Source organism: Cupriavidus agavae (assembly GCF_004217045.1).
GTDB lineage: Bacteria > Pseudomonadota > Gammaproteobacteria > Burkholderiales > Burkholderiaceae > Cupriavidus > Cupriavidus agavae.
The window spans coordinates 57,672-115,342 of sequence record NZ_SGXM01000006.1 but is presented as its reverse complement, the minus strand read 5'-3'; the positions used below and the strand labels follow the sequence as shown (position 1 = coordinate 115,342).

The 57,671-nt window shown below is 59.7% G+C and carries 46 protein-coding genes, 7 pseudogenes and 1 other annotated feature (1 of these 54 only partly in view); of the genes and pseudogenes, 22 read left to right on the top strand and 31 right to left on the bottom strand.

The genetic code is table 11. From position 1 onward, the window contains the following. Positions 1-34: 34 nt before the first annotated feature. Together EV147_RS19500 and tnpA are read right to left on the bottom strand one after the other, a co-directional pair. Positions 35-442, bottom strand: a pseudogene (locus EV147_RS19500) (zinc-binding dehydrogenase); the annotation flags it as partial. Positions 443-518: 76 nt separating this feature from the next. Further along, positions 519-788, bottom strand: a pseudogene (gene tnpA / locus EV147_RS19495) (IS200/IS605 family transposase); the annotation flags it as partial. A 240-nt stretch (positions 789-1,028) separates the two neighbouring features. Between tnpA and EV147_RS19490 the strand changes: the two are divergent. Beyond that, positions 1,029-1,976, top strand: coding sequence for a transcriptional regulator GcvA (locus EV147_RS19490; protein ID WP_130392883.1), 948 nt, complete (start codon positions 1,029-1,031; stop codon positions 1,974-1,976). Here EV147_RS19490 and EV147_RS19485 read toward each other — a convergent pair. Genes EV147_RS19485 through EV147_RS19465 form a run of 5 tightly spaced genes read right to left on the bottom strand, consistent with a single transcriptional unit; the run spans position 1,951 to position 6,461 of the window. Then, entirely contained in the window at positions 1,951-2,406 is a 456-nt protein-coding gene (locus tag EV147_RS19485; protein ID WP_130392882.1) for a thioesterase family protein, read from the bottom strand. The genes EV147_RS19490 and EV147_RS19485 overlap by 26 nt on opposite strands. 13 nt (positions 2,407-2,419) lie before the next feature. Beyond that, entirely contained in the window at positions 2,420-3,358 is a 939-nt protein-coding gene (locus tag EV147_RS19480; RefSeq protein ID WP_130392881.1) for an amidohydrolase family protein, read from the bottom strand. Next, positions 3,355-4,341 carry a Bug family tripartite tricarboxylate transporter substrate binding protein gene (locus tag EV147_RS19475; protein WP_130392880.1) on the bottom strand — a complete coding sequence of 329 codons (987 nt, stop codon included), beginning with the start codon at positions 4,339-4,341 and terminating at the stop codon, positions 3,355-3,357. The genes EV147_RS19480 and EV147_RS19475 overlap by 4 nt, the downstream gene beginning before the upstream one ends. Before the next feature lie 54 nt (positions 4,342-4,395). Next, positions 4,396-5,628, bottom strand: a complete 1,233-nt coding sequence (locus EV147_RS19470; RefSeq protein WP_130392879.1) for a CaiB/BaiF CoA transferase family protein — start codon at positions 5,626-5,628, stop codon at positions 4,396-4,398. A 53-nt stretch (positions 5,629-5,681) separates the two neighbouring features. Continuing rightward, positions 5,682-6,461: an enoyl-CoA hydratase-related protein gene (locus EV147_RS19465; protein WP_130392878.1), complete on the bottom strand. Its 780-nt coding sequence runs from the start codon at positions 6,459-6,461 to the stop codon at positions 5,682-5,684. A gap of 366 nt (positions 6,462-6,827) precedes the next feature. Between EV147_RS19465 and EV147_RS19460 the strand changes: the two genes are divergently transcribed. The 8 genes from EV147_RS19460 to EV147_RS19425 all read left to right on the top strand — a co-directional run bounded on the left by EV147_RS19460 (position 6,828) and on the right by EV147_RS19425 (position 14,729). After that, entirely contained in the window at positions 6,828-7,967 is a 1,140-nt protein-coding gene (locus EV147_RS19460; protein WP_130392877.1) for an iron-containing alcohol dehydrogenase, read from the top strand. 75 nt (positions 7,968-8,042) lie between these two features. Next, positions 8,043-9,005: a Bug family tripartite tricarboxylate transporter substrate binding protein gene (locus EV147_RS19455; RefSeq protein WP_130392876.1), complete on the top strand. Its 963-nt coding sequence runs from the start codon at positions 8,043-8,045 to the stop codon at positions 9,003-9,005. Next, positions 9,002-10,198, top strand: a complete 1,197-nt coding sequence (locus tag EV147_RS19450) for a fumarylacetoacetate hydrolase family protein (RefSeq protein WP_130392875.1) — start codon at positions 9,002-9,004, stop codon at positions 10,196-10,198. The genes EV147_RS19455 and EV147_RS19450 overlap by 4 nt, the downstream gene beginning before the upstream one ends. A gap of 102 nt (positions 10,199-10,300) precedes the next feature. Continuing rightward, entirely contained in the window at positions 10,301-11,287 is a 987-nt protein-coding gene (locus tag EV147_RS19445; RefSeq protein ID WP_130392874.1) for a TRAP transporter substrate-binding protein, read from the top strand. Between the two features lie 31 nt (positions 11,288-11,318). Further along, complete coding sequence (locus tag EV147_RS19440; protein ID WP_130392873.1) at positions 11,319-12,299, top strand: amidohydrolase family protein; 981 nt, start codon at positions 11,319-11,321, stop codon at positions 12,297-12,299. Then, positions 12,296-12,796 (top strand): TRAP transporter small permease, encoded by a 501-nt coding sequence (locus EV147_RS19435; RefSeq protein WP_130392872.1) that lies wholly within the window; start codon positions 12,296-12,298, stop codon positions 12,794-12,796. The genes EV147_RS19440 and EV147_RS19435 overlap by 4 nt, the downstream gene beginning before the upstream one ends. A gap of 18 nt (positions 12,797-12,814) precedes the next feature. Further along, positions 12,815-14,092 (top strand): TRAP transporter large permease, encoded by a 1,278-nt coding sequence (locus EV147_RS19430; RefSeq protein ID WP_130392871.1) that lies wholly within the window; start codon positions 12,815-12,817, stop codon positions 14,090-14,092. A gap of 97 nt (positions 14,093-14,189) precedes the next feature. Further along, positions 14,190-14,729, top strand: coding sequence for a PPC domain-containing DNA-binding protein (locus EV147_RS19425; protein WP_235844831.1), 540 nt, complete (start codon positions 14,190-14,192; stop codon positions 14,727-14,729). A 552-nt stretch (positions 14,730-15,281) separates the two neighbouring features. Here EV147_RS19425 and EV147_RS19415 read toward each other — a convergent pair. The 6 genes from EV147_RS19415 to EV147_RS19385 form a co-directional block, all read right to left on the bottom strand. Continuing rightward, positions 15,282-15,497 (bottom strand): hypothetical protein, encoded by a 216-nt coding sequence (locus EV147_RS19415; protein ID WP_130392870.1) that lies wholly within the window; start codon positions 15,495-15,497, stop codon positions 15,282-15,284. A gap of 1,000 nt (positions 15,498-16,497) precedes the next feature. Next, complete coding sequence (locus EV147_RS19405; RefSeq protein WP_130392868.1) at positions 16,498-17,316, bottom strand: enoyl-CoA hydratase; 819 nt, start codon at positions 17,314-17,316, stop codon at positions 16,498-16,500. A gap of 27 nt (positions 17,317-17,343) precedes the next feature. Then, entirely contained in the window at positions 17,344-18,762 is a 1,419-nt protein-coding gene (locus EV147_RS19400) for an aldehyde dehydrogenase family protein (protein ID WP_130392867.1), read from the bottom strand. Then, on the bottom strand, positions 18,759-19,529 hold the full coding sequence (locus tag EV147_RS19395; protein WP_130392866.1) for an enoyl-CoA hydratase/isomerase family protein: 771 nt from the start codon (positions 19,527-19,529) through the stop codon (positions 18,759-18,761). Before EV147_RS19395 ends, EV147_RS19400 begins: the two co-directional genes overlap by 4 nt. A 1-nt stretch (position 19,530) precedes the next feature. After that, the gene (locus tag EV147_RS19390) at positions 19,531-21,615 is read right to left on the bottom strand and encodes an acetate--CoA ligase family protein (protein ID WP_130392865.1); all 2,085 of its coding nucleotides are present in this window, start codon (positions 21,613-21,615) and stop codon (positions 19,531-19,533) included. Beyond that, positions 21,608-22,561 carry a Bug family tripartite tricarboxylate transporter substrate binding protein gene (locus tag EV147_RS19385; protein ID WP_130392992.1) on the bottom strand — a complete coding sequence of 318 codons (954 nt, stop codon included), beginning with the start codon at positions 22,559-22,561 and terminating at the stop codon, positions 21,608-21,610. The genes EV147_RS19390 and EV147_RS19385 overlap by 8 nt, the downstream gene beginning before the upstream one ends. 213 nt (positions 22,562-22,774) lie before the next feature. On the opposite strand from EV147_RS19385, the gene EV147_RS19380 reads away from it, so the two are divergent. Next, positions 22,775-23,701: a LysR family transcriptional regulator gene (locus EV147_RS19380; protein ID WP_235844830.1), complete on the top strand. Its 927-nt coding sequence runs from the start codon at positions 22,775-22,777 to the stop codon at positions 23,699-23,701. A gap of 208 nt (positions 23,702-23,909) precedes the next feature. Beyond that, positions 23,910-24,518, top strand: a complete 609-nt coding sequence (locus tag EV147_RS19375; protein WP_130392863.1) for a glutathione S-transferase family protein — start codon at positions 23,910-23,912, stop codon at positions 24,516-24,518. Positions 24,519-24,972: 454 nt separating this feature from the next. Here EV147_RS19375 and EV147_RS26325 read toward each other — a convergent pair. From EV147_RS26325 to EV147_RS19340, 6 genes and pseudogenes are all read right to left on the bottom strand, one after another. Beyond that, positions 24,973-25,113, bottom strand: a pseudogene (locus tag EV147_RS26325) (DDE-type integrase/transposase/recombinase); the annotation flags it as partial. A gap of 298 nt (positions 25,114-25,411) precedes the next feature. After that, positions 25,412-25,561, bottom strand: a pseudogene (locus EV147_RS26490) (IS3 family transposase); the annotation flags it as partial. Next, positions 25,434-25,550: a sequence feature (AL1L pseudoknot), on the bottom strand. It overlaps the preceding pseudogene by 117 nt. Positions 25,562-25,691: 130 nt before the next feature. Next, positions 25,692-26,045, bottom strand: a complete 354-nt coding sequence (locus EV147_RS19365; protein WP_130392862.1) for a hypothetical protein — start codon at positions 26,043-26,045, stop codon at positions 25,692-25,694. A 635-nt stretch (positions 26,046-26,680) separates the two neighbouring features. Next, the gene (locus EV147_RS19355) at positions 26,681-27,973 is read right to left on the bottom strand and encodes a hypothetical protein (RefSeq protein WP_130392861.1); all 1,293 of its coding nucleotides are present in this window, start codon (positions 27,971-27,973) and stop codon (positions 26,681-26,683) included. Positions 27,974-29,817: 1,844 nt separating this feature from the next. After that, a complete protein-coding gene (locus EV147_RS19345) occupies positions 29,818-31,020 on the bottom strand; it encodes an MFS transporter (protein ID WP_198680297.1) in 1,203 nt (400 codons plus the stop codon). Positions 31,021-31,128: 108 nt separating this feature from the next. Beyond that, positions 31,129-32,058, bottom strand: a pseudogene (locus EV147_RS19340) (LysR family transcriptional regulator). 748 nt (positions 32,059-32,806) lie between these two features. Here EV147_RS19340 and EV147_RS19335 point away from each other — a divergent pair. The 6 genes from EV147_RS19335 to EV147_RS26485 all read left to right on the top strand — a co-directional run bounded on the left by EV147_RS19335 (position 32,807) and on the right by EV147_RS26485 (position 36,489). Next, the gene (locus EV147_RS19335; protein ID WP_130392859.1) at positions 32,807-33,262 is read left to right on the top strand and encodes an Hsp20/alpha crystallin family protein; all 456 of its coding nucleotides are present in this window, start codon (positions 32,807-32,809) and stop codon (positions 33,260-33,262) included. 31 nt (positions 33,263-33,293) lie between these two features. Further along, positions 33,294-33,701: an Hsp20/alpha crystallin family protein gene (locus EV147_RS19330; RefSeq protein WP_407923265.1), complete on the top strand. Its 408-nt coding sequence runs from the start codon at positions 33,294-33,296 to the stop codon at positions 33,699-33,701. Positions 33,702-33,759: 58 nt separating this feature from the next. Next, positions 33,760-34,143 carry a hypothetical protein gene (locus EV147_RS19325; RefSeq protein WP_130392857.1) on the top strand — a complete coding sequence of 128 codons (384 nt, stop codon included), beginning with the start codon at positions 33,760-33,762 and terminating at the stop codon, positions 34,141-34,143. A 950-nt stretch (positions 34,144-35,093) separates the two neighbouring features. After that, a complete protein-coding gene (locus tag EV147_RS19315; protein WP_130392855.1) occupies positions 35,094-35,414 on the top strand; it encodes an H-NS family nucleoid-associated regulatory protein in 321 nt (106 codons plus the stop codon). Positions 35,415-35,511: 97 nt separating this feature from the next. Further along, positions 35,512-35,829: an H-NS histone family protein gene (locus EV147_RS19310; protein ID WP_130392854.1), complete on the top strand. Its 318-nt coding sequence runs from the start codon at positions 35,512-35,514 to the stop codon at positions 35,827-35,829. A 450-nt stretch (positions 35,830-36,279) separates the two neighbouring features. Continuing rightward, entirely contained in the window at positions 36,280-36,489 is a 210-nt protein-coding gene (locus EV147_RS26485; RefSeq protein ID WP_130392853.1) for a YciI family protein, read from the top strand. Positions 36,490-36,547: 58 nt separating this feature from the next. On the opposite strand, the pseudogene EV147_RS19300 reads toward EV147_RS26485, so the two are convergent. Then, positions 36,548-37,740: pseudogene (locus EV147_RS19300) on the bottom strand (RNA-guided endonuclease InsQ/TnpB family protein). Between the two features lie 126 nt (positions 37,741-37,866). After that, positions 37,867-38,040, bottom strand: coding sequence for a hypothetical protein (locus tag EV147_RS26005; RefSeq protein ID WP_157994707.1), 174 nt, complete (start codon positions 38,038-38,040; stop codon positions 37,867-37,869). 1,234 nt (positions 38,041-39,274) lie between these two features. Between EV147_RS26005 and EV147_RS19295 the strand changes: the two genes are divergently transcribed. Next, on the top strand, positions 39,275-40,249 hold the full coding sequence (locus EV147_RS19295) for a 5'-nucleotidase (RefSeq protein WP_130392852.1): 975 nt from the start codon (positions 39,275-39,277) through the stop codon (positions 40,247-40,249). 629 nt (positions 40,250-40,878) lie between these two features. On the opposite strand, the gene EV147_RS19290 is transcribed toward EV147_RS19295, so the two are convergent. Then, complete coding sequence (locus EV147_RS19290; protein WP_130392851.1) at positions 40,879-42,048, bottom strand: zinc-dependent alcohol dehydrogenase; 1,170 nt, start codon at positions 42,046-42,048, stop codon at positions 40,879-40,881. A gap of 391 nt (positions 42,049-42,439) precedes the next feature. On the opposite strand from EV147_RS19290, the gene EV147_RS19285 reads away from it, so the two are divergent. From EV147_RS19285 to EV147_RS19270, 4 genes and pseudogenes are all read left to right on the top strand, one after another. Then, positions 42,440-43,294: an SDR family NAD(P)-dependent oxidoreductase gene (locus tag EV147_RS19285; protein WP_130392850.1), complete on the top strand. Its 855-nt coding sequence runs from the start codon at positions 42,440-42,442 to the stop codon at positions 43,292-43,294. A 490-nt stretch (positions 43,295-43,784) separates the two neighbouring features. Next, positions 43,785-44,565: pseudogene (locus tag EV147_RS19280) on the top strand (manganese catalase family protein); the annotation flags it as partial. Positions 44,566-44,666: 101 nt separating this feature from the next. After that, positions 44,667-45,638: an alpha/beta fold hydrolase gene (locus EV147_RS19275; protein ID WP_130392849.1), complete on the top strand. Its 972-nt coding sequence runs from the start codon at positions 44,667-44,669 to the stop codon at positions 45,636-45,638. 104 nt (positions 45,639-45,742) lie between these two features. Next, positions 45,743-46,507 (top strand): OBAP family protein, encoded by a 765-nt coding sequence (locus EV147_RS19270; RefSeq protein WP_235844829.1) that lies wholly within the window; start codon positions 45,743-45,745, stop codon positions 46,505-46,507. A 642-nt stretch (positions 46,508-47,149) separates the two neighbouring features. Here EV147_RS19270 and EV147_RS19265 read toward each other — a convergent pair. From EV147_RS19265 to EV147_RS19225, 9 genes are all read right to left on the bottom strand, one after another. Beyond that, positions 47,150-47,377: a hypothetical protein gene (locus EV147_RS19265; protein WP_130392848.1), complete on the bottom strand. Its 228-nt coding sequence runs from the start codon at positions 47,375-47,377 to the stop codon at positions 47,150-47,152. Positions 47,378-47,508: 131 nt separating this feature from the next. Continuing rightward, positions 47,509-48,717, bottom strand: coding sequence for an ATP-binding protein (locus EV147_RS19260; RefSeq protein ID WP_130392847.1), 1,209 nt, complete (start codon positions 48,715-48,717; stop codon positions 47,509-47,511). A gap of 268 nt (positions 48,718-48,985) precedes the next feature. Beyond that, positions 48,986-49,219 carry a hypothetical protein gene (locus EV147_RS19255; RefSeq protein ID WP_130392846.1) on the bottom strand — a complete coding sequence of 78 codons (234 nt, stop codon included), beginning with the start codon at positions 49,217-49,219 and terminating at the stop codon, positions 48,986-48,988. A gap of 747 nt (positions 49,220-49,966) precedes the next feature. Beyond that, entirely contained in the window at positions 49,967-50,182 is a 216-nt protein-coding gene (locus EV147_RS19250; protein ID WP_130392845.1) for a hypothetical protein, read from the bottom strand. 79 nt (positions 50,183-50,261) lie between these two features. Further along, a complete protein-coding gene (locus EV147_RS19245) occupies positions 50,262-50,525 on the bottom strand; it encodes a hypothetical protein (RefSeq protein ID WP_130392844.1) in 264 nt (87 codons plus the stop codon). Between the two features lie 1,960 nt (positions 50,526-52,485). Further along, positions 52,486-52,923: a hypothetical protein gene (locus EV147_RS26160; RefSeq protein ID WP_198680296.1), complete on the bottom strand. Its 438-nt coding sequence runs from the start codon at positions 52,921-52,923 to the stop codon at positions 52,486-52,488. A 7-nt stretch (positions 52,924-52,930) separates the two neighbouring features. After that, positions 52,931-54,124, bottom strand: coding sequence for a DUF6161 domain-containing protein (locus EV147_RS26155; protein ID WP_198680295.1), 1,194 nt, complete (start codon positions 54,122-54,124; stop codon positions 52,931-52,933). A gap of 644 nt (positions 54,125-54,768) precedes the next feature. Beyond that, positions 54,769-54,834, bottom strand: coding sequence for a hypothetical protein (locus EV147_RS26430; RefSeq protein ID WP_407923264.1), 66 nt, complete (start codon positions 54,832-54,834; stop codon positions 54,769-54,771). Between the two features lie 86 nt (positions 54,835-54,920). Beyond that, positions 54,921-57,671 carry the 3' portion of an AAA domain-containing protein gene (locus tag EV147_RS19225; protein WP_130392842.1) on the bottom strand. The gene runs 1,593 nt beyond the window's last position, so only the last 2,751 of its 4,344 coding nucleotides appear in the window; the start codon falls outside the window, past its right edge; it ends in the stop codon at positions 54,921-54,923.

Sequence of the window (57,671 nt, the reverse complement as noted above, 5' to 3'; positions counted from 1 at the left end):
CGCCGCCGCTCTTTCGCTCGTGTGACTCGTCTGTTCAGACGTTACCAACGCCGAGTAGCGCCAAAGGGCCAACCGCTATCGCGATTTTTCCCTGCAGACCGTTGTTCGAACTCTCAAGCCGCGCGTGGGCCAACGGGATGTCGGCGAGGGAATAGACAGCACCGACGTGCGGGCGCAGTTGGCCGCGCTCAACCAACGCACTGAGCTCATCGAGCTTGCCTCGGTTCTGTCCTGTGAACACGAAGTGATAGCTCGCGTTCTTACCCCATGCGTGCAACAGATTCTGAGGCTGCGCAGTATCAACGATCGATACGACGCGCCCAAGTTGGCCGAGAGCTTCGGGACTGCGGGTCAACGTGTTACCACCAATAGTATCGAACACAACATCAACGCCTTGGCCGGCTGTCTCGCGAAGAATTGCGGCCACGTAATCCTCTTTTTGATCGGAATGCGCGTCAAACCTCGCCCTTCAGGGCGGGGAAGGGTAGCGCGGACGCCGTAGGCGTCCTTTGCTGCGGTTAATGTGGCGTTTTCTGTTGTTCGATGTACTGGCGTACGATCTCGATGGGGTGCCCCGCCACAGCTTCCGGCAAAGTAGGACGGCGACCATAGCGCAGCGCCCCACAGCTTCTTGCGGATACTGGGGTAACGTTTTTGCCTTATCATGCGCTGGACACGCCCTTGAGGCTGTTCACCAGCGACGACACCGAGACCTTGGGTGGAATGTTCACCAGCAGGTGGACGTGGTCTTCCTCGCCATCGAACTCCACCAGTTCGGCCTCGAAGTCGCGGCTCTGGGCTGGGAGACTTTCCCGCCTCAGTTGGGCGCTTGCTTCACACTTGGGGGAGTCGACGACGATCGCTCTCGTTACCATCGACCAGCTGATCTGCGCGGGGAAGGACCCTATGGCCTCCCCTTGCTTGCGGTGCTATGGTGTATCCCCAGCTCCGTCGGGATGAGGACAGGCGTCCTGTGACCGGCGGGCGGGAGACGCAGCGGTGTTGCGACCCGACAAGAACGCGAGACCATGTCCAGATCGATCCCTCCCCTGAATCCCCTCCGAGCGTTCGAGGTGGCCGCGCGGCACCTCAGCTTCACCCGTGCTGCCGAGGAATTGTTTGTCACTCCCTCCGCGGTCAGCCACCAAGTCAAGACGCTTGAGGAAAACTTGGGCGTGCAGCTTTTCATCCGCGACGCAAAGGCGCTGGTGCTGACGCCGGCCGGCACCGCCTATCTGCCCGCAATACAGATCGCATTCAAGCAGTTGGCGGATGCCACGCATCGGCTGCACAGCAAGGACCGTCCTGAGCTCAAGGTCAACATGCCGCCAACGTTTGCGGTCAAGTGGCTGATCCCGCGGATGAACCGCTTCATGCAGGCGCATCCCGATATCGACCTCAAGGTTTCCACATCGAACCACCGTATCGACTTCGAACGCGACGACTTCGACTTGGCTATTCGTTATGGCAGGGGTGATTATCCTGGCCTGTATTCGCGCCTGTGCCTGCCCGTGGAGGTCATCCCGGTTTGCAGTCCCCTTCTGCTGCAGGGCACTGCGCCACTGAATCAGCCCTCCGACCTGCAACACCACACCCTGCTGCACGACGACAGCACTTACACTGACGTGAGTAACCCGGATTGGGCGATGTGGCTCGAACACGCCGGCATCACCAATGTGGATGCCAGCCGAGGCCCGTCTTTCTGGCCTAGCCATTTAGTCATCAATGCTGCGATCAGTGGGCTCGGCGTGGCGCTGGTCAAGAAGAACTGGATCGAGCAGGACCTCGAAGAGGGCCGGCTCGTCAGGCTTTTCGAATCAATTCGCCTGCCCGTGGAGTTCTCCTACTTCATCGTCTTCCCGCGCGAGCGTCTCGATGATCTGCGTGTACGCAGCTTCGCCGACTGGATCTGCGGCGAGACAGCCGCGCTGCGGGAGCCGGCGGTGCCGTTCAGCGAAGAGCCGGTGCAGTTGTAGCCACCGATGTCGCCGTAGCCACCGAAGCGGTAGCGCCAGCATCGGCTTTCTTGCGCACGCGCGACTTGAGCCGCTCGATGTCCACCACGAAACGGCGATGCGTGCCAGTGCATACTGTTTCCACGTCGTCGTGCGCGGCGACGCGAAACGTTACGCTGCGACCCTCCACAGCAATGACCTCAACCTCGATGCGCAACTCGCCGCCTAAGGGCGTGGCGCCGGCGTGCTCGACGGATACCTCAGTGCCGACCGAACTCTGCCCTGGCGCGACGTGACCCTGCAGGAAATCCAGGCAGGTCTGCTCAATATCGCGTACAAGTTCGGGCGTCGCGTAGATGCGGAGATCGTCTCCGAGGAAATCGATCGTGCGTGCACGGTCGATCGCCAGCGTGCGGGTGCATCGTGCACCCAATTCGATGTTTTTTACCATGGTGTCTCTCGTTTCAGTCGGCCAGCCGATAGATACGTGCGGCGTTGTCATGCAGCAAGGCATGCTGCTGTGATGGGGTATAAATGGAGATGGCCTCAACGAACCCTGCCAGGATGGTGGCGTATGACGCCACGAGGCTGTCTACGGGATAGTTGCTGGCGAACATGCAGCGATCCGCGCCGAAGATCGAAATCGTGTCGCGAATGACGGGCACATTGTCGGCCCCGGTCCAGGGCCGGCCGGGTAATCCCAGACCTGACACCTTCACCGCGACATTGGGCTCGCGCGCCAGCTTCTCCATGGCGCGACGCCAACCCGCCAACCCGGATGGGCTCCGATCCGCCGGTAGCCCGGTATGGTTGAGGATGAGCTGGGTTGCAGGAAAATCCCGCACGAGGTCGGCCGCCTGATCCAGGTTCCACCATGGTGCCTGCAGGTCGAACGACATGCCGTGGCGAGCCAGCTGGGAATAGCCGCGCCGCCACCGTTCGTCATCCATCGAGCCCGCTTGGCCCCGGCGGGCGTCCTCGCGGCGTGCCGACGTGGCCGGCTTGTTTCGGATGCCACGCATCCTGCCGTAAGCTGCATGGCCTGCCAGTACTGCGTCGACGTCGCCCCGGTCAAGTTGCGCGTGTCCGACGATTGCCGTTGGCCGCCCATGTTCCTGCGCCAGGGCGTCGACCCAGGCGGTCTCATCGACGGGGTCGCCGCGTGCCCATTCGGCTTCGATGTGGACAGTTTTCACAGGTGCGAGGCCTGCGGTGTCACGCGCGTAGTCTGCCGGCAGGTAGTTTCGACGCAGCGCGCTGTAGTCTCCGTACCGGAAGTTGGGCACCGTTTCGCCTTGCAACCACGGATACGGGTTGCGCGTCAGGTCCCAGAAGTGCGGGTGAGCGTCGATATACGGCGCATCGAATGCGAACGCCGTGGGTTCGGGAGCGGTATTAGTCATCGTGCGGCCGTCTGGGCGGCGATGCGCTGGGCGAGCGGTCGAAACTGCACTGCCTCACGAGCCATTTCCGACTGAAGGGTTGCGTCGTCGGCATAGGTGTCCGTACTGAAATGCAGCTTCTCCAGCGTCTGGCGCATGATCGGCTCCTGGACCGACTTCGCGATCGCCGTCTTCAGCACGGCCAACACTTCGGGCGGCGTGCCCTTGGGTGCCGAGATTCCGCGCCAGATACCCATCGACAAATCGATGTGGCGCTCCTTGAGCGTCGGCACATTCTCAAAACCTGCGACGCGTCGGTCGGCCATCACCGCCAGCACCTTGAGCTTGCCAGCCTCGACATGCGTCGCTACCTCTGCCGTACTCACGGTCACCGCATCGATATGCCCGCCGAGCAGCGCCAGCGTGGCGGGCGCACCGCCGGCATACGGGATGTCGTTAAAGCGTGCCCCGGTTTTTTCGGCCAGCGCCGCGGAGGCCATGTGCCATGCCGAACCCTGCCCCGCCGTACCCACCCGGATATTGGCGCCAGGCTTGCGGGCCTCGGCCAGGAATTGCTCCAGTGTGGTCCACGGCGCGTCGGCCCGGACGACAACTGCCGCCGGATCAGCGTTAAGACGAGCTATTGGCACGAGATCCTGATAGGTGAATTTGGCCAACCCGAGGGCATTCAAGAACGTCAATTCGCTCGATGACAGGACGAGCTTATAGCCGTCCGGCTTCGCATTGACGACTTCTCCCAAGCCCACCGCGCCCGTGGCGCCTGGCTTGTTCAGGACCACAAGCGGTTGCGGCAGATGCTTGGCGGCAGCGGCGGCCAGCGCCCGGGCTACCACGTCCGCGCCACCCCCAGCCTGCCAGGGCACGATCAGCTCGACACGCCGGTTAGGATAGCTCTGCGCGAACGCGGGCAGGTTGCAGCCTAGCGCGGCGAGTGCCATGGTGCCGAACACGAGTCGCCGGCGTGAAGCATGTACGGGGGTCATCCCGGTCTCCTTGATGGTCTTTTTCGAATCGGCAGGTCTGAGCCCGCTCGTTGTTCAAGCTCTCTTGCGAACCGGAGGCTGTTCCGCATCCTGCGCACCAAAGGCACCCTCCGCGCGCAGGCGCGCCACGCAAGCAGCGTCAAGGCCGAATTCGGCCAGCACTTCGTCGGTGTGCTGCCCCAGCAGCGGCGCCGGATAGCGCACCTGCTGAGGCGTGCCCCAAAGCTTCACCGGAAAGCCTAGCGCCTTGGTCGTGCCCTCCACCGGATGTTCGATCTCGAGCACCATGTTACGCGCGACGGCCTGCTCGCTCACCAGTGCTTCGTCGTAGGTGGCAATCGGTCCGGCTGGCACCCCCGCAGCGAGAAGCGCGTCTACCCATTCGTCGGCCGGCCGCCGAGCGAACTCGACCTCGATTTCCCGAATCAGGCTGTCTCGATGCCGTATCCGCGCCGCGTTGTCGACAAATCGCGGATCATCCACCAGCTCGGGGCGCCCGATGACTTCGCAAAGCGCTTTCCATAGCTTGGGGTTGGCGGCGCCGATCACGAAGTGGCGGTCAGCGGCACGCACGGCCTGATATGGCGCACTCATCCGGTTGGCGCTGCCAATCGGCACCGGCACCCCACCCGTTCCCCAATACTCGGCGGACTCCCAGACCGACAACCCCAGCGCGGTCTCGAAGAGCGAGGCATCGACGTACTGCCCCTGCCCCGTTTGTGCGCGCCCCATCAAGGCGCTGAGAATGCCGTAGGCCGTGAACAAGCCTGCCCCCAGGTCTGCGATGGGCACGCTGGACTTCACCGGCGGCGCCTCGGGATGGCCCATGACGCTCATCACGCCGGACATTGCCTGCGCGATCAGATCCAGGCCCGGGCGGCTCGACCACGGCCCGGTCTGCCCGAACCCCGAAATGCTCGCGTAGACCAGGCGGGGGTTAATCGGGCTCAGCGTGGCATGGTCGATCTTAAGGCGCGCCGCTACGCCGGGCCGATTGTTCTCGACGAGGACATCCGCACCGCGGACCAGTTCGTAAAAGGCTTCCAGCCCGGCCGGATTCTTGAGATCGATCTCGACGCTACGCTTGTTGCGGTTCAGTGCGAGAAAGCCACCACTGTCATCGCCCTTGAGCCGAAACCCCATGGCTTTGCGGGTCTGATCACCCACCCCCGGCGTTTCGACCTTGATGACGTCGGCACCCATGTCGCCCAGCAGCATGCAACAAAACGGACCAGCCATGATCTGGCTGACATCCAGGACCTTGATGTTCGATAACGGCAAATTCATGGAAGCACCTTACAAATTGGAGGGGGAACACACCGGGGCGTGCGGCGCGTGGTCTATCGCGCGACGAACTGCGGGCGCGACTTCGATACGAACGCATCGAAACCGATGCGAAAGTCCTCGGTGTCAAAGCACGCGTACGCCTCGTTTTCCTCATGAGCCTCCAGCGGCGTAGGCTCCTGCAGCCTGCGCACGAAGCGCTTATGCCAGCGGGCCACCAGCGGGGCCCCCTGCGCGATACGACGTGCGGTCGCGTAGGCTTCCTCGGGCACATCGGCATCGGGAACAACCCGGTTCACCAGCCGCATTTCTTTCGCTTCAGCCGCGCCAAATACACGACCTTCGAGCACGATCTCCAACGCCGCTGCCGGGCCGGCGAGCGCCATCAGTCCGCCCAACTCGCCGTACGACATCACCAGACCCAGCCGATTGACAGGTACGCCGAAGCGGCTCGACTGTCCGCAGATTCGCATGTCGCACATGGATGCGATCTCCAGGCCGCCGCCTACGCATGCCCCCTGGATCAGCGCCAGAGTGGGATGCTTGCAATCGGCAATCGCGCGCATCGTGGCATGCGTGATCTGCCCATACTCGCTCGCTTGCTCGGCGGTGAACCGACGTGTGCGGAACTCTTCGATGTCCGCACCAGCGGCAAACGCCTTGTCGCCCGCACCGCGCAGGACGACGCAACGCACGTCGTCGTCGGCTGAAAGCGTGGCCATGGCATCCGTCAGGTTCTGCCACATCGACAGGTCCAGCGCGTTGAGCTTCTCGGGATTGTTCAGCGTGACGGTGGCAATTGCGCCATCGCGTTCGATCAGGATCGGCTGTCTCATGGTGTCTCGTTGGTGTAAGGGTGTCCGGCAAGCCATGATGGCGTGCTGGCTAGCAGTCTAGGGGCGAGCAGGCACGCGGCAAAACGAGAAAAACTCGACCGGCCTTCAAGAAAATCTAAGGCGTTGGCGTTGTGAATTTTTCTTGCAGGGGCTTCAAGTAATTCCACGTTGTCCGCGCACCGCCTTGTTCCTAGACTTCGACTCCATTCCCGCCCCGAATCCGGCTTTTCGAAGGCTGGCCTCGACGCTCAGCTTCGACGCTCCTTCTTGGTTCGCAGCATTGATTCCCGGCGGTGATTCCAAATCCCATTCAAAACCGGGATTGCCGCACCGCACCATGGTCGCGGGCAACCATCAGGAGACACCATGCCGCTGATCCAATACATCACACAAATCCAGATTGACTTTGGTGCCATCAAACTGTTGGCACAGGAATGCGAGCGCATCGGCATCACGCGTCCGCTGGTAGTCACCGACGCAGGCGTAAGAGCCGCCGGAATCGCTCAGCGCGCGCTCGAACAGTTCCCTCCCGGCATGGAGGCGGTGATCTATGACGGTACGCCGTCGAACCCGACCGAAAGCGCCATGCGCGAGGCTGTTGCGCTGTACCGTGATTACCGCTGCGACGGGATCATCGCTATTGGGGGCGGCTCGCCGATCGACCTGGCCAAGGGCGTCGCGGTGTGCGCGACCCATGACGGCCCGTTGCGACAGTTTGCTGCCGTCGAGGGCGGCGTAGCCCGCATCACCGCAGCAACGGCCCCGGTTATCGCTGTTCCCACCACGGCCGGCACTGGCAGCGAGGTGGGGCGTGGCGCCGTCCTGATTCTCGATGACGGCCGCAAGGTTGGCGTGCTGTCTCCCCATATCGTGCCCCGCGTAGCCATCTGCGACCCGGAACTGACGTTCGGGCTGCCACCTGGCCTCACGGCCGCCACCGGCATGGATGCCATCGCCCACTGCATGGAGACGTTCATGGCGCCGGCCTTCAATCCGCCGGCTGACGGCATCGCGCTGGACGGCCTGCGTCGCGGCTGGCAGCACATCGAACTGGCCCAGCGCGAGCCCAACAACCGAGACGCGAGGCTGGCAATGATGAGCGCTTCGACCCAGGGCGCGCTGGCCTTCCAGAAGGGACTTGGCTGCGTGCACAGTTTGAGCCACGCGCTGGGCGGCCTCATGCCCACACTGCATCACGGCACGCTCAACGCCGTGCTGCTGCCTGCCGTCATCCGGTTCAACGCCCAGTCGCCCTCGGTGCGCGATGAGGACCGGCTGGGGCGAATGGCGCAGGCGATGGGCCTCGGCAGCGCTGCCGATGTCGAGGGGGCCATCGTCGAGAAGAGCCGCCGCCTGGGTCTGCCGACCGGACTTGCGCAGATGGGGGTCGACCCGGCTTTGTTCCCCCGCGTAATCGATTACGCCATGGCCGATCACTGCCACAAAACCAATCCACGCATCGCCAGCCCGTCGGACTACCTCGCGATGCTCACGGAATCGCTCTGACGCCGCCGCATCAGGCTCTCGCCGCAGTCGCTGCCTTCGCATTACACGACACCTAGAACTAGACAGGAGACCGCCATGCAACGTCGTACGTTTATCGGCGCGGGCGCCGCCATGCTGGCCGCGCCCTGGGTACAAGCCCAGACACTTCCCGCTGGACCCATCCGTATCATCGTCGGCTTTCCGCCGGGCGGTGGCACCGACGTCATGGCACGCGTGCTGGCCGAGAAGCTGTCTGCGGTATGGCACACATCCGTGATCGTAGAGAACCGCCCGGGCGCCGCAGGCGTCGTGGCAGCGGAGTACGCGGCGCGTCAGCCAGCCGATGGCAGCACCCTGCTCATGACCAACATTAGCAACCATGCGATCGCGCCAAGCCTCTATCCGAAGATTGGCTACTCGGTAGAAAAGGACTTTACGCCAATCATGCTGGTCGGGGTGACCCCCAACCTGCTGATCTGCCGCGCCGGCGGCCCGGCACGCACCGTGCAGGACGTGGTCGCACTGTGCCGGAGTCAGCCGGGAAAGATCGCCTTCGGCTCCTCCGGCGCAGGGGCGGCGCAGCATCTGGCACTGGAGATGTTCAAGCTTCGCGCGGGCGTAGACGCTCTCCATGTGCCCTATCGTGGTTCGGCGCCCATGCTGACCGATCTCGTCGGGGGCCAGATTGACTTTAGCTTCGAGACGATGACCTCCGCGACGCCACAAATCCGCGGCGGCAAGGCTGTGGCCATCGCTCAGACACGCCTGCACCGGGCGGCCAGCTTCTCCAATGTGCCAACCCTCGCGGAATCGGGATTTCCGGGCTTCGATGCGGGCACCTGGTATGGCCTCGTCGGCCCGGCACGGATGCCGGCCGCGTTGGTTGGCAAGATGAATGCTGACCTGAACCGCGTGATGACGATGCCCGATGTCGCCCAGCGATTGGACAGCTTCGGCGCCGAGGACGGAGGAGGGAGTGCGGCCCATTTCGGCGAATTCATCAACGCCGAATGCGTCAAGTGGGCCCGCATCGTCAAGGAAGCCAAGGTGAAGGTATGACCACATCCCGACGCGTCACCGCTGAAGAATCGCTGCCGGCTGACGTCGAACGCGCGCGACTGGTCGGCCGCGCCTGGGTGCCCGGGAGACTGGGCGGACCGACGCTAGTCACGGTGCGCGGCAACGAGCTCATCGACATTAGCGCCCTGGCGCCCACGATGGCCGACCTTCTCTCGCAGCCCGATTGCGCGGCGAGGGTGGCGGCCGCCAAGGGCGCTTCGCTCGGCCCGCTGCAGGAATGGCTCGATGACACCTGCGCCAATGGATCGGACGCCGCCCGTCGCCACTTGCTGGCGCCCAATGACCTGCAAGTCGTCAAGGCGGCCGGGGTCACCTTTGCAGCGAGCATGCTCGAGCGCGTCATCGAGGAACGCACCCGCGGCGATGCGGCAGGAGCGGCGGCCGTACGCGCCTCACTTGTGGAGATTCTTGGCGACAGCCTGTCGGACGTGCGTCCGGGCTCCCTTGAGGCGCAACGTATCAAGCAGGTACTTCTCGCCCAAGGGCTCTGGTCACAGTATCTCGAAGTTGGCCTGGGGCCGGATGCCGAGATATTTACCAAGGCGGCACCGCTGGCATCGGTCGGGACCGGTGTTGGCGTCGGCATTCATCCCGCTTCCACCTGGAACAATCCGGAGCCTGAAGTCGTGCTGGCCGTGTCGCCGACCGGCGAGATCGTTGGGGCAGCGCTGGGAAACGATGTGAACCTGCGCGACTTCGAGGGTCGTAGCGCCTTGTTGCTTGGCAAAGCCAAAGATAACAACGCGTCATGCAGCATTGGCCCATGGATCCGCTTATGCGATACGCATTTCGGCATCGAGCAGATTGCCGCCACAGACATCACGTTGACCCTGGAAGGTGAGGACGGCTTCGTATTGCACGGGCACAGCACCATGCGCGAGATCAGCCGGGCGCCACAGGAACTCGTCGCCCATGCCATGGGCGCGCACCACCAATACCCGGACGGGATGATGCTGTTCTGCGGCACGTTGTTCGCACCCATCGAGGACCGCGACGAAGTCGACGCGGGTTTCACACATCGCCCCGGCGACCGCGTCAGCATAAGCGCCGATCGCTTGGGTGGGCTCGTGAACTGGGTGCAGGATTGCACCACCCTACCCCCATGGAAATTCGGCATCGGCGCGTTGATGCACAACCTTGCGCAACGCGGTCTGCTGCATCCGCCGCCCTGAAGCACCAAGAGGGTTCAGACAGCCCACCGGCGACCGGCGACCGCCTCCCGGCCATTCCTCGACAGTTGGCGGCGGCCAAACAACATCCCAGGAGACAACCTCATGAAACACGCTATCTCGCATATCGTGCTGGCCACGCTATTGGCCGTCGCAACCGCGGCGGGCGCCGAGACGGTCAAGCTTCGCTTTGCCCACACCGTGCCCGAAACGGACTCCCAGCATCTTGCGGCGCTCTCGTTCAGTGAGAAGGTCAAGGCGCGTACCGGGGGCGCCGTCCAGATCCAGGTCTTCGCCAACAGCCAGCTCGGCAACGACACGTCGCTTGTCACCGGCGTACGCAGCGGAACCATCGACATCGGCGCGACAGGCAACCCATTCGTGACTGGCCTGGCTCCACGCCTGAACGTTCTGGACCTTCCCTATCAGTTCGAGGACGGGGCGAGCGCCTATCGGGTGCTGGACGGCACCGTCGGCCGCTCACTGCTGGATGAGTTGGGCGCACACCGCATCAAGGGCCTGGCGTTCTGGGAGATCGGCTTTCGCAGCCTGGGCAACAACAAGCGGCCTATCCAGCGCGCTGAGGATATCCGTGGCCTGAAGATCCGGACCACGCCGAATCCTTCGCATATCAAGGCCTTCCAGTTGCTGGGCGCCAGCCCGCAGCCGATGCCCTTCGCGGAAGTATTCGGCGCACTGGAATCCGGGGCGGTCGACGGCCAGGAGAACCCACCCACTCTGATGGTGTCAGCAAAGCTCTACGAAGTGCAGAAGTACGTTTCCCTTACGCGGCATGCCTACACGGCGCTCGTCGTACTCATGAACAAGGCGAAGTTCGAATCGCTCAAGCCCGAGTACCAGAAAGTCCTGCTCGAGGAAGCGGCCTCAGCCGCCACCTATCAACGCAAGCTCAATGCGGACAACGAGCGAGCGGCCATCGCCCAACTGCGCGCCAAGGGAGTGCAAGTCATCGAGCAACCCGACAACGCCAGCATGCGCAAGGTTGTCCGCGAGGAAACCCGCCAGCTTTTCGTACAGAAAAACGGCGACGCAGGTGGCGCCGTACTGCGCGCCATCGAAACACAGCGCTGATCCACATCGCGACCTGCAGAGGAGTAGCGCCATGACAAGCCATCCCGAGGCCATCGTCGATGCCCATCACCATCTCTGGCACCTTGGTACCGGTCGTTACCCGTGGCTGCAAGACCGCTACGACCCACAGTCCTTCTTCCTGGGCGAGTATGAAGCACTGTGTCACGACTTTGGCGTCGACGACTACCTGTCGCATTGGCCGGGCGTGCATGTCGATGGCACCGTCCATGTGGAAGCCGAGCGGGAGCGCAGCGAGTCGCTGGCCGAAACGATCTGGCTTCACGAGCAGCATGCACGCCACGGCTTCCCGAGCGCGGTCGTGGCGCATGTGGACCTGCTGGACGCGGGGCACGACGCCAGCCTGCGCGAACAGACAGCCTATCCGCTTGTACGTGGCGTACGGTGCAAGCCGCAAATCGCTGCGACTGCCACGCGTGACGTGCGACAGCAAGCGGGAAGCCTGCAAGACCCGCGCTGGCGGGCCGGCCTCGAAGCACTGGCCGCACGTGGGCTTGCATGGGATCTGCGCGTTCCGTTCTGGCATCTGGAGGAAGCCGCCGAACTCATCGCCACGGTGCCGGGCCTGCGCGTCGCCGTGGAGCACACCGGGCTTCCCTGGGACCGCTCCGAGGCTGGCCTCGCGCAATGGCTGCGTGGCATGCGCTTGCTGGCGAGCATTCCGGAGGTACATGTAAAGCTCTCCGAGTTTGGCCTACCCGGCAAGCCTTGGGACCGCGCCGACAATGTTCGGGTGATTCGGCATGCGATCGACGTCTTCGGCGCCGAACGTTGCATGTTCGCCAGCAACCTGCCTGTTTCAGGGTTGCGCGCCAATACCGCCGAGATCATCGCCACCATGAGCGAGGCAATGGCGAGACTCGACGCCGTGCAGTCACGCGGCATCTGGCGAGACAACGCGCTGGACTTCTACCGCGTCGCTCGCGGCGAGACGCCGGTGGACGCGTTAGTCGACACGAAATCCTCGAGGCGCCCAGCAGGAGTACAAGCATGAACCGCATCACCTTTCGTATCGTCCATGGCGTAATGGTTGCTCTCATGACTGCCATGATCGGACTCGTGTTCGGAAACGTGGTGTTGCGCTACGTGTTCAATACGGGCATCGCCTTCTCTGAGGAGGCATCGCGATTCCTGTTCATGTGGCTCACGTTGCTTGGCGCTCTATTGGTCATGCACGACCGCGCTCATCTGGGCATGAACACCGTCGTGGCGCGACTGAGCCCAGGCGGCCAGCGACTGTGTCGGCTGCTGGCCGATGCAGCCGCCCTGGGATGCTGCCTGCTGCTGACGCATGGCGCCTGGCAAATCGTCCAGATCGGCATGGACGACCGGGCACCCGTGACCGGTGTTCCGCTCGGACTCGTCTACGCCTGCCTGCTGCTTTGCGGCGCGGGGATGACGGCGATGTTGGCATGGTCGCTGGGTCGGCTTCTGAGCGGGCGTATGACACTTGGCGAACTGACGCCGCAATCGGGCCCCAGCGGGGAATAACCGAACGGAGTACGAATCATGACAATCTTCTTCTTCGTGGGCTCCCTACTGGGAGCGATGGCGATCGGAATGCCCATTGCCTTTGCCTTGCTGGCCTCCGGAGTCGTGCTGATGCTGCATCTTGGCAACTTCGACACGCAAATCCTCGCGCAAACCATGCTGGAGGGCGTCAACAACTACCCTCTGATGGCCGTGCCATTCTTCATGCTGGCCGGAGAACTGATGAACGCCGGGGGTCTCTCCCGCCGGATAGTACGCGTGGCAGAAGCCGCGGTAGGTCATGTCCGCGGCGGCCTGGGGTACGTTGCAATCATTGCAGCCACTGTCGTGGCGAGCATCTCCGGCTCGGCAGTGGCCGATACCGCTGCGGTAGCCGCGCTATTGATACCGATGATGCGAGGTGCCGGGTACAACGTACCACGTGCCGCAGGCCTGATTGCCGCAGGCGGCATCATCGCGCCCGTCATTCCGCCTTCCATCGCCATTGTGGTATTCGGCGTAGTGGCCCAGGTCTCGATCACGAAGTTGTTTCTCGCCGGCATCGCGCCGGGCGCCATGATGGCGCTGACACTCGCCGCCACCTGGTACTTCTGCGCACGCAGGGAGACCTTCGCTCAGACCGAAACTTTTTCGGCTCGCCGCTTGTTGCGCGCGCTGAGGGAAGGCGTTTGGGCACTGGTGTTGCCGGTAGTCATCATCGGCGGCATGAAGATCGGCGCATTCACCCCTACCGAGGCCGCCGTCGTGGCTGTCGTGTACGCGATAGTGGTGGGCCGTCTTGTGTATGGCGAACTCTCGATGCGCAAGGTCCCTGAGATCATTGTCACAGCCGCCAAGACATCCAGCACAGTGCTGTTCCTCGTGGCTTGCGCTCTGGTATCCGCTTGGCTCATCACCATCGCGAACATCCCGGCGCAGGTGACTGCATTGCTCGAACCGTTCATCGGCAACCAGATCCTTCTCATGTTCATCATCATGCTTCTGGTGATCGTGGTGGGCACGGCGCTGGACCTGATGCCGACGGTGCTGATCATGACGCCGATCCTGATGCCGGTCATCACCAAGGCAGGGATCGATCCGGTCTACTTCGGCGTGATGTTTGTGCTGAACAACGCTATTGGGCTACTCACCCCTCCGGTCGGCACCGTGCTGAACGTCGTGGCTGGTACGTCGCGCTGCAGTCTGGACAGCGTCATTGGCGGGGTCTGGCCATTCTTGCTCAGCCTGACCGCACTCATGTTCCTGTTCGTCCTGTTCCCACAGCTGATCCTCGTGCCGGCCGCATGGCTGCACTGAACCCGCCTTTTCCAACAACCATACCGAGAAGGAGATTGAAATGAACCAAGGATTAGCCTGGTCCCGTCGAGCTGCGACCGTACTCACGATGACAGCCATGACCGCATTCGTCGCCATGCAACCGGCTCGTGCTCAATCCCAGCAGACAACGTCGGGTGGGTGCAACGGGATGTTGCGGGTGCCATCCGAGAACGGTAACTATGCGAACGTCAAGCGATATATCCAGACGCCAACCGGTTACCTTCTCGTGCTACGCATGGGAGACAACGTACTGGAGCGGCTAGCCGTTTTCGCGGCGTGCGAGAAGATTCCAAGCGCCAGCCTGTCCGCAATCGGCTTCGCCCACGTGACCTTTGGATTCTGGGACGCGGGTAAGCAGCAGTTCAACCCCAAGACCTATCGTGACGTGGAAATGGCCAGCGTGGTCGGCAGCTTGGCGTGGAAGGAAGGAAAGCCTTCGATCCATATCCATGGCGTGGCCGGTGATAGCAAATTCGATACGTACGGCGGCCACATTCTAGCGATGGAGGTTGGGACAGGCTCGCTTGAAGTGACGGTCTCCGTGCACGGGCAACGCCTCGACCGCGCGATAGATCCCCGGATCGGTGCCAACGTGCTGCAGCTATCTCAAGAGTAAATGCGATTGAGGGGCCGGCAAACGGTAAGGGCTGCGCCCCAACAAAGGACGCGAGCATCGCAGCGTCAGCACGTTTGGGGAGGTAGTTCGCCGGCGCCTGCTGCAGAAGCCGAGCGGGCGCCATTTGTACATCTAGCGTCTTACTGCACGGAGGCGAAGCGAACGCCAATAGATGGCAGCGAAGTGCGTGAGTTCAAGATGCCGGAGATCGGCCGCGCGAGCCGGCCAGGTGCGCGCCGATCCCGTACACGGCGTTGTCCACTGCTGGCAATTCTCAAACTGAGACCTTGACGACCTCGAGTCCGAGTTTCGATGCGAGGGTCAACGCTGCTCGCGGCGACTCACAGCAATCGATCCAAAAATCGGTCCCTGACACGGCGAGTGCAAACGGCAGAACGTCGTCGCCGCACTCGTGCTGCCTGTATACCACGACCTGCGCTCCCGTTTCAAAATAGTGGCGCATGTCGGCGCGACACTCAGGATAGACCTTCGATATGTGTGCGGATTGATAGGGGGTCAGCACTCTAGTCTCCGTCATGCAGTCCGCATGGGTCATTTCGGCTCGATCAGGAAGTGCAGCGCCGCGTATTGCGGGTTGCACGACCAGACTTTCTTCCCATCACGGTAAAAATTCGCCCAGCCGTCTTTGACCACAACGTCAGCGTCAGGAAAGACTGCCGAATGACCGGCAAGCAGCGCCTGGATGGCATTCGCCTCCTTGCATCTTGCGCGATAGCGGCCATCTGCCAAGGGCTTGTCGGACTTCACGGGAGTACCTCACAAATTAAGCAGAGTATCGATGACAGCTGTTGCGCTAGTTATATAGCTGGTTGCGAGCAGTGGGCTGAGGTCGAACCGTCTCTTGTCTCGTTCTCTACGCGGCTGACCAGCCTAGGGCTTGAGCGGCGTCACGGACTCGCTGGGCGGCATCGGACGCACTGTGGCGAACCTGACTCCACTCCCATCCCGAATGCCACCATTGGATAATTCCTGCTGCTTCGCTCAGACTGGGAGCTCTCACCACGCCCCTCACGTTAGCAGCGACGGACCCCCACCATTCCGCACCCTCGGCATCCTTTGCCAAGGGGTCGATCGATTCTCGGTAGATCTGCTTTACCTGCTCGAGCGTCATTTCCATATGGTCCCTTGCTGACGGACATCAAAATACTTCACCAAATACTTTCGCGGTACATCATCAACCGCGGAGCCGCCTAGTCGCTCCATGTACAAGCAGTATCCGCCGAATGTCGCCCCTGTCGTCTCGGCTCGATACAGTTCTGCCCAAGCAACCAGGTCTTCGCAGCTCGCACAGAACGAATCACCGTTTGGGAGAACCCAACCTTCGCCACTTTGCGACCGCAACACGAACAGGTTCGACGGGCACTTGGTCATTGGCCTCACTAAAGGATTCTTGACCCCAGAATGGCGACTTCAAGGTGACACAGTCATCATAGCAGCCGCAAGATGACGTCAACCCTCGGGGGCGGCTGCACATCAACCCGCGCTTCAGCGCGGTCGACTGTGTTCGATTTGGCACCGATTATAGTATTAACCACTGGTCAAATTGAGCCGATTCGCGATTGCCAGCTTGGGGGCGCGTGCGCAGCAGGCTGCCCATATTCTGCTTGAGTGGCATACGGGCTCGATGCGGCCAGTGCGATGCAGCGCTGGCGGCAGCACCAAACTCAACAGAAATTGCCGGCTCGCACGGATCAGCATGCCGCGGTTCTTTTAGACGCCCTCATGGGCATTTCATCCATAAGATCGACTACCGTCCACTGAATCGCGCCTGACGACGCTCGATGAAATGGGCAACGCCTTCCGTAAAGTCCTCGCTCTGGATGCTATCGAACATCTCGGCATTGGCCATCTGGGTGGCCTCCCCCAGCGTCTGAAACTGCTGCTCCCACAGCTGGCGCTTGATGACGCGAACTGAACGAGGCGACACGTTCTCCGCAAGATCAGCGGCGTATTCCAGCGTATGTGTCATTAATTCGTCCGGTTCGCATAGGCGGTCGACGAGCCTCATTTCTAAGGCCTCCTCGGCAGAGACTTTGCGAGCGGAAAGCAGCAGATCCGCAGCATGCCCTGGCCCTACGACGCGTGGGAGCAGCCATGAGATGCCATGCTCGGCGATCAGCCCGCGTCTGGCGAAGGCTGTGCTGAACGCAGCCCTCCTGCTGGCAAAGCGCATGTCACTGTAGAGTGCAAAGACCAACCCCAAGCCGGCTGCGGCTCCATTGATGGCGGAGATGACGGGCTTGCGCACTGCCGGGAAGTATCCGTAGCGGCTCTGGAAGTCGGCCCGGCGGTTCATATCGTAGGGACGCATCCACTGAGCGGCGCGGATATCTCCCGGAGGCAGAATCTCGAGCTCATTGATGTCCATGCCTGCGCAGAATCCTTTCCCGGCGCCCGTGAGCACAATGACCCGGACGCTCTCGTCGCAATCGGCGGCTTCCATCGCGTCGCGCAGCTCGGCTTCCATCACCTTGGTGAGAGCATTGAGCTTGTCTGGTCGATTCATCGTCACGACGGCAACGTGTGCGCTGCTGTCCGACCGCGCAACTGAAATTTCTCTATACATGCTGAGATCCTAAATAGCCATGAGTGTTTAGCCAGGGAACTGAACGGCCCGCGGCTCCAAGAACTCCTCAAGCCCATAGACCCCGCCTTCGCGCCCTACGCCGGACATCCCGAAGCCGCCAAAGGGCGCGCGAGGGTTGAACCTGGCGCCGTTGATGTCAACCTGACCGGCGCGTAGCAAGTTGGCTACCTTTTCAGCGTCACCATCCTCCGCGGCCCATACGGCGGCTGCCAGCCCATAGCGGGTGCCATTTGCCAGTGCAACGGCTTCCTCTACCGTGTCGTAGCAAAGTATCGCCAGCACGGGACCAAAGACTTCCTCCGTGGCGAGCCGACTCGTGGGTGACACATCGCCGTAGATGGTGGGCGCGACGAAGTAGCCCTGGCCTGGCACAGCTGCATCGGGGCCGCCGGCAATGCGATCGAATCCAGCCTGCTCCGCGTCTGTCAGGTGGGCCTGAACGCGCTCGCGCTGCAACGCGGACAGTAGCGGGCCAATCCGTGTCGATTCATGGGCCGGATCACCCATGACCATCTTCCCAACCGCCTCAGCAAGAAGCTCGCGACATTTCGGATAGTCCGCGCGTGATACGATCATCCGTGTGATAGCACTGCACGTCTGCCCGGAATTGAGAAAGCAGGAGGCGACCGTGGCCTTCACAGCTTTTCCAAGGTCTGCGCCAGGCAGGACGACGGCGGCCGACTTCCCGCCGAGCTCCATGGATATCCGCTTCATATCGCCCGCCGCCAGCGCTGCTACCTTCCGGCCGACGGGCGTCGAACCTGTGAACGACACCATCTGAACATCGGGATGCGTCACTAACGCCTCGCCCACCTCCGCGTCGCCTTGCACGATGTTCAGCACGCCCGACGGCAGGCCTGCCTGCTCGCACGCTGTCATCAGACATGCCGAAGCCGCCGGTGCGAGTTCTGAGGGCTTGAGAATGACGGTGCAGCCTGCCAGCAATGCTGGCGCAACCTTTCCAGTGATCTGGTGCAGCGGATAGTTCCACGGTGTAATCGCGGCAACGACACCCACCGGTACCATCGTTATCCTTGAGTTAGCCGCCTCGCTGACAAACGAGTGAGTATCCGCTAGCGCTGCGGTGGCTCGCCATACTGCGATCGGCGCGTCAACCTGGATGCGCTGCGACAGTTTTAGCGGCATCCCAACCTCGCGCGAGATATCACCCGCAAGCGATTGGCCCAGGCTTTCCAGCGCGTCGGCCACGCGGTACAGCATCGAGGCACGCGCCTGCACGCCAATCCGCTGCCAGTCCGGGAGCGCCCGCCGGGCAGCATCTACGGCACGTTGGACATCGCTGGCGCTACCCAGGTGGACGTCGCCCAGGATTGCTTCCGTCGCAGAATCATGGATTGGTACGGTGCGCCCGCCTCCTACCTGACATCGTGCGCCGTCGATAAAGTGTTCGTCCCATTGGATCATTGCATTTCCCTTTGCTGCCTTTTTCTTAAAAACTCGCCCATCACACGTTGTGGCTCCCCGTCGGCATAGCATTCGAGCTGCGCCCGGATGCCCGCCACACAGGCTTCGTCAAACCCTGGCTGCGTCATGGCGCGCAGCCGCTGCTTTGACAACCGAACGGAGGTCGCCGGCAACGCTGCCAATGTCCGGGCCCGAGCCAGCGCCGCGTCGAGCAAGTCTTCTTCGGTATGCAGGGCGGTCACCAGGCCAATCTCATAGGCGCGCTGCCCTGACACAAGTTCGCCTGACAGCGACATCTGGACGTTGTGGGTGTGCCCGACATGCAGTGTCATCAGGTACGACCCGACGATGCTTGCCAGTCCTGCCTTGACTTCGGGCTGGCCCCAACGGCTCTCTGGCGTAGTCAGACGCCAGTCCGCACACAGCGCGAGCTGGAAGCCTGCTCCGGCTGCCACGCCATGCACTGCGGCCACGCATGGCTTATCCAAGTCTCGGACGGCCTGGTACATCGCTCGTTGACGGTTCAGCCACGGTACGATCTGTTGCCACGTCACCGATGCCGCTTCATCTAGATCCTGGCCCGCGCAGAAGGCTCGGCCGCCAGCGCCCACCAACACCACCGCGCCAACCAAGGGCTCAGCATTGAGACGACCCAGCGTGTCAATCAGGGCGCCCCGCAGCGCGTCATTGACCGCATTCATCCGCTCCGGGCGGTGCAACGTCACGATGGCCACGCTGCCTTCACGTTCCACAAGTACAGGTTCCATTTCAGGCTCCAGCCAGTTCCACCACGGCATCCACGGCAACAACGCCCTCCCCGGCCGCCTGCACCATCAATGGGTTAATGTCCACCGACTTCAGAGTTTCGCGGTGTTGCACCGCCCAGTCTCCCAGCGCCACGGCTGCCGCGGCCAACGCGTCGAGATCGAGCGCCGGCATGTCCCGATACCCCTGAAAGAGCGGTGCAATACGAAGCCGGCCGCAGGCTGCTCTGACATCCGCCTGGCTAAACGGCGCAAGCAAAGAGACGATGTCTTTGCGCAACTCGAGTAGCGTGCCGCCTTCTCCGATCATCACAAGCGGGCCGAGCACGGGGTCGACCGATACGCCCAGCGCAAACTCGTGCCGCCCTGCCACCATCGCCGCCACCACCACCCTTGGGCTCTGGACTCCAAGTTCTCGCAGTTTGTGCAGACAGTCTCTCGCGGCTTGTTCGACAGCCGTAGGGTCGGCCAGCCTGAGATGGACGAGACCATGTTCGCTCTTGTGCGGCACCTCTGCCGCGCAACCCTTGACCACGACAGAGCCACAGCCCAGCGCCGAGAAGGCCGCGACCGCCTCATCTGCAGTCGCACAGATACGGTTAGGCACTGCGGGGACGCCTGCCTGTGCAAGCAGGGCCAGGCTGCGGGCCTCGTCCTGTAGACCGCTCCCCTCTAGTGACAAGGGGTTGTTCGAGAATTCTGGCGTTTGCGCCGACGCCTCGAGGCGCGCGTGGGCTGCGTACTGAGCCAGCGCAGCGATCGCATCGCCTTCCGTGACGAACGTCGGAACGCCATGTTGTACGAAGACGTCTCGAACGGCTTGCTGAGGGGCGCTGACCACCAGCGGCTTGCCAAACCGGCTGCTGGACGCTGCAGCATCGCGGGCGAGTGCTTCTACGTCGTAGCCTGGGCCCGCGACCGGAATCCCAATCATGACCATGTCCGCTTGCGGATCCCCACCGAGCGCATCGAGGACACGCGGGAACATATCGCCCTTTCCCATGAGCGCCGCCGTCATATCGAGCGGGTTACTGGCAGTACCAAAATCGGGAAGGATCGCACCGAGGCTCTCGAGCGTCGCAGACTCCAGTTCCGTGAGCGATAGATCATGCCGCTCTGCCAGGTCGGCCGCCATCACGCCCACGGCGCCGCTATGGCTCATCACCACGGTACGCCCCTGCCCGGGTGCGCGTCCCTGCAGGTACAACGGCACGGCGCGCACGAGTTCACCAATATCGGCGGCGCGCCATATGCCAATGCGAGCGAAAAACGCATCGATGGCTGCGTCGTTTCCCACCAATGCCCCGGTGTGGGATGCCGCCGCGCGTGCGCCGTGCTGGCTTCTACCTGCCTTGATCGCGACGATGCTGGCACCACGGCTACGGGCGATCGCTGCGGCCCGCGCGAGCGCCGCCGGATCTGACACGGACTCCAGGTAGAGTAGGATCAACTTGATCGCTGGATCCTCGGCCACGGCCGCCGTCATGGCGCAGGCATCAAGATCGGCATCGTTACCCGTCGCCACCAGGTAGCGCACGCCCAGTCCGGCTTGCCGCAATAGCGCGTACGGCATGACGCTGGCGGCTCCGCTCTGGCTGATGATCGCAATCGGTCCATCCGCGGGGGCGACCTCCATGAACATGGTCGAGAAGTTCAGCACGGCTCCCTTGGCGAAATTGGCCGTTCCCTGCGCGTTAGGCCCCACGAGGCGCATGCCGCCCGCCCTGGCAACATCCACCATTTCCTGCTGGCGCGTCCGACCCTCCTGGCCCGTCTCGGCGAAACCGGAGGCCATGATTACCGCAGCCTTCACCCCGGCGTCGGCACAGGCGCGCACCTGCTCCATCGTCGCGTCGCCCGATACCGCGATCACCACGGCGTCGGGCGTCTTACCGATATCGCCCAGCGTAGGGTACGCGCGGTAACCCTGGATTGTCGTGCGCCCCGGATTCACGGGAAACACTTCCCCCGCATAGCCGAACTTGCGCATGTAGTGGATAGGCCGACCACCGACCTTGTTCGGGTTGTCCGATGCCCCGATGATGGCCACCGAGCCCGGCGAGAACAGCGCATTGAACGTTTCAGTCAAGGGTCGCTCCCGACGTCTTCACCACCGGAGCCCACTTGGCCGCATCGTGCTGAATCAATTTCTCGAAATCGGCGGGCGTGCCGGGCAATGGGTTCGCGCCCAGGATGGCAAGCTGCTTTTTGACGTCTGCTTGGGCCAATACCTTTTGCAGTTCGGCATTGAGGCGATGCACCGCCTCCGGCGGCGTGCCCTTGGGCGCGGAGAGGCCAAACCAGATCGTCACGTCATAGCCTGGCAGGCCGGACTCGGCAACCGTCGGCACCTTCGGCAAAGCCTCGGAGCGGAGCGGGCCCGTAACGCCCAGCGCCTTGACCTTCCCACCTGCGATGTATTGCACCTGACTCGAAACGGTGTCGAACATCATTGAAATGCGTCCGCCCAGGAGATCGGTGAACGCAGCGGCGGAGCCCTTATAGGGCACGTGAACGATGTCGATCCCCGCCATCGATTTGAAAAGCTCACCCGACAGATGGTTGGAGCTGCCGTTGCCAGCGGACCCGAACGTCAGCGAACCAGGCTTCTGCTTAGCCAGGGCGACGAGTTCCTTGATGTTGCCCGCCGGCAGGCTATTCGGCACCACAAGCACGTTGGTCGTTGAGGCAACCGAGCCTACTGCATCGAAAGCCTTGACTGGGTCTACCTTTAGCGAACGGTAGAGCGACGGGTTGATAGCCAACGTGCCCGTCGTGGAGAAGAACAGCGTGTAGCCATCGGGCGACGCGGCGGCCGCAGCCTCGGTTGCGATCGTGCCGCCCGCGCCGCCACGGTTGTCGACCACTACGGGCTGGCCAAGCTGTTGTGACAGGTGCTGCCCGATCAGGCGCGCCATGCCGTCAGTCGGCCCGCCCGCCGGGAACGGCACGATCAGTCGGATCGGCTTGGTCGGGTAGCTCGCCGCTGCGCGGGCGACGCCCCCGTGCATGAGAACGGCCATGCACAGCAACATGCCGGCAAGCACGAGATGAATCGGCGCTCCAGATTTGCCGCTCAGGACATATGCCAGCGAGGGCCAGCGCGTAGAGGAACTTCGCATGTTGTCTCCATTCGTTTGCGTGCCTTCTCTACATGGAAGGATGTCCAGCAGTGTATGGAGACTTTGGCTACCGCAAAAGTGTATATTCTGCGATACCTGATTTCGACTTTTTGGATAGCTGGTAAAGTGAACTTGAAGCAACTGGAAACGGTCGCCTTGGTGGCGGAACTCGGCTCGCTCTCGCGGGCGGCGCGCGCGCTTGGCATTGCGCAGTCGCTGGTGAGCCGGACCGTCGCAAACCTTGAGTCCGAATGGGGAGATCGGCTTTTCGAGCGCACCGGCCGAGGCATGGTGCTGTCCGAATTCGGCAAGCGGATCTTCCCGGAAATCGAGCTGTTGCTCGCCCAATCGACGCGTCTGCACGACGAAATCCGCAATGCTGCGGGCGTGCCCGCGGGGACGGTCAGGATTGGCGTTCTGCCGTCCATGACCCGGCGCTTGATTCCTACCCTATTCGCTGACCTGCGAAAGACGGCGCCCGGCGTACGCTTGCGGGTGATCGAAGGGTTCAGCGGACAGCTTGACGAACAACTCGACGCTGGACACCTCGATCTCGCGGTCATCAACCGGTACGGGCCCAGTCCCCGTCAGAACGAGGACGTGCTCGCCACGGTGGCGAACTATCTGATCGGCAAAGCTGGGCATCCAATCGCCAACCAGCCGGCCGTGGACTTCAAGTGCTTGGCTGGGATCCCGCTTGTGCTGCCGCCGGCGCCCAACGGGTTGCGATTGATCCTGGACCAGCATGCGCGCCAGCAAGGCGTCACGCTGGATGTGGCGCTCGAGGTCGAATCCCTGAATGCCATGAAGGAGGTGGCACTGTCCGGCCATGCCCTGATAATCCTGCCTCAGTTGGCAGTTGACGATGAAGTCAGCGCCGGGCGACTGGTCGCAGCGGAGATTATCAATCCCCAGCTTCCTCGCTCAATCAGCCTCGGGCTCACCCAGCATCATCCGCTGTCGCGCGCGGCGCGCCTCGTGCTTTCCCGGCTGCATGAGCTGATCCCTCCTATGACGCAACCTGACTGGAGCGGAAGCAACAAGCGCCAATAAGAACGAGTGTATTTATCGAGACCGGGGCTGGACATAGCTCGGCTGCGGTCGGTCCGTCCCCGCGCGATGGCTTCTGGCCACCGCCATACGCTCACATCCGCCACCCGGCTTTGGTACCCTGACGCTTGATAGTCCCTGTTAACCGCGGCTCGGACCTCGCAAACCGGCGGCGCTGCCGACCAACGAAACTGTTTGAAAGAGAAAGCTTATGAGACTGATCGGAATGCTGGATTCGCCCTACGTACGGCGCGCAGCGATTTCTATGCGCTTGCTGGGCCTTGATTTTGAGCATGAGCCGGTGTCGGTTTTTCGCACTTACGAACAATTTCGTTCGATCAATCCGGCGGTGAAGGCGCCAACGCTGATCTGTGACAACGGAGTGGTTCTGATGGACTCGACTCTCATCGTTGACTATGCCGAGGCATTGGCCGGGCGTAGCTTGATGCCAACGGCCCTGGAAGTCAGGCAACGCGCATTGCGCACTATTGGGTTAGCGCTTGCCGCCTGCGAAAAGGCTGTACAGAACGTTTATGAACACAACATCCGGCCGGCCGAGAAAATTCATCAGCCGTGGCTCGACCGCGTGAATGAGCAGTGCGCTAGCGCTTTTGCGATGCTCGAGGAGGAGATTTCACGCCAATCTATGCCGATCGACGAAGCCCGCCTCGATCAGGCTGGTCTCACTGCGGCGGTTGTTTGGACCTTTGCCCAAGCGATGCTACCGGGAAAGATAAATCCAGCAAATCATCCGAGATTGCATGCATACACGAAGCTGGTCGAAGATTTTCCGCCATTCCGCGCCATGCCACACGCCTGATGCAACTTGGCTTCTGGTGTTCTCGAGAACCTAAGGTTCGCGCTGACCGACTATAGCGAAACGGGTGCATTTTTCGTGCTTCACAACTGTGATAAACGCCGACCGAGTAGTGTATTCCGGAGTCGCGATGACCCTTGATTCTTCTGCTTTTAGCGATTGCGGATCGGTCCGACGAACCGTAACTCAACCGGGTCGATCACAATTTATATTGAATACGGTGCGTAGATCGGAATTGTGTTTCGAAGTCCAGACTGGCTCTGGCTTCCGGCCCTCCCTGATCGCTCCACCCCTTAGTGTCGCCCGGCTGAATCCGCAGCCGGGAGCGGCCGATCATTCCACCACGATTGCTACGCGCGCATCTCACTCAGTCGCACCGGCAATCGTGGAGGCTAACTGCGTTAGATTAGCGCTGGTTCTGCACCAGTCTCCTCAAGCTGCCGATAGTAGTTTGCCTCTGGTCGAGTGCGTCCAGAACGAAATCCGTGGTCATCGACGAACTGACCCACCAGCCAACGATACACCGGGCGAACACGTCGATCACAAACGCAACGTACAACCCTCCCTGCCATATCGAAACGTAGGTGAAGTCCGAAACCTAGATGCAATTCGGACCGTTGAGCACGGAACGGAGCTTGGAAGCAGATGAACCGTGAAGCGGACGCGGTCGCACACTGCACCGTTGCGCCGTTGATGAAGCAGCGAAGTACGCGGTGTCGTTCGCGGCGGACGGATTCGCATCACGACGCCAGATACGGAGCAGTGCCTCCGCCGGATCTGGTCAATGGTTGTCGGCGCCGTAGACCTGCATGTTGGTTTGCCAGACCCGTTTGATCTCGGATCGAGCTACTCGTCGAGCTTGGCTCTCCCAGAGCGCCGAACAGGTCACGAAGCAGCGGCATGGCGCAGATAGCCAGACCAAACAATCCGCAAGCCCTTGCAGATCGGCTCGACTCCCAAGGTATCGCGATGCAGATCGACAGGGGCCTTCATGACTTCAAACGGCGGTCGCGCTCAACTTGGGCAAAAAACGCGCTCGCCAGCTTGGGTTTCGCGCAAAACTCGCTCGAGTCATCGCCTATATAGTTAGGGGCTATCCCATGAACCCATCGCTGGTAAAATCGCGTCCTACCGAGAAAACTGAGCCACTACTTGGCGACGGCCACCAGCGATACGCTAGAGTAAAGCTTCCGGACAGACATCGCTGCCAATCTTGGTCGCCTCGGAAAATGGCGATATGGTAAATTCATCCAGCGCTGCCTGTCCAAAATAGGTTCTATATTCTTCCGCGACCCGCAATGGGTTCAAGAGCTTATTGTCGCTACGACCATGCAGCTGCGCGACCATCTCGTCAATCAAATTGGACCACAGTGGCGGTTCTTTAGTATCTAACCCAGCGCGAATTGCGTTTCGGCTAAAGCCTGCTCCTACCATCAGCGCAGCGCCTCTGGCTGAACCATCTCTCCACAGTGCCCGCCCAAGTTGTTGCAGTGCCGGATAATCCGGGAGCGTCTTCAAATCATCGTTCATCTTCTAATCATCCGTCTCGTCGAGATTAGCTTCCTTAGCTCGAACGTGCGTGAGATTGCCGCGAACCGAGCTTAATTTATTCGTCGGATCTGTGATTCCGTACTCTCTTCAACTGCTAAACGTAGCGTCGTCGTCACAAGGTATTCTTTCTACTCATTATGGACTTCGACTGCTCCGCTCTTCACATGAAGCACAAAGTCGAAGCGTGGACCCATGCTGATCCTCCGGCGTGACAAGAAGTAAACTCAACCGAACCTCGGAACCCATGGTCACAATCATGTCCACAAAAGCGGCGACCTTCTCGCTTTCATACTTCATCGCTGTATTCAGCCAACGACCAGCCTGCGACCAACTGGGCATCGTCGTCCAACTCGTTTGGCGGCGGCTGACGGTCTAGCGTAAGCATTACTTGCCGTCGATATTCGCAAGCATTCGCAGACCGCGGCGGGCGCCAGCAGACTAGTGTCGCGCTCGCGGCGGAACAAGAAGCTGAGTCCGATTGCCGGCTTCATTTCGTATTCGGGCGAGAGCGGTATAAACGCGACTTTGCGCAAAGATCTCGCGCACGCGTCTTGCAAACCCTCTCGCCGAATCCCTGCCGCCCCTCTGGCATCTCGATCTCGCGGTCACTCGAGTTATGCCTCCTCGGCGAATCTCTCGTGCATGACATCGTAGATAATTCGCTGCTGCACTGCCCAGGTGCAATCCTGGTCGGTCGGCATCGCAATATTGCCTTCCGCGTTGTTGCGGAAGAGAATCACATTGAACTCGCCGATAACCAATTTTTCCCGGACGGTGGCCTGAATACGGACGCGCATGTCGCACCGCGCAACGGTGGAATGGCGAATTGCAACCACCTCGCACGTATTCAACACAACGAACTCGGCCATGTCGCGCATCTCACCCGCCATCGCCTTGAAGGGTTTCTTGGTCAGATTGACGGCGTACTTTGCCATGCGCCCGAAGTTGCGAGCACTCCAGCCCTCCAGAAATTCCTGCGCAGCGTGCTCGGCACTATCAGATTCGTGCGACCCTGCCAATGGGCCGCTTGTCTCGGTTGGGCGAAATTCACAGATCTTCTTTTTGTCCTCAAGCACGCGCGAGTATTGATCCATCGAGTTACGCCAACTAGCTTTTTCCTTGCGCTCGCGTTCCTCCATCCTGGCGGCTTCCGACGACTTGTCAATTGCCCAGTCGACCAGGGCTACCATCAGTAGCCATGCCTTCGCACACACCAATCTGTTGGCGTATCCGAGCGATCGGCCATGCAAGATGCCGTGCCGCTTTGGAATACTCAGTTCTTCGTCCGTGGATTTCCGGACGCCCTGGACAAACAGCTTCATCAACGCGGGCAGCGAAGTACGATGACCCGTTATCGAATCGAAACAGTTTAGGTCCGCATTCTTCTCGAACGGACTGATTCCACATACGTCCGATGCAAACCCGTCGCACGCAATCAGGATCAGGGGAACAGCCGCGATGTATCTGCCCTCAAGATAGAGACGCAGTGCTTCCTCAAGTTGCGCATCGCGCAGCTTGGCCACATGGAAACGATACGCACGAGTGATGGCAAACAGCCGGATATTGTCCTCTGTGAACCATTCGAGTATGGCGTCCTCCGCCTCCTCTAGCTTTCCCTCCTCGTGCAGATCGACCGCCTTCCGCATGGCGTCCAGCGAGAAAGAGCCCGTTGCAATCCAACCCCGCCCCGCAAAAGCTTCATTGAAGCGGTCCGGGAACTCGAGAATAGCCGCGCTTGCCAAGAATTTATCCGCAGCCCGCTTCAGGTTCGTCATGGCTTTGCGCCTGAACCCAAATTGCGCAGCGACTCCCGCCACCGATCCCACGACCCGAACGATCGGCAGCCAGGTTCGCATCTCTTTGGCGGTGGGATTGTCGATAATTTTACCGTTTGGATCATCTTCCACGTGTCGCTCGCAAAGAATTACGGGTTAAGCCTGAACAAGATTTACGGTCGCACCACGGGCATATCCCCTCTGAAGTTGGGTCCGCATCTCGTCTATGCCAGAGGAGCGTGCATACGTGCTCTCCATTCCGGACCCAAATTTTGGGGCAGCTTTGGCCAAGGGCACCGTCACTCCCGACGGCAACGTCATCTGCCAGTTTATGGACCGTTCACAGGCTTCGTGAGCAAGCTTGGAACGGGATCGGCAGCTGTGCACCATAAGCGCTGAGAAGCGCAGCTAAGCCGCTACGTCTTCGTGTCGGAAGATCTCGTACCCGTTACCGTTACCGGACTGCGGTGCAAGACCTTCGCGGAGTATGAGAAACGCGATGTTGGCAGTTCGGGAACGGGTGTATTCAACTCGGACGGCTCGTTTGTCTTACCGGTACCTATAATGGCGGGGTCCCGGATCCCCCTAGATAGATTGTCGCACAGGCGTGCACTTATCAGGGCCAAGAGGACGGCGAAAGCACGTGCGCGCAAAAGCCTTCAAGTACTCGGCTACCGGCGTCACTACTTATGATTACCCCTAATGGGTTAGCACCTAGAAATGCACGACCGCTCCAGCCTTGATGGCGACACGGACTATGTCTTGACAGGTTTATCGCAGAGAGGCGGCTCTTCGAGGCGTCCGCTGCTGAGTAGCACCGAGCATTCCGAGCAAATTGTGCCGGCGGCGCAGAGGCGCAGAGGAGCAGAGCTAAGCCCGCTCCGCCTTGCACCCGGGCATCAGCAGTGCGCGCGACATAAACTAAACTGAATCGAAAAACTGGTCCAAAAATTCGCGTTAAGGCAATATGCTCGACGCAGGAATACCGATGCCGATAGTGTCGGCACCTATTCCGGCAGAGAGAAAGTCTTTGCCTACTTGCCCGCCGCGGTTTACGAGACACAACTTTAGGTGTGTCAGCGAGCGAAGTTTCGCTTCATATAACGCTTCTATACCGATAACAAACACTATTTATAACGCCGCCTTTTTGGGAAAACGGCGTTGCTCGATCCACTCGTCCGCAGCTTCACTCCAGCAGTACAGTCTCCAGTCGTTACCGAAACAGATCTCTTTGACGCCCCCGGCGGGAAGTCCGGGATTGCCCGGGGCATGACGTTCGTTGCTGCACGCCGCGTCCTGGACATACTAAACACCGCTCTGCGCCACCCTCCTCCCTACCTCAGATTCCCCACAACGGTTTGTCGCACCCGGGATCTCCCACGACACATGCGAACGCTCCTAGCACGGACAGGATCCGGCGGAGCTCAGACCTCTACCACCGCTTCCATTCGTGGTCGCTAAGGAGAATCGACTTGGTCCGATACTGCACCCAATCACAAATCCAGCAAGTATGCTCGACCCCTCACCTCCATGCCACAAGAGGTGCGCAGGTGAGAAGTGGCCACAAATCCATGGCTATGCCTTTCCTCGCATGCTGCAAGACAGGCCCAATCGGGAGGTACGATGGACGACCATACCCAAATTCTAGTTTGCAAATGCGGGGCGCCGGTCCGGATCCGTGAGCTACATTTTGAGGTGGGCAGTGACCAGCCTCGCGACTGGGCCCCCTGCCCACTGTGCTACAGAAAGCTGTACCAGATGAGTGTGGAAGGGGTTGTCTCGGCAGAACTTGTTTCCGAGCACGAATGGGATTAGCGGAAGCTAAAGAGTGCCAACGCTCCGAGGTAGTGAGATGGGCTGGCTTCTCGCAGTCCCGCTTCGTCTTGAGCGCGACCCATTTAGTCTCGGATCTAATCACGCCAGCTGGTTGGAGCCGGGCCGCTCAGGAGCAGCAAGGATGCCCCCACTTCTACATCTCATCCATTACGTGAAGTCACAGCGAACGACGCAAGCGATAGCAATGCCATGCTGCCCCCCGCCAGAACGACACCATGCCAACCGAAGGCGGTGTAAAGCGAGCTGGCTAGAGCGGAGCCAGCCGCGCCGCCAACGAATATCGCCGTCATGTAAAGCGCATTCAGTCGTCCACGGCTGGCAGCGTCCAGAGCGTAGATAGCTCGTTGTCCAAGGACCATGTTCATCTGCACCGCAAAGTCCAACAAAACGCCGGTAAGCGCCAAGCCGATAACGGCGACATCCCCGCTCATCAAGCCTGGAAGAAAACTCAATGCCGCCACAACCATCGCCCCAAAGGACGCAACGCGAGTGTGGCCTGCATCCGCCAATCTTCCCGCCACGGGCGCTGCTACCGCACCCAACGCGCCGACCAGAGCGAACAAGCCAATCTGAGATTGCGAAAGGCCATGTTTGCCGGCAAGCTCCAACGACACAGCAGTCCAAAACAAACTGAACGCGGCGAACATTAGCCCTTGGAAGAGTGCCCGTTGACGCAGCAGTGCATGTCGGGCAAGCAGGTGCCACAACGACGCCAGCAAGCTGCCATAGCTGGCACGATGCTGGGGCGTTCGGCGTGGAAGGGTCATCGCAATAGTTGCCACCGTCAGCAAAGTCATCGCGGCAGCGATCACAAATACAGCGCGCCATCCTAGCCATTGAGATGCCATGCTCGAAATGGGGCGAGACAGCAAAATGCCAGACAGCAAGCCGCCCATGATCGTACCGACGGTACGCCCGCGCAATGCCTCGGGCGCGAGATGAGCGGCAAGCGGAATCAATATTTGTACGCTCACCGAGCTCAGTCCGAGCAATAGCGAAGCGAGCAGAAAGATGCTCGGCTGTGAGGAGGCTGCCGCACCCGCCAGGCTCGCTGCGGCGGCCACACCACTGATGATGAGTAGGCGACGGTTCTCCAGGAGATCAGCCAACGGTACGAGGAAGAACAAACCCACCGCATAGCCGATTTGCGTCAGCGAAACAATCAGGCCGGCGTGGTCGATGGAGAGCCCAATCGCCGGGGCAATCAATTCGATGATCGGCTGGGCATAGTAAAGATTCGCCACCAAAACGCCCGCGCACAGCGAGAACAATGCAACAAGCGTTGGCGACATCGGTGACGCTGTCGTGCTGCCGGGGAGCGCGGGGGAGGACTGCGTAGACATGGCTTCGGTTCCTGAAAGGGATGCTCCGAAGGTTAGTCGTCGCTCGCGTTAGCGAGAATCGCAATGCTGCGCAACGCAGCGTTGCGCCCCATGCAAAAGGGTGAGTACTTATTCTGAGCGGAGCGTTCGCTGCCCAGTTGGGCCTGGCAGAGATGTTAGAAATTCAAGGAATGCAGCTGCACGTCGAGATCCCCGATGATTCGGAAGATAGAACGCCGTGATCTTCGAACAAGACTGGTTGGGGTGACGTCCCAAGACCCGAACAGCAGTTTCAACCTCCCGGCGGCGATATCGTCCTGGACGAGCCAGTCGGTAGCAGCCCAACACCCAATCCCGCTATCGCGGCATCTCTTAGTACATCGATATTATTGCTGCGAAGACTGCCGCTGACCGGCACTACAACCTTGCCCCCATCCTGGTGGAAGGTCCAAACTTGATCGCGCGAGCCGAAACTGAAACTGAATCGTAAGCATCGATGATTCATTAAGTCAGTGGGTTCCTCCACTGCGCCATGCTGGTCAACATACTCCGGACTCGCCACGACGAGTCGGCGGAAGTGTCCCACTTCTTTAGCGATGACGTCGTCATAGATCGCAGCGCCGCCCAGCCGGAGCGAGACGTCAACACGCGCGTCGATGAGATCAACGATCTCGTCAGTGAGTTGAACCTCGAGTTCGAGTTGAGGATGCCGAGCCATCCAGACACCGAGGAAGGGAGAAACACAGCACCGACCAAATGCGACCGGGAGCGAAACCCGCAGCTGACCGACAGGCACTTCCCCGTGATCGGCAATCGATGCGTCCGCTTCTTCGACCGCTTCGAGTATCTGCCTTGCCTGCTGATAGTAGCTTGCTCCGGCCTCAGTGACGGTGACCTGACGGGTGGAGCGATTCAGTAGCGCAGAGCCCAGCGAACTCTCCAATCCGTCGAGCGCTCGTGTGACGGAAGAAGTCGCAAGGTTCATGCGCCGCGCAGCCGCAGAGAATCCTTTCGCATCCAAGTCTCGACGAACATCTTCAGGGCGAGCAACTTGTCCATTCCGCAACTTCCTAGGTGGCTAACAGCGTGTAGTGCCGTAGCTTTGAAACTCCGGAGTACACGCTCAACATAGCGTACTCAGCGTTCGGCCGACATCGAGATCTCGGACGGTCGATCATCCAAGTCGCGCATATTATCCGTCCCGCGAAGTCGACAAGGGAGCCGGGGGCCAGCGGGGCCCCATATCTTTACATCGACGGGTGGCGGCATAGTTATCTGGAATCCTGGCGCGACGTACGTGCTCAGATAGTTGCGCACCACTGCCCTACTTCTTCTGGCGCCGCTAGAAGTCACCACCGCCATGAAAAGAAGTGGCATTCGGCAGGCGTAAGACTCTGATGGAAAGTCATCAAGGTCCGATGGCAGCCCGAGGCTATGTCATACCAAAAGGCGTTAGCCGCGCAGATAACCGGCGCGCCGGAATAGCCCAACGCCTAATCCCTACCCTGGCCACGCACCCGGCCCATTCGCAATGACGGTACCTGTATGAATATACAGACGTCGCACAGGCGCTATGCACACCAGCGCTCGGGCAAGGTTGAATGCCTCATAAAGCACTTTTGTGTAGTCGTAATACCACTCAAACTTCTCTTGAAATTTTGCTCTCCAGTTCCTAATTTGGCCTTGCTCAGGCGATCGCACCGTTTAACCGTGTGATCCGTGTCTCGTTTTGTTCGTCGGCTCAGCGACGGGCGAACTTCGCGCGCAGCCGGTTCGCCCTCGTCGTCCGATCTTATGGAGGGTAATCATGAGCGACTTCTTCTTCGGAACTGATCTTTTCAGTGAGTTCGACCGAATGCAGCGGCAGCTGTCGAGTCTGACAGGTGGCCTGCCTTCGAGCCTTCGCGCCGCACGCGCAGGCACGTTCCCGCTACTGAATGTCGGCGCCACAGACGACTCCATTGAGATCGTCGTTTTTGCGCCCGGCCTCGACTCGGATGCGTTCGACGTGTCGATCGACAAGGGAATGCTGACCATCGCGGGCGAACGACAGCCAATGCACGGAGCCGCTGGGGTGAGTCAAAGCGACGAACCGACGCGTGTTTATGCGCAGGAGCGTTTCGCCGGCAAGTTCAGACGCGTCATCGAACTACCGTCCAACGCCGACGCCGACAACGTCAAGGCGCGCTACAGCAATGGATGCCTTGCAATCATCATTGGCAAACGAGAGGCCTCGCGGCCTAAGGCCATTGCTGTGCAGTGATACATCCTCACTGGAGACCATCATGAGTGAAATACAACATACTCAGGTCGCGACCAAAAGGCAGAGTCCTTCAGGCCCACTTGGACGCGACAGTTCAGCGCCCCGTCAGCGGACCGTGATCCCTCCGGTCGATATCGTCGAGGACAACTCAGGCATTACGGTGTACGCCGATTTGCCTGGCGTCTCGAGAGACACTCTCGATGTGAAGATCCACGATGGCCATCTTTCAATAGAAGGCGAAGTGACGATTGACGTCCCCCCCACAATCCGCGTCCAGCATATGGAAGTGCAACAGCCGCGTTTCGCGCGGACCTTCTTGGTAAGCCTGGATCTCGATACAAGCAAAATCACGGCGAGCCTTGAGAACGGTGTACTGCGTCTGTCCATTCCGCGCCGGGAAGAAGCAAAGCCCCGCCGGATCACAGTCACCTCGGGTTAAGTATCGATATGCCGACGGGCCCAACCAGGGCTCGCCGGCTTCATTGAGGCAAGACATCATGGAATTTCAAGCTGAATGGCTGACCTTGGGCAGACATAGAACTCGACTACGTTGCGAGCGAGGGTTCCCGACAGAGCGTCTCCGCCAACTGGCCGAAGTTGCGAGAATTGGGATCGAGTGCAATCTCAGCGCGCATGCACGGTTAGTTGAGATTGTCGCGCAACGGGAAGAGAGCTATCTGATCAAAATCGGTACGACGTTCTCAAGAGACAAGGAAGCTGCATACCATCTGGGACCGGCGCTTGCCATACTGTTCGGGCTACCGCAAAACAGGATGGACATCGACGTGACCGTGGTTGACCAGTCGGAGGTGGATCTGCACTTCGGCGTGTATGAACGGATGTTGGCCGAGAAGCTAGGTGCCGTACCTCCGCTCCAATAGACAACATTTGAATCAATGGCGATCCGACGCGGCCACCACCGCTCGAGCCGAGTCGGCCCGTTACGGATGTGTATCGTGGGGAGAGTTGCCAAGTACGTTGGCGGCCGTTATTGAAAGTATTGGCCGTGATCTCCATGGCGCCTTAGGCCCGGCTATAAGGCGCCGGGCCGCTTGAGTCTTCCTCGACCATGCACCTCGCGCCAACCTCCTACCAGGAATCGGCCAGGACATCGTGCTACGGCCGAGCCGCAATGTTCGACGCCTCGCCACGATATGAGGCCGCCGCTGGAACGCTCAGATGAAGCGAGGGTCATAAGGAATGACAGGTGGTAACCAACGGATCTCCGGCTTGCACTGCATCGGAGGGCGACATGGCTGGCATCAGTTCATCGTCCGCTTACGGGAGTTTCGCCCCGAGCCACACTGTTGGGCTGACGAACCAGGCAAGGCTAGCGACCGCCGCCGACCGAGCGGTTACACGAAGAGCGGACCAAAAAAATCTCCAGCGGTGAATTGCGAACGGAAGGTGCGTAGCCGCTCACAAGCCGCTCGTGATTGACCGCTCTGGTGTTACGGTATGAACTGGTAGAGTAGAGATCGAAGACGCGAAAGTCGCGCAACAAACGAATCAGAGGTTTATGAGCAGGAAACAGGTTGCAGCCCTCCCTCCCGGGCGCTATTGGGCCATCCCCCATGACCCCTTTCCGCTGGACGGGCCAAACGGGCATGATGAAGTCTATCCGGGAGCGGAATGTATTAGCGACGGCCACTGGGTGAGCTTCGTACGGGATGGTGAAGAGGTGTGGGCTTGTAACGCGACATATGCTGCAGCACACTTCGACTGCAAAGAAGTCACGACTTCTTCGTCTCCGCCGACGATCCGCTAGGCTCGCGCACGGTCTCCTGACCTCTCACTTTGTGACCGCGGTCACGTCATCACCAAAGCAACCATGCACTCCGCGAAATCAATTGGCGCGCCGCAGGCGCTGCTCAAGGATCCGCTGTCTTCGTCACAAGAACTGGTATTTGGGCGAGCTAAGGCAGACGCGATCCTGTGGATTAGGACCACAATGGCCCGCAACGGAATAACTTTCGCCCAACTCCTCGAGACGGGGTGTTTTGAGGCGCATCGGTTTTCGCAACGTACCAACGCGAAGGTGAAATACAAGGATGCCGCCGGTCATACATGGGACGGGATGGGAGAAATGCCAGAATGGCTGCAGCGCGCAACGCACAAGGGCCAAACGGTAGACCATTTCAAGGTTGACTAGGACGCTCGCCCAGCCAAGTTCTTAAGAATACCGGTTCGCCTGCCTAGGCGATTTGATATAGCATTGAATGATTCATCCATCACCGAGGTAACTCCAAATGGCAACGTATAAACAACTGATGGCGGAAAAGGCGGCCTTAGAAGCAAAGTTGCATGAAGTTCGTGCTGAAGAAGTTGCCGGTGTGATCTCGAGAATCCAGGAGCTGATGGCCGACTACGGACTGACAGTCGACGACATTGCCAAGAAGCGTGGTCGCGGCCGTCCGGCGAAAGCTTCAAACGGCGTCGCGAAGGCTCCACTGCCGCCTAAATACAGAGATCCTAAGACTGGGAACACTTGGTCGGGACGGGGCCGCGCTCCTGCATGGCTGGGGAAGAATCCGAAGCGTTTTCTTATCGCCGAAGAAGCCGCTTAGCAAACGGTTATGGCGCCTGCCTGGCAATAGATCCATCAGAGCGCCAGTGGACAGTGGTAGGTCTTCGCAACCGGACGCCAGTTTCTGTGGCATCGCTTGCTTTCCGAGTGTCCAGCATAGGTCGCATATTCGCCTATGAAGACACTACTCGAACCGCTTCGGAAAGGCGCATCCAACAACGCCGGTCCTGACCAACGGCTTGAGCTCGATAATCTCAACCCCAAGGCATATCAGCACCACGTGCGGGGCCGTAGCGCCAATCCATCCAATCATCAGGTTCGACGAGTCGCCGCCTAGGCTCTCGGGGCCGAGTTCGCGACTTCCGGCTTTACGTAACTTTCGCAACGCTTCGGCCAATGTTGCTGGCAAGTACAGTAGAGGACTGCGCATAGACAGACGAAGACCCTGATTCCGTTACTAGTGCTCAACTATATTCTGTGAGCATCGGGCATGCTATTCGCCGTTCGTTTTCATGACAAGCCAAACCAATCGGCACTACGAACGACTCATTTCGATGCGCATATCGATTGGCTGCGACTCTATCGAGAGAAGATTTTAGCCGCAGGATCGCTGAGATCGGATCCCGAAGCAGCGCCGGTTGGAGGCCTATGGATCGTCCAAGCAGCACACAAGGAGGAGGTCGAAGAGCTGTTGCGTTGACATCCTCCCCTGCCTGAAGGCGGAGGATTCCTACCGCGTCTAAAACGATGTGCCCGTCTCAGATCGCCTCGGCGGGTTCCTGCTTCACGGAGCGGCCCGACTGCACCGGCTCTCCACAGGCTGCAACGCGATGTCCTCGCGCCAAAATGTTGAGAGCGCCGACGACATCGGCGTTCTCTTCGTAACCGCATTCGACGCAGGCAAATTTTGCCTGCGTGGTCCGGTTCTCTGCACTCACGCATCCACAAACCGGACATGTCCGGCTTGTGTTCGCCGATGGCACGGCCACCAGCCATCCACCGCTCCACGACACCTTGTAGTCCAACTGGCGACGGAACTCGAACCAGCCCTGATCGAGGATGGACTTGTTCAGGCCGGACTTGGCCCGAACATTTCTTCCCGGTGCCTCGGTGCTGCCTGCCGCCGACCTGGACATGTTCCGCACCTGCAAGTCCTCGATACACACCATCGCGTGGTTTTTGCTGATCGTGGTCGTGGCTTTGTGCAGGTAGTCGCGGCGGGCGTTGCCGATGCGGGTGTGAATGCGCTGGACGCGCTTTCGCCTTTTTCCAATTGTTGCTGAACTTGGTCTTGCGGCTCATCGCGCGTTGGTAGCGGCGCAGGCAAGCCTCATGTTTCTTGAAGCTGTTGAGCGGTGCGAGGAAGCTGCCATCGCTCATCGTAGCGAAACGGGCAATGCCTATGTCGATACCAACCGCGCTCATCGCTTGCGGCACCGGCTGCACCACCTCGCGCTCGGTCTGGATGGAGACGAACCATTTGCTGCCCGACAAGCTGATGCTGACATTGCGCAATTCGCCCATGACCGGGCGCGACAGGCGCAGACGCATCCAGCCCAGCTTGGGCAGGAAGATGCGCTCGTTCGAGCTTGAATTGCTTGGGGTCGGGGTAGCGGAAGCTGTCGTGCTGGCCCCGCTTCTTGAACTTCGGGAAGGCGGCACGCTTGGCGAAGAAATTCTTGTACGCCTGCTCCATGTCCTTGAGGGCGTGTTGCAGCGGGTGAACGGGCGCATCCTTGAGCCACGGCGTTTCTGCACCGCTGCGCCACTCGGTCAAGTGCTTGGGCATGGCCACGTACCCAATGAACTTGCCGCCCGCTTCGTAATGGGCCTTCTGCAACGCCAGCGCCTTGTTGTAGACGAATCGGCACGCCCCAGCGAAGCGGCGCATGTCGCGCTGCTGCTTGCCGTTAGGGCGAAGCTCGAACTTGAAGGCTTGAAGACGCTGCATCGGACGATTGTACACTCGACGACTTTTGCGCCCAAACCACTAGCACTCACGCGTTGCTGAGCGCGACCGATAGGCAAGTTGAGCAGTGTAAGGGAGTCGGCGTAAGCCGCTTGGGCATTCCATGGGTCAGTTTTCCGAAACCATAGAATGGCTGGCCTTCATAACCTCACCTTCGCGCGGCAGCGTAGGCCTCATCCGCTTGCTCCGATTTTGATAGGCGGCGAAGCCGACACCAAGTGCCGCCGCCGCGATGTACATAGCTACCGGTAATACCAGACGAAGCATTTTGCCGATGACCATGATTTGCTCCTACCATCCAAGTTGCAGCGGCAGTTGCTCCGCCGTTTGCCCAAGGCGAGCAGAATACATGCCACCGGCCTGAGCGAACACGAAGCCCAAAACGTGTATTTAGCGATGACAACCCAGTTGAAACTGCTGGTCCGGGAGCACGCGGTAACTCCGCTTGAGCTCGTCCATCTGTTGCCAGCCGTTGATTCGGCGCATGGTTCCCTCTATCGAGCGAGTTTGCTGTCCATTGCCTGACACTGGCTGCGTAGATCCATCGCCGTGGCGCAGTCCCGGCTGTTGTTGCTGGGCGAGCTGTGCCTGATACTGTCGGCTCTCATTCCGCCTGCTGGCGAGGAACTGCTGCTCGAGCTGCTTAACGTTGGCTGACTTACCGACGATGGATACCGATCCGTTCGATCCCGCAGTGATATCCGTGTAGTCAGATGGATCTCGCCCTGGCTTCGACATTTCGCTGCCTGCACACCCATAGCTACGGTGATGGCGACCAAAAAGAGGCGACGTTGCGCATTTGAAAGTCTTCTCGGAATTTTTCTGCGCCAACCTAACATTCGGCACTTACCCCGGTTTGCCCAATGCCGAGGTAAGCAGGGCGATCTGTTTGCCACCTGGACCGAAGTCTGCCACCGACATCCAGGCGTTTATCGATTCGGCGCGAAAGATAGGGCCGCCTAGATATTTCGATTTACTGTGTCGCAAGCAGCCCAGTCCAGGAGTGCTGACCTTGCTCGCTCTTTAGCCGGTTCCACCGGCCGGATAGCGAAATGTCTTTCTTGGCGATTAATTGCATATTTTGCGTGATTGTTCGCCCTCGATCGCCTAATTATGCGGCTCGCCAATCAACAAACGGCAGTTGCTCTACGTTGCCTGGTTGATTCCATAACGCGATACTAGCGTTCCGATCTAAGAATCATTGAGTAGCGATGGATACGTTAGACGGACGGCGCCTTCCTCTAGCACTAATGGCCAAACAGAGCGGCAAAGCCCCGCTCGCGCTTCGGCAACCTGAACGCGTTTGCACGTCGCCGGTCAATTGTGCCGATGCGAGGTCGTGCATTCACTCCGGATATGCTGCACCCTCTCCGATAGTAGGTAGAGGATCCTCTCGCACAGCACCAACCGGCACGACTTTGTGTCCGAACAACTGTCCAGTCATGACAGCCTGAGTGTCACTGTTCCGAGCCCAGGGCAGCGAGGTCATTTGGGGCGCCGTCCCTTATACTGACTCATGGCCTACGACCTTACCGACAAGCTAGTCATTGGGATTTCATCCCGCGCACTATTTAATCTTGAACTGGAGAACCGCCTCTTCAATGACGAGGGCGTCCAGGCGTACTCTGATTACCAACGGAGGCATGAGGACGAGCCACTGCTCCCCGGCACTGCGTTTCCGCTTGTCCGAGCTCTGCTGGAACTTAACAGATCCATTCCCGGGCGGCGACTAGTGGAAGTGGTCGTCATCTCTCGGAACTCACCCGACACGGGTCTACGAGCGTTCAATGCGATCGAAGCCCATCAACTCGACATCACACGAGCGGCTTTCACCGGCGGGACGCCCATCGCCCCCTATTTGCAGGCTTTTAAGGTGGACTTGTTCCTGTCTCGCGATGCAGACGACGTCCAGGCCGCAGTGGATGGCGGCGTCGCCGCTGCTCAGTTGTACGACGCGCCAGCCATCTACGAGCCTCCTGGGAAACAAATTCGCATCGCGTTCGATGGCGACGCGGTCCTGTTCTCGCCGGAGTCCGAGCACATTTTCAAGACTGAGGGCCTTGACGCCTTCGTTGAACACGAGCGCCGAAATCGTCACCAAGCGATGGCGGAGGGACCATTCGCGAAGCTGTTGCTCCGCTTGGCCGAAATTCAAGACCATTTCCCAGCGGGACGCTCCCCCGTCAGGATAGCAATTGTCACGGCGCGTAACAGCCCCGCGCACACACGCGTCATCCACACTTTGCGCGCTTGGAATGTATCTATCGACGAGGCATTTTTTCTGGGCGGACTTCCTAAAGATCTGGTGCTACAAGCATTCGGCGCCCATATGTTCTTCGATGACCAAGAATCGCATGTCGAACGCGCGGCCGGATTGGTGCCCGCCGGTTTGGTCCCGTACAAGGGTGGACAACTGCTGTCCACAGACGTTGGCGGGAAAACCCTTCCGACGCAGCCAACGGGGCGCGCTAACCATATCGAGAGCGCATAGCGGACATCGCCGGTGATTCCCGAAGGGGGATTTAAGAGTGCTTTCATAATCAAGATTAGCTATTCGGCGTGCCGCGCGAGTGTGTGGCGAGGTAAGCCGGAGAATCCGCTGTGCCGGCACTGAGGCGCATCGCGCTTGCGAACTCGCGCCTCCGTGGAAAGTAGTTAAGAGGCTCAGTCAAGCCGTCCCTTGATCGGTTCGTGAGTTTCAACGCGATTTGCGCTCCGCACGCATGGTTCTGTGCCCGCTATCCGGGCGAGGTTCGCGAAGCGTCTCTCGCGGGAAGTTTGCGCGGACTTCCACGTGCGGCGAGCACAGACTTATCTCCCCTTCCGATGTCCACCGCAGCACCTTAAGTGTTAGCCGCTGATATTTGGCTTGTCGGATTGCTCTCGATTACCCTGCTCGTCGTGCGGCGACACTTGCTCATTCATTATCTCGTTCGGCGTCTGCCCTATTTCCTTCTCCCCGTCATTGGATCCGCTCGGGGGAATTGCGTCGACCTCGGGTACGGGGTCTTGTCGCTCCGAGTTCGTAGGTTTTCTTGCTGGATTTCTACTGCTGGTCTCTTCGTGTTTCATGTCGGCTCCGTCGTCACGCGCTTTCTGGCGTTAGAAAGCCACTCACTGTCAAAATTTGATCACTGCCTTCACGCAGCCATCCGCCTTATCCCGGAACGTCTTGTACATCTCCGGTCCCTCTTCAATGCCAATTCGATGCGTGATCACAAACGTGGGGTCAATCTCGCCGGACAGGATGCGTTGCAGCAGATCGTCGGTCCACCGGTTCACGTGGGTCTGGCCGGTACGAACTGTCAGTCCTTTATTCATCAGCGCCCCCATGGGGATCTTGTCAACCAGTCCGCCGTAGACGCCGGGAACGGAGATAATTCCGGCCGGCCGGCAGACGTAGATCATTTCTCGCAACACATGCGGGCGGTCGGATTCCAGCATGACGGCCTGCTTGATGCGATCGTAGACAGAGTCGAGCGACGCCGTGGCGTGCGCCTCCAGTCCCACGGCGTCGATGCACTTGTCAGGGCCCTTGCCGTTGGTCTGCTCGTTTAGTGCCTCGACGATGTTCACGTTCTCAAAGTTCAATGGGATCGCTCCCAACGATTCCGCCATGGCTAGCCGCTCGGCCACTCGGTCAATCGCGATAACGCGCTGGGCGCCCATCAGCTTCGCGCTCAGGATTGCGAACTGGCCCACCGGACCCGCTCCCCATATTGCGACCACGTCCTCAGGCTGGATGTCGCATGCGGCGGCGGCTTGCCAACCGGTGGGCAGGATGTCGCCCAGGAACAGGACCGATTCGTCACTCACGCCCTCCGGGATCTTGACCGGCGCCACGTCGGCGTAAGGGACTCGCACGTATTCAGCCTGCCCGCCCGCGTAACCACCAGTCAGATGGGTATAGCCGAACAAGCCCGCAGTGGTGTGGCCGAACATCTTGTCTGCGGTCGCCTTGTTGCGATTGGTGCGCTCGCATACCGAGAAATTCCCGCGACGGCATTGGTCACACTCACCACAGATGATCGTGAATGGTACGACGACGCGGTCCCCAACCCTCAGGCGCTTGTTCTCGGCCCCCACCTCCACCACTTCACCCATGAACTCGTGGCCCATTACGTCGCCCTTCTCCATGCCGGGGACAAAGCCACCATAGAGATGCAGGTCAGATCCACAAATGGCACAACTCGTAGTCCTGATGATGGCATCTCGAGGATGTTCAATTATTGGATCGGGAACGGTATCGCAGCGAATGTCCTGTTTTCCGTGCCAGCAAAGCGCTTTCATGTCGGTCTCCATGGTCGAGTTGACCACCCGCATTGATCGTGCCGGGGACTTTTCAGAAACGCGATTTAGCCGCCCCATTCGCATGCACAGACAATGGATGCGTACCCTTCGCTCCGCCAGAGCTCATGGTCGCTATCCGCTGTCGCGCGACCCGGTAGGTTCGTCACTTCGCCGCGTGGCCACGGTGGTGACCGGCAGCCCCTACGGATTTGGTTCTGGTGGGACCGTAATGTAATTCTGGAGACTAAGGCGGCGCCCTTTTTGCGCTTTCGGGTACAGGGTTTTCCGGCGACAAGTAGGCAGCGTCGGTAGCGGCGGTCACGAAAGCCTAATGGAACGGAGTTTGCAGCTTGCCGCTGTCCGCGTCGTTCCCCCTCTCGCTGGAGCCATCATGTCCGAAGCCATACCACCCTCGTCCAGTCCCTCTGAGGGACCCAAGCCCCCCACGACGACGCTTATTCCATTTGCGGTGGTAACAGGTGCATCGACAGGAATTGGCTATCACCTCGCGGAATGTTGTGCAGCCGCAGGCATGGACGTGCTCATCGTCGCCGATGAAGCTGAGATCAATGCTGCCGCGACATCGCTGGGAAGCGGAGGCGTGACCGTAGAAGCGTTACAAGCCGACCTTTCAACCCGAGAGGGCGTGGACAGCCTACTTGCAGCGCTCCGAGGGCGGCCTGTTGACGTGCTCTGCGCGAACGCAGGGCGCGGCCTGGGGCGCGCCTTCGTGGATCAAGAGTTTAGTGAGATCGCGCGCGTGATCGAGACAAACGTGACGGGAACCGTGTACCTGCTGCACCACGTCGGACGGTCGATGCGCGCGCGTGGCCAGGGAAGGATCTTGATAACGGGGTCCATTGCGGGGTTGATGCCCGGTACTTATCAAGCGGTCTACAACGCCTCGAAGTCTTTCCTCGACTCCTTTTCGTTCGCGTTGCGCCACGAATTGCGCGACTCGGGCGTGTCGGTGACATGCCTCATGCCTGGCGCGACCGAGACAGAATTCTTCGAACGTGCCGACATGTTGGATACCCGTGTCGCGCAGGGGAACAAGGATGATCCAGCAGACGTGGCGAAGCAAGGCTTTGAGGCGATGATGAAGGGGGAAGGCGACGTCGTAACCGGATGGCAGAACAAACTGCGTGCGGCAATTGCCCACTTTACGCCTACGGATGCTTTGGCCGAGCAACACCGACACATGGCTCAGCCCCTCTCGGAGGATCCTTCACGAGGGACCAGTTGAGGAGTCGATGGGTCGCGACTTCAGAGGACGGCAGACACGAACGAAGATGATGGAAAGCATCCGACGTGGATAAGCGTCAATGCTGGTGAGCCGTAATGATGAAACGGTTAGGCTATACATCCTTAACACATCGAGCCTCGTATCCAAGAAGCTCAACCATCGTTGAATGCCAAACGTATTGCCGCCGTCGCTCTTAGGCGTTCAGTTCAAAGAAGTGAGGCGACGAACGCACCGCACCTCGGGATCGGGCGAAATCCATCGCTCAGTCGGAGGCACACCTACAGTCATATTGGCTTTCTGGACCTAGTGTGGTTCGTGCGAGCAACGCTGTCCGCCCGCGCCAAACCACTAAACCCCACCGGCGTAGACCATGGACAAATCGAAAATACCTACACAGCAAAAGGCGGCCCTATCCCTCTTGCTGGACGATCACCGCGCGGTGAAGAAATTGTTCAAGCAGTTCAGCGACGAGAAGGACGACGATGCCAACTTCACGCAGGCATTGTCCGAGGAGGGATCCGGGCCGCAAGGACATGCTGTTCGACATTGCTACAGAAGAGCTAAGCCACTTGGAGGTGATCGGCTCTTTGATTGCCATGCTAAATCGGGGAGCCAAGGGCGACTTGGCCGAGGGCGTGCAAGCTGAGGCGGAACTTTATCGCGCCCTGCAGGGCGCCGGCAACGACAGTCATGTGACGCAGATTCTCTACGGCGGCGGTCCCGCGTTGATCAACTCCGCCGGCGTTCCATGGACTGCGGCCTATATCGATACGATTGGCGAGCCCACGGCCGATCTGCGTTCAAATATCGCGGCCGAAGCGCGGGCCAAGATCATCTACGAGCGGCTGATGAACGTGACCGATGACCCGGGCGTCCAGGAAGCGTTGGGGTTCCTGATGACCCGGGAAGTTTCCCACCAAAAATCCTTCGAGAAAGCGTTGTACTCCATTACGCCGAACTTCCCACCGGGCAAAGCGCCGGTGGATCCGAAGTTTGCGAGCGTGTATTTCAAGATGTCCCAGGGTGAAGAAAGTCTGCGCGGCCCCTAGAATGCAGATTCCACATTTGCCTTCGTCGAGGATCCGCCTCCCGCCGTCGACGGGGGCGACGGCACCGCTACCGTGACACTCCCTGCGGAGCAAGAAGAAGCAGTGGATGCCTTCGCATTGCGCGGACAGTCGGATGTCGAAAGTGATCCCGTGACCGGTGTCGATTTGGGCAAGTTGGAAGACGATCCCGATGGCGTTGGCGCACCTGTGAAGGGCAGATAAGCGAGCATCCCTCCTGTCGTCGTTAAGCCGCCCGGCCCCGCCGGGCGGTTTCGCGAAGACGCAGTGCATAAGTCACGGTTCCAACATCAAACGACGCCCTCATGTCCGATTCGAAAGCTTCGATTGCCATCCCGCTCGGCGCCATCCTTGTCGCCTGCGCCGCCACTGCCTTGTGGGTTCGACATCGTGCGGCTAACGCCGAGCGGCAGTCCCCGCCCTCTGGGCATATGCTACACATCGATGGCGTGCGATTGCACTATACGGACCGCGGCGAAGTCCCGGCGGTAGTGCTGTTGCACGGCAATGGCGTGCAACTGGAAGACTTCACTGCTAGTGGCTTAGTCGACTCGCTTGCACGCCGTCACCGCGTAATTGCCTTTGACCGCCCAGGTTTTGGCTATACCGAGCGTCCGCGTCGCCGCATATGGACTCCACAAGCCCAAGCGACACTGCTATGGCAAGCCCTGAGACAGCTTGGCGTGGAGCGTCCAATCATTGTCGGACATTCGTGGGGTACCTTGACGGCCATTGCGATGGGGTTGGCTGAACCCGAAGAGGTATCTGGGCTGGTTCTAGTGTCTGGCTACTACTATCCGACCGCCCGGCCCGACGTTCTGTTCAACATTCCCGGTGCTCTTCCTCTGGTTGGCGATGTCTTACGCTACACCCTATTGCCGCTGGCATGGCGGCTAGGACTAGCCCGAGGCGTGCGAACGATGTTCGCCCCCGCGCCGGTTCCTCCAGACTTCCTTGATATCGTCCCCCGAGAGATGATGCTTCGCCCGATCCAGCTTCGGGCCGCCAGCGAAGAGGCAACGTCCATGATCCCAGCCGTAAGCAAGCTGCGCAAGAGCTATCACCAGTTGACGATGCCGGTCGCAATCATTGCGGGGCGCGACGACACGATTGTTGACGTGAGCCGCCATAGCGAGCGTCTTCATCACGATATCCCGCACAGCACCTTGACAGTCGAGCCCGGCGCCGGCCACATGGTCCACCATAGCCATGCGCTCGCAGTTGTGAATGCCGTCAGTGCCCAAGCGGGCACTGGGCTGCATCTTGTCGTGGGGTGAACAGGACCAAAGTCCGTTGCTCAAACCTACCCGGCTTCTAGGCAGGGGAGCGTTCGGCGGGCCGGCAAGCTGCTCGCAAATCCTTCGAAAGGCAGGAGAGACGAATGAAATTTATGCTAACTGCACACCGCGGGCGAGCCATCGCGATGCTCGGCTCGGCTCTCCTGCTGTCTGCGTGCGGCGATCGCCAAGCTGCTTCACCTGTTACCGCGCCAGGGTCCCCGACCGCGGCTAAGACACGAGTGCTGGAGGCCGGCGCGTCGGCACTACAGACTACCCCGCCGATAGAAGCTTTGAATACTTACCTTGATGGCTTTCACTTCTACAACGGTCAGATGGATCACCAGATGGAAGCCCATCACTTCTGCAGCGTCCTGAATGAGGATGTCACCCAATGCGTCATTTACGACAGCAACGCCCGCGATGGGAAGCTCATGGGCGTGGAGTACATCATCAGCGCCAAGCTGTTCGCCGGTTTGGAAGCGTCGGAGAAAGCGCTGTGGCATAGCCACGTACATGAAGTCAAGTCGGGCCAACTCGTGGCGCCCGGCATTCCCGATGTGGCGGAACACGAACTGATGAAGAAAATCATCGGCACATATGGGAAGACGTGGCACACCTGGCATACGGATCAACAGAAAACGCTGCCCTTGGGCATGCCACAACTGATGATGGGATTCGTAGCCGATGGTCAGGCCGCCCCCGGAATGGTTACGGCCCGCGATCACAGACTAGGAATCGACTCTCGACAAAAGCGCGAGGAGCGCGAACCTATCCCGGCGCCGCTGGTCGACCCAGGCGCCGACGCCTGGCAGCATGGACGCGTCGTACAGATACCTCCGCAGGCGGGCGGATCCAAACATCCATAACGTTCTGGGGTACCCCCACCTTGCAGGCGGCTCATCAGGAAATGGCCTGCTCAAGCGCACCCGGTAAAACAGGCGCGTTGACGCATAGTGCAAATGCCATGTCCCGTAGACGCCGGGCAGCCGCGAGGAAAGCCAGCGCGCTTGGCCATCAGAGTCGCCTTGGACGTCTCGCCAGAAGAACCTCGACGCTGGTTTGAATACTGCTTGAGGAAGCCATACAGTTTTCGCAACGCATGAATCTGTCGTGCTCCAGTGCAGTAGGCGGTCGTGGCCGACTGCGCGGAGGTTCCGGCCCGCCCGCCTCTTCGTGGCGGGCCTCTTTTTTTGTTGAAGAACGAGCAACCGATGTTTGGAGAATGCTCCCGATTTCACGTACGTTGCGTGGACCTGGTGCGAGACCCTTACTTCTTACTCACCCAAAAAAAATCGCCACGGCGGGGGTGAGTCGTGGCGCAATGGACTACAAGGGGCCGAGTGCTCGGCCGCTAGGAGAATGGCATGGGACAGTGTTCGGCGCATCGCCCGAATGGGTGTTCGCTTCACACACAGCCGACCCAAGGTGTGAGCGCCCTGACTTCTATGGAAGTTGTTGTGGTGTCCCGCAAACCCACGAACCGTTGACTGTCTGGCTGTGGCCTGGTGCTAGATGGGCTCCGACTCCTCGACATAGTCGTCGGCCATCAACAGCACCACGGGTTGCGCATGGCCGCCCCACCCCGGCACGACGTCGATAGATCGCACCGGCCCGGTGTGGTGCCCCATCAAGGCGTGAGCGAGTGTATTCCCGTATCCCTCGCTGGAGGCTTTCTGAAGAGAGAGGATCAGTTCGTCCACGGTCAGGCCGACCGGTTTGAGGATTTTCATGATCATAGGTTCGCGTTCGACGAGAAAAAAGGACAAAGAACACTGCAGCTTTAGGCAAAAGGCCGGCTTCCGTCGCATCTACGCCGTTCGTTACCCCGCAGCAGAGGGCCATCGGGTGTACACGACGACGTCAATCCTCACTGCTCCACTGCCGTGCCGGTCGCCCATTCGTCTCCGGGCATGATCCGCTTCATGAACTGGTCAAAAAGAGGCACGGTGAACGCGGTGTCTCCGTGAGTCGGACTCCATATCATGCCCTTCAGTATGAGGCTGCTGCGGGTGGGACCGAAAGATTGGACATTGCGACCGAGTTGTTGGGCAATATCTCCTGAGCGGTGTGGACCCGCACCAAGTTCGGCCATGGCCCTCAAGTACCGCTTCTCCGCAGGCGTCAGCCGATCGAACCGAACTCGGAAAAAGCTCTCGTCGAGTGCCGCGATTGCTTCGGTCGATGCTCCTACGACGTCTTCTCCGGTGATCGGGCTTTGGAGCGCAACATCCCAGGCATGTTTGCCCCATTCCTGCAGAAAATACGGATAGCCGCCCGTCTCGGCCAGGATTCTTGCTACGGCCTCTGCCTCAAGTTCAACGCCTTCGTCGGCGGCCGGTTTAACGAGTGCCAGGGTAGCGTCAGCCGTTGCCAAGGGGCCTATTTCGGGAAAATCAAATAGTCGCTCGGCGTAGGATTTTGCTTCTCCCATCCGACCGCGCAGCTGCGGTAGTCCAGCGCCGACGACGGTAACCGGCAATTGACGTTGAATGCAACGATGGAGCGCTGAAATAAGCGCTGCCATTTGATCCTCCTGCACGTATTGCAGTTCGTCAATGAAAATCACCAGTACCGTATCGGCATGCTTCGCGGCATCCCCTGCCTGCTCCAGGAGCGCGGTCAAATCGCCTTCCAGGTCTCCGTTGTCGGCCAAGCCGGGCTCCGGATCGAAGTCCAATCCCACTTCAATGTCGTTATAGGTGACCTTTAGCTTGCGGGCGAATCCGGCAAGCGCACGCAGCCCCCGGATCGCATAGTCCCTTGCCGCCTCCACTCTGCTCAGGCGAAGTAGTGCCAAACGAAGCTGGGGAGCAAGCATGGCAGGTAGCGACTTGTTCTCCGGGGCCTCGATACGGATGGTATGGGCGCCGGCGGCTTCGGCATCCTGTCGCATCTTATCCAGAAGAACCGTCTTTCCGACTCCCCGAAGGCCGACCATCAGCACGCTTTTGGCATGGCGACCCCGACGCAGCCTTTCGATACACACACGGACCGACTCTCGGACGTCACCACGACCGGCTAGTTCCGGCGGCGGGCTCCCAGCACCTGGAGCGTAGGGGTTGAGGACTGGATCCATGTGTCTATTGAAATTAGGGAGTTTATGAATTTTACATAAACTTCCTAACCTTTGTACATCCTTGCCCTGTTTGTGCGCCAAAGCACCAATGCCTGCCGATAAGAGGCTTAATAGGCATCTTAACTACCGCGGGGATGTTAGGCCTACCGGCTCACCCGTTATGACTCAACGCAGCCGCCGAGCGAACGATCCGTGCCACAGGCTCCACGCTCGCAGTGGATGACTTCCTCACGCAGCGCGAGTTTTGCTGCCCGCATCAGCACGAGGCTCACCGCCGCAAAGGCGACCCGCCGGATTGCGCCGATATTTCGGCATTCCGTCTTCGTTGCTCGAGGGCGGCCAGGGCGCCTTCGAGCGTAACCAAGATCGCCGACGCATGATGGGAATCCTGCCCGCTTAATTCCAGTTCCGCGATGACCCGGCGCTGCGCGGCCACTTTGGCCTGCAGTTCGTCAATATAGCGGCTGATCATCACAGCGTCCCGCAACGCGCTTCTGACCATTTTTCGTCTCCTCCCGAGAATGCCTGCTTTAACGCTAGGCGATCTGGAAAATTTCGACTGTCGGCGGCGGTCTGACGTCCTGCACGATCTTTCGCGGCGTGAAAGACCTTCGGAGTGCGACGGGCCTACGAAGTCCGGCCATTGGGCTAGTTCGCACTGGACCGTGGCTCGAAATCCCCGTCCAAGCGCTATGGCGTGTGCGCATCCCTTGCGCACATCTCGCCTGCCGCGCAAGCCCTCAGTCAAACAGGGCGTATTACGAGGGGGCGCGAGCAGAGATGTTCAGGAGGTAGTTCGCCGGCGCGAGCTTCAGAGGCCGAGGTCACTAGAGGTATAGCTAGTGCGATTCGTTACACCAGGGGGCCTTGGACGCTAACAGGCGGGAGCACACTGCTTGAGTTCGGGTTCCGCGGGCTAGTCAGGGGGGTCGCCGGCCGCGGGCCGATGCCGGCCACAGCATTGGCCGACGTAGATAATCCTCAGGCTGAGTCATGAACGACCTTGAGCCCTCGTTTCGATGCGAGGGTCAACGTTTTGAGATTCACGGCAATCAGCCGGAGAATCGCGTTTCAGACGACAGGAAGTGGCAGAACATCGTCGTCGCACTGGCACCGCCAGTAGACCAGAACCTCTGCTCCGTTCTAAAAAAGAACGAAACACGTCGGTGCGCCACTCGGGATACGCCTTCAATATGTGTGCCGACAGATGGCGCCGACACAATAATCGCCGTCATGCGGTCCGCATGATTCACTTCGATTCGATTAGGAACTGCAGCGCTGCGTAGTGAGGGTTACAGGACCAGACCTTTTTCCCGTCGCGATAAAAGTTGGCCCATCCGTCTTTGACCACAACTTCAGCTTCAGGAAAGACTTGCGAATGACCCGCAAGCAGGGCCTGCAAGCCATTCGCCTCTTTGCATTTTGCGCGATATCGGCCTTCGGCCAAGGGCTTGTCGGATTTCACCGTAGTATCTCTCGAAACTTTTCTGGATTGCCAACTACGCCTAGAGCCGCATGTGGCAAGACATCCTGCGTCGCCAATGCTACGCCGTCGGGGATCCAACGGCATGCGCGGCATCACGGATTCGCTGGGCGGCTTCCAACGGACTGTCCGCCACCTGATTCCATTCCCAATCCGAATGCCACCATTGTATGACTTCTGCCGCGTCAATCAGACTCTTGGCTCTCACCACGCCCGTCACGTTAGCAAAGACGGACGCCCACCAGTCCGAACCCTCGGCATCCTTCGCCAAGGGATCCATCGCTTCTCGGTAGATCTGTTTCACCTGCTCGAGCGTCATTTCCATGCGAGACCCTTACGAACTGACCTCAAAATACTTCACCAAGTACTTCCGGGGGACAGCATCGACCGCGGAGCCGTTTAGTCGCTCCATATACAAGCAGTACCCTGCGAATGTCGCTCCTGTCGTCTCGGCCCGATAGAGTTCTGCCCGGGCGACCAGGTCTTCGCAACTACCACAAAGCGAATCACCGTTTGGTAGAACCCAACCCTCGGCCACTTTACGACCACAACAAGCGCAAATCCGACGTTTACTTGCCGGGGGAGAAACCAGTCGACCCGTTCGGGGACTAGGGTGACGGATATCAAAACGCTTCATTGGGCTGAGGAAAGGATTCTTGACCTCCGAGTGACCGACTCCGAGGTTACCCAGCAATCATAGCAGCCACAGGATGAAGTCAACCTTTGCGTCGTGGAGGCGAACCGTCGAGTGCTTCGGCTCGGTTAAGCTCTGGCCTGCTTGATGCCAACAATATTATCAAACATGCCCCAGTTGAGCTTCTCCATACTTGCGAGCATGTGGGGCGCGTGCAGCAACAGGCGCTCACATTGAAGGCACGCGAGCTGTGTTCGGCCGGCGCGATGGATGCTACAGGCACTGAAGAATTGCCGCCGCGACCTGCTCTGAGCGTCCCCATCCATCAGTCTGGAGATACCAGTTACGTTCGCTTGAGAGAAATTGCCGAACCAACAGCGACATACTTCCGCAAGCGCATCGAGTATTCGACGTGCCCGTCATCGAGGAGGACTAGTAGCGGTTCGCGCCCTTGATGTTAAGCCTGGTCAGAAAGCCTATTCGCTGCGATGGCTGCGCCGCCGTATACGCCCGCACCAGCGACAGCGCACGACTGCAGTACCGCCGGCCATCCCCATGCCGCCCGCGGCGAGGCTGCGACCACCCAGTGCCGCGAGACCAGCCGAACTAGCAGCTGCACCGGAGAGCGTTCCGCCTGCGACTCCGAGGCCTGCGGCGCTAGCTGCAGCCCCGATAGCGGGAGCGAAGGCTAGCGCCGCGCCGCCCGTAGCTACCGCGCCCAGCTCGGCTGCGCAGTGGTTCCGGGATTGTCGGAAACGACGTCAGCGACGGCGCCTACACCATCCGCGACCATATCGACCGCCCCACTCGCCACGTCGGACGCCACGTCCACAACAGAGTTGGCGGTTTCCACAACGGTATCTACAACCGAGGATGGCCGAAGCAACCGTAGTGGCCAGCAGCGAAACAAAGCTCTCAAAGCTATTGGCGATTACTCGCTTCGTATCCTCATCCCGCCCGAACGTGATTACCTGGCCGCCGGTTACCATCGTGTCAGAGTCATAGTCCAGCCCGCCCTACATGTTTCCGCTGCCATCTGTAGTCAGAGGTATCCACAGCCGATTCGTGTACAGCGGCTTTACATACCCTTCTGGGCGCGATGGCATGAAATCTGCACAGTCCGCGTTCATTTCAGCTTCAGCAATTGGACGCCAGACTTCCCATTCGCTGCGTATATCGTCGACCGACAGGAGTAATGCTCCACCGACGAGTCCAACATTTCCGTCTTGACCATCATGTACGCCCAGAAACGCTCGAAGGCCTCCGGGGAAACTGACACCAGATGCTGCTCGAGTTCGGCAATCCTTTCGGCCGATGCACCGGGGCGCAAACGCAACTGGTCGAGGCACTCCAGGGTCGAAAGCGCTCGCTTTATGCGAATCCACTGCTCATTCATTTCTAAGATAGAGAAGGCGGGACACGTCAATCATAGAAATCACGATACATGTCCCCGCAGTGATAGTCCCGGTAGTACCGCCACACCCCTGCCACAATGCCAACGATACTCAAGACCGGCCATACGGCGTAAAAGAGCGGGAAAGCGGGTTCGCACTGAACCTTGGCTAGCCTACTACCAGCCATGCAAGGAATCTCGTTGACTGCGGTGGCCGCCAAGAAAGCTATGACAGCAAATAGCCACCAGCGTACAGCCTCAAGGGCGAATCGATACTGAAGTTGCTGCAATGATGGACGACGGCGGCGCCTTGGCATATTCGATTGAGGTGAAATGAATATGCCACTCTGCCTCATGTCGGCTCAGGCGGCTCCCCTCAACAGTGGGATGTTGTGCGCCGGTAACTGTCTCGGTCGGCAAAATATCTCGATTGGAAATCGCTCGACTGAAGGACGATTCGACTGCCGGGGGAGACTTGGCGAGTCCGAGCGGCGACATTTCTGATTCGCTCCCATCCGCGGCGGAACGCGTCGCGCAATGCAGCCTCTCCGGCTTGGCCAGGCACTTCTGAGCGAGCGCGTCTTTAGAAAGCGCCCCTTGCAGCGGCTTGTACACAAGGTCATGTTCAACTTCTGACCACGCGTGCATGAGGACCGATGCAACCTGAACTTCAACTTTTGCCTCAGCAAACCTCATACTCGCGTCAGTTAGAGAAGTCTCTCGTAACTGCAAACGATTGGTCGCCCAGTACCCGGAAAATGGGCTTCTTGAAGGGAGGCTTCTCTGACCCCTCGAACGGTTTCACCTCCGCCACTGTGAATCTCTCGCGGATGATTTTATCTACTTCCAAGCGCTCGGCGGGGAAATATAGAGCAATTCGGACTCCCGCCAAGTCGACGATGGTCGCCCATACGCCTAGGACACCAATCAGGACCAAAACGCTCACGCGCCAAACCTCTGGCTTACCATCAGGTGTGAGGTTGTGCAACACCCATGAAGCTACCAGACCTATCGCAATCGCCAGCAAAGCCATAGCACCAAACGAGAGGCCGCCCATGACTTTTGTACCCTTCTCATGCTTTTCCTGGCGCCCCTCCCAGTACTCAACCGGCGCTCGCAGCGCCATCTTCTCCCGAAAGGTATCTTCTAGCGTTTTCATTCGGCCCTGATGAGCTGCAAGTGCGTCGTCCTGGGCCTTCTGATTCGTCTCCATGAATCCCTCGAAGAGAGCTTCTTGGTTTGCACCGATAGTGGAGACATCTGCGGACACACTTTCATAGTTGCGATGGAGCGCACTGTAGGCTTCAGTCTTTTCGGCGAGCAAGCGCTCCGCGCTGACCCGTGTGTCGGACATGCTCTCCAAGGCGGCTTGATAGGCACGGGCCGGAATGCCATCAGTCGGAATCTGCTCTAACACACCAGCTAGGAATCCGCGCCAAGAGGAGATATCTCGCGCATCAAACTGGTAGTTGTTTGCGCCGTGCATGCGGGTATACAGGTAAGCCACAGCCTCCATCGGGTCTCGACTGCGAATCTCTTCCACCGCGTGAAACAGGGGCGAGCTCGAATGAGGAAACGCTCGAGCGATGAACGTGTCCTGAATGGATGCCTGGATTTGCCCATAGAACTGTGCGGCGGCCCCAGGGGTATTCGCTTCATACTGCATTGCCTGCTGGGCATGGCCATGCGCATTCCGCAGTGGGCCTATATTGCTGTCGATTGCCCCTCGATAGTTGCCACCGCCGACCGAACTCAGCCAGGACCACGCCTGAATCTCATGGTCAACCCACTGGAATAGCTCATTGGCGCTCGTCGGAGCTAGCACCCCACCATTGGCTCCGAGGTCTAGTGAGAATAGCGCAAGAGGCGGTGCCTTCGGGATATCGTCTTCGGCCATATGTCCGTATTCTGTGTTGAGTGTCCGCATATCTACCATGTGCGGCTTAGAGAAAACGGTTCACTTTACGGTCTGACCGAGCGGTCGGCGCCCCTACTACAGAGGGATAGATTGCCCGTCTGTCCCGCGGACGTCAGCCTGGGCCTCACGCAGCATCATCCGCTATCGCGCGCGGCGCGACTCGTACTTTCTCGACTGCATGAGCTGATTCCCCCTATGACCCGGCCCGACTGGAACGAAAGCGATATGCGCCGGTAGAAGCGCGAGTGCACTCGGAACGGCTGGGCACGCTCGGTTTCGCTTGGTCCATGGCCCCGTCCGAAATACTCGGGGCGCCGCTACTCGCTGACGTACAAGACCGAGGTTTGGTACGATCATTTCGTCAGACACGTATCGTGAGTTTTGGACTTACTTCCGTCTCCTAAGTAGAACTGCGACTCCGGAAGACCATGGCCCTCCCGAGTTCGCGAAGACAAAGGACTTCGGCGTCGCTTCAGTGGTCAGGCTTCAGAATTACTCAAACTGCCCAGATATCTAAGCATCCGGCCATTAACGTCCTTGACGACGGTAGGCAAAGCCTAATGTGAAACGAGAGGGAGTTATACCGTGGGCGCGCCGAGAGTCGCGAGCTCGCCAGCGACGGCCTAGGGCAGCAGTTCATCGATCCCGTTTATCGGGTGGTCGGCGATGCGGCTCAGCACATGACTCAGGTATGGATGGCCGCCATGGTATCGGAAAAGGCTCTAGCGGGATTTGAGATATGTGAACTTTCACGCATCCCGAGTCTCTGCGTGTGTCAGGCCCATCGCCGATAACTCCTAGTCTTCGTCTTACTCCATCTACGTTTTCCGCCCGCCCTGTTGTTGCGAGGGTTGGCATCGGTGTCTTTGCAAGGCATGCACACCCGCCCGTAACCACCCTGCCCTGACTTCAGGGCAGGATCATAGAATTTTGACAACGAAAATATCTCCTCGCAACGAGAGCAGGCCTTCATTTCCTTGCTGGCCAGTCCAGCCGCCTGTTTTTGCAAGTCCGCGACGCTTTCGGAGATCGTCTCTCCCAAGGCCATTTCGACCAAGTCCACCAGTCGACCGGATAGCGTGAGGATCGGGTCGACACCCAGATTGAACCGGTTGATCCGGAGGAAGCGATAACCGTAACTCTCCAAGGTCAATTGCCGCTCAACATCTGCACTATTGAGGTAGCGCTGGTGGTTTCCGACGTGAATCTGCCGCCCCTTCTGGAAGTGGAACTCGAACCCGTCATACTCGATGACGATATGCATAGGGCCCTTCTCGGTGCGGTAGATCACCAGGAAGTCCACGCGCCAGGCTGGGTGCTCATACGTCGGATCGAGCTGGCGGAGATAGTCGCCTACCGGGAACTGGGGAATGATCTCGATCTCTCCCTGATGTTCCTGCACGAAGGGGGTCTGTTGGATCCAATCGAGAACCTTCGCCTCCATTGGACTAGACGCATCCGTTTGGTCAGCCGATGCCGCGCCCCGTTCAAGGGCGTCGGCGTAATAGTTCAGCGCCTGCCCTATCGCTCCTTTGTACTCGGAAAGGGGCATTGAGTGGACAAACCACACCATCTCCTGGGCCCGGCTGAATCCGACGTTCAGACGCTGCACCTTGAGCTTGTCTTCGACCGACTCCTGTGCGTTCTCCAAGGCCACCGGGAAGATGAAATTGAGTGCATCATTGCCAGGCGTCGCCACCATCGAATACATGATGATGTTGCGCTCCTCGCCCTGACACGAGTCGAAGGTCATCACTTTCAAGCGAAGCTTGTCCTCGAACTCGCGGCCTCTGGCATGGCCGAAAAGCAGCTTCGACAGGTAGGTCTGTTGCTCCCTGAATGGTGTAATGACGCCCACCGTCGGCGGGTCCTCTTCCTCGATCAGCTCGAGAAGCTGCTCAAGAATGAAATTCCCCTCGGCCTCATTGACGCCCCTTGTGCACCGGTAGTCCTCGGTGTCCACCTCGTCGAACTGGATGACCTCATCGACGGGCACACCGCGGATCTTGATCGCTTGTAGCTGGTGTCCATAGAACGTGCTCGACGAATAGCCGATCAGTTCCTTGTAGGAGCGGAAATGCTTGCGGAGCATGACAGAATAAGACGCGCCGAGATTGCAGAACTCGAGAATCGAACGTTTAACGTCGAACATCGAAAGGCGCTCAAGTGCATCCGCCTTATCGCTGATCTCAGAACGGAAGTGGTTGACCAAGTCCGCGCGATACTTGTCATTCGTCGCGATGCTGGCGTTCGACGACTTGACGTTCGAGAACTGCTTGCTGTCACCCAAGACGACAATCTTCTTCGCGCGTAGCAGCGCCGGCAGAGCTTGTGCCACGCTCACCTGCGACGCCTCATCGATCACCACCACATCAAACAGGTCCGGCGCCAGCGGCATGAATTCGCCAAACTCACGGATGCTCGCGACGATCACCGGGAATGAGTTCCGAACGCTAGCGAACTTCTCTTCCGGAAACTTCTGCCCGCTTGCAATTACGCCCGCCAACGCACGAGCATCGGCACGATGCTCGTCCATGAACTTGATCAAGCGCGCATCCACGTGGGAGTTCATAATCGACGTATTGAGGCGCTCAAGAGAATCCTTGGTTCCTACATAGTCGAACGCCGGGGCTTTCGCGAAGGCGGCGTGGTTCTCAAGCCATTCGCGCAGAAACACGATGGCTAACACCCACAGTCTGGCGTCCGCCTTCGGTAGCGCCATCAGTGCGTCGAAGATTGCGGGATTCGCCTTCTGCAGTGCGCCGAAAGCCTTTAGCGCGATAGCTGCGGCCTGGGATGGTTCCTCCCCACGCGCCAGACGTTGATACGCGAGCGCGAAGTGGGCGTCGAGTTTCTCTGCCTCGAGAGCCCGTTGTAGCAGATTGGCACCCACCACAAGGTCATAAAGTGCGAAGGCGTCTTGCTTAAGAAAGAGCGGTCGGCTAGTTGGAAGCTGATTGAGCCTTGCCTCCAACTCCCTTACCCTTGCTCCCCTGAAGAGATAGCCGAACATTGGCATCCGTAGATGCTGGTATTTAACGAGAAGATCCTGAATCGCTCTCACCTGTTCGGGCGTAAGCTTGTCAAAGAGGTTCCAGCTCGTTGACTCCGCGCGCGGCGCGGTCGTGCTCATGCATGCGTCCAGGCGCACCCGCTCTCGCAGGGCCGTCGCGTCGTCAGCGCCGTCAGCGATGAGCTGCGCCACGTACTTTTGAAGCACCTCACTCTGTTCGACGATCGCCGCCAACTCTGGCAGCAAGCTTGAATCGGAAACCTTGCGAATTTCCCCGAGAATGTTCGGCGCACGGTCCGCCAACTCGAACTCGTGCTGATGCATTTGCTGGAGGGCGGCAATTCGCACCTGGCCAAGGACCTCGACAGTTTTGTCAATCGATTGTTTGAGTTCCGTGGTGCGCATCTCACGCTCGGCATCCAGCGCCTCGCGATTGGCCCGCGTCGCTTTCGCGTAGGCGCCGATTTGCGTGACGGTAGCGTTAGACGTCAGCTTACGGAAGTTGGCGTTCTG

Excerpts from the sequence above, each read along its gene's own strand:
- EV147_RS19490 (WP_130392883.1), top strand. The coding sequence starts at position 1,029 with ATGTCCAGATCGATCCCTCCCCTGAATCCCCTCCGAGCGTTCGAGGTG.
- EV147_RS19485 (WP_130392882.1), bottom strand. The coding sequence starts at position 2,406 with ATGGTAAAAAACATCGAATTGGGTGCACGATGCACCCGCACGCTGGCG.
- EV147_RS19480 (WP_130392881.1), bottom strand. The coding sequence starts at position 3,358 with ATGACTAATACCGCTCCCGAACCCACGGCGTTCGCATTCGATGCGCCG.
- EV147_RS19475 (WP_130392880.1), bottom strand. The coding sequence starts at position 4,341 with ATGACCCCCGTACATGCTTCACGCCGGCGACTCGTGTTCGGCACCATG.
- EV147_RS19470 (WP_130392879.1), bottom strand. The coding sequence starts at position 5,628 with ATGAATTTGCCGTTATCGAACATCAAGGTCCTGGATGTCAGCCAGATC.
- EV147_RS19465 (WP_130392878.1), bottom strand. The coding sequence starts at position 6,461 with ATGAGACAGCCGATCCTGATCGAACGCGATGGCGCAATTGCCACCGTC.
- EV147_RS19460 (WP_130392877.1), top strand. The coding sequence starts at position 6,828 with ATGCCGCTGATCCAATACATCACACAAATCCAGATTGACTTTGGTGCC.
- EV147_RS19455 (WP_130392876.1), top strand. The coding sequence starts at position 8,043 with ATGCAACGTCGTACGTTTATCGGCGCGGGCGCCGCCATGCTGGCCGCG.
- EV147_RS19450 (WP_130392875.1), top strand. The coding sequence starts at position 9,002 with ATGACCACATCCCGACGCGTCACCGCTGAAGAATCGCTGCCGGCTGAC.
- EV147_RS19445 (WP_130392874.1), top strand. The coding sequence starts at position 10,301 with ATGAAACACGCTATCTCGCATATCGTGCTGGCCACGCTATTGGCCGTC.
- EV147_RS19440 (WP_130392873.1), top strand. The coding sequence starts at position 11,319 with ATGACAAGCCATCCCGAGGCCATCGTCGATGCCCATCACCATCTCTGG.
- EV147_RS19435 (WP_130392872.1), top strand. The coding sequence starts at position 12,296 with ATGAACCGCATCACCTTTCGTATCGTCCATGGCGTAATGGTTGCTCTC.
- EV147_RS19430 (WP_130392871.1), top strand. The coding sequence starts at position 12,815 with ATGACAATCTTCTTCTTCGTGGGCTCCCTACTGGGAGCGATGGCGATC.
- EV147_RS19425 (WP_235844831.1), top strand. The coding sequence starts at position 14,190 with ATGACCGCATTCGTCGCCATGCAACCGGCTCGTGCTCAATCCCAGCAG.
- EV147_RS19405 (WP_130392868.1), bottom strand. The coding sequence starts at position 17,316 with ATGTATAGAGAAATTTCAGTTGCGCGGTCGGACAGCAGCGCACACGTT.
- EV147_RS19400 (WP_130392867.1), bottom strand. The coding sequence starts at position 18,762 with ATGATCCAATGGGACGAACACTTTATCGACGGCGCACGATGTCAGGTA.
- EV147_RS19395 (WP_130392866.1), bottom strand. The coding sequence starts at position 19,529 with ATGGAACCTGTACTTGTGGAACGTGAAGGCAGCGTGGCCATCGTGACG.
- EV147_RS19385 (WP_130392992.1), bottom strand. The coding sequence starts at position 22,561 with ATGTTGCTGTGCATGGCCGTTCTCATGCACGGGGGCGTCGCCCGCGCA.
- EV147_RS19375 (WP_130392863.1), top strand. The coding sequence starts at position 23,910 with ATGAGACTGATCGGAATGCTGGATTCGCCCTACGTACGGCGCGCAGCG.
- EV147_RS19365 (WP_130392862.1), bottom strand. The coding sequence starts at position 26,045 with ATGAACGATGATTTGAAGACGCTCCCGGATTATCCGGCACTGCAACAA.
- EV147_RS19345 (WP_198680297.1), bottom strand. The coding sequence starts at position 31,020 with ATGTCTACGCAGTCCTCCCCCGCGCTCCCCGGCAGCACGACAGCGTCA.
- EV147_RS19335 (WP_130392859.1), top strand. The coding sequence starts at position 32,807 with ATGAGCGACTTCTTCTTCGGAACTGATCTTTTCAGTGAGTTCGACCGA.
- EV147_RS19325 (WP_130392857.1), top strand. The coding sequence starts at position 33,760 with ATGGAATTTCAAGCTGAATGGCTGACCTTGGGCAGACATAGAACTCGA.
- EV147_RS19315 (WP_130392855.1), top strand. The coding sequence starts at position 35,094 with ATGCACTCCGCGAAATCAATTGGCGCGCCGCAGGCGCTGCTCAAGGAT.
- EV147_RS19310 (WP_130392854.1), top strand. The coding sequence starts at position 35,512 with ATGGCAACGTATAAACAACTGATGGCGGAAAAGGCGGCCTTAGAAGCA.
- EV147_RS26485 (WP_130392853.1), top strand. The coding sequence starts at position 36,280 with ATGCTATTCGCCGTTCGTTTTCATGACAAGCCAAACCAATCGGCACTA.
- EV147_RS26005 (WP_157994707.1), bottom strand. The coding sequence starts at position 38,040 with ATGGTCATCGGCAAAATGCTTCGTCTGGTATTACCGGTAGCTATGTAC.
- EV147_RS19295 (WP_130392852.1), top strand. The coding sequence starts at position 39,275 with ATGGCCTACGACCTTACCGACAAGCTAGTCATTGGGATTTCATCCCGC.
- EV147_RS19290 (WP_130392851.1), bottom strand. The coding sequence starts at position 42,048 with ATGAAAGCGCTTTGCTGGCACGGAAAACAGGACATTCGCTGCGATACC.
- EV147_RS19285 (WP_130392850.1), top strand. The coding sequence starts at position 42,440 with ATGTCCGAAGCCATACCACCCTCGTCCAGTCCCTCTGAGGGACCCAAG.
- EV147_RS19275 (WP_130392849.1), top strand. The coding sequence starts at position 44,667 with ATGTCCGATTCGAAAGCTTCGATTGCCATCCCGCTCGGCGCCATCCTT.
- EV147_RS19270 (WP_235844829.1), top strand. The coding sequence starts at position 45,743 with ATGAAATTTATGCTAACTGCACACCGCGGGCGAGCCATCGCGATGCTC.
- EV147_RS19265 (WP_130392848.1), bottom strand. The coding sequence starts at position 47,377 with ATGATCATGAAAATCCTCAAACCGGTCGGCCTGACCGTGGACGAACTG.
- EV147_RS19260 (WP_130392847.1), bottom strand. The coding sequence starts at position 48,717 with ATGGATCCAGTCCTCAACCCCTACGCTCCAGGTGCTGGGAGCCCGCCG.
- EV147_RS19255 (WP_130392846.1), bottom strand. The coding sequence starts at position 49,219 with ATGGTCAGAAGCGCGTTGCGGGACGCTGTGATGATCAGCCGCTATATT.
- EV147_RS19245 (WP_130392844.1), bottom strand. The coding sequence starts at position 50,525 with ATGGAAATGACGCTCGAGCAGGTGAAACAGATCTACCGAGAAGCGATG.
- EV147_RS26160 (WP_198680296.1), bottom strand. The coding sequence starts at position 52,923 with ATGAGGTTTGCTGAGGCAAAAGTTGAAGTTCAGGTTGCATCGGTCCTC.
- EV147_RS26155 (WP_198680295.1), bottom strand. The coding sequence starts at position 54,124 with ATGGCCGAAGACGATATCCCGAAGGCACCGCCTCTTGCGCTATTCTCA.